Consider the following 55,170-nt stretch of genomic DNA (forward strand, 5'->3'; position numbering starts at 1 on the left):
GACGATCCGTGCGCTGGAGGCCGCGGGAGACATCACCGTGCAGCGGGCCGACGAGGACGAATATGTCTACTGACGCGTTCGCGCCCGCCGCGTTCCCGCGACTCGGCGGATCCGACCACCGGGCCGAGCAGGAGCGTGCGCGCCGCCGCGGGTACGCGGAGGGGCACGCCGCCGGCTTCCGGGCGGGGGTGGCCGATGCCGAAGCTGCTCGACGAGAGGCCGAGGCCGCGCAGGCGGAGCGGGAGCGCATCCGGGCCGAGGACGTCTCGGCCGCCGTCGCCGCGCTGCACGCCGCGGCCCGGTCCCTGACCGCCCGAGAGACCGCGCTGGAGTCCGCCGCGACCGCGCAGGTGCTCTCGCACGCGATCGACCTCGCGGAGCTCATCCTCGCGGCCGAACTGGGCGACGCAGGATCGTCTGCGGCCGCCGCGGCTCGCCGCGCCCTGAACGCGACCGATGCAGCCGCCGTACGGCGTCTCCGCGTGCACCCGGAAGACCTCCGCATCCTCGCCGAGGAGGCAGGAGAGGGCATCTCCGAGATGGCACTGGTGGCCGACGACACCCTCGCCCGCGGCGACGCCGTGGCCGAGCTGGAGCACGGCCTGATCGACGCCAGGGTCGGGACGGCCCTCGCCCGCGCGCGCCGCGCTGTCCTGGAAGGCGCGCCGTGAGCTCCTGGGCCGCCGTGCTCGAGGCGGCGCGTCCGGAACGGATCGGCGAGGTCTCGCAGGTGCGCGGTCTCAGCGTGCAGGTCCGGGGCCTCGACGGCGCCGTCGGGGACGTGCTGACACTCGACGGCATCGACGCCGAGGTCGTGGCCACGGGCGAGGACGGCCTGCGGTGCATGCCCCTCGCCCCGGTCGCCGGGCTCACCGTCGGCGCCCCGGTTCGAGGGCGTGGCGGCCCGGTTCGGGTTCCCACCGGATCCGCGTTGCTCGGCCGGGTCCTGGACGGTCTCGGACGCCCCATCGACGGCAAGGGCCCCCTCGCAGCGCCGCACGTGAGCCTGGACCACGACACGCCTTCGATCATGGAGCGCGACCGCATCGACACCCCGCTCCCCCTCGGCGTGCGTGCGCTCGACACGCTGGTCAGCGTCGGCCGCGGACAGCGCGTCGGCCTGTTCGCGGGATCCGGGGTCGGGAAGTCGTCGCTGCTGTCGATGATCGCCCGCGGCACCGAAGCCGAGGTCACCGTCATCGCCCTCGTCGGCGAGCGCGGCCGCGAGGTGCGCGAGTTCATCGAGGACGACCTGGGCCCGGAGGGACTCGCGCGCTCCGTCGTCGTCGTCTCCACCTCGGATCAACCGGCGATGGCCCGCATCCGCGCCGCCTTCACAGCCACCCGCATCGCGGAGGCCTTCCGTGACGAGGGCGCACACGCCATCCTCATGATGGACTCGCTGACCAGGGTCGCGATGGCCCAGCGCGAGATCGGGCTCTCCGCAGGCGAGCCGCCGGCCACCCGCGGCTACCCGCCCTCCACCTTCTCCCTCCTCGCCGGGCTGCTGGAGCGCGCCGGCACCGACCGCACCGGCTCCATCACCGGCATCTACACCGTGCTCGTCGACGGCGACGACCACAACGAGCCCATCGCCGACACGGTCCGCTCGATCCTCGACGGCCACGTCGTGCTGGATCGCGCCCTCGCGCTCGCCGGTCATCACCCCGCGATCGACGTCCTCGGATCCGTCTCCCGCGTGGCCGGCAAGGTCACGAGCCGGGAGCGCCGCGACCACGCCGCCACCCTCCGTGCGGTGCTCGCGGCGCGACGCCGGGCGAACGACCTCATCGACATCGGCGCCTACCACGCCGGTGCCGACGCCCGCATCGACGCGGCGATCGCGCACGAGCGCGTCATCTCGGCGTTCCTCACCCAGCCGCTCGACGAGACGAGTCCGATCGAGGAGTCCTGGATGCGGCTGGAAAGCCTGGTCTCCGCCTTCGAGGGGGTCTCATGAGCAGAGGGTTCTCGCTCGCCGGTCTCCTGCGGGTGCGGGAGATCCAGGAACGCGCGGCGGCGCAGCGCCTGTCGCGCGCGGTCATCGACGCGCAGCACACCGAAGCCAGGGACCGGGTCCTGCGCGCACATCTGGCCGGCACCGATACGGAGGCCGTGGACGTGCGTGCGCTCGCCGCGCTCGCCGCAGCCCGCGTCTCCGGTCGCGCCCTGCTCGCCGATCTCACGGCGCTCGCCGACCTCCAACAGGAGACGGTCGCCGAGGCGCGCTCCGCGCACGCCGACGCCCGGCGCACTCTCCGCGGTCTCGAACGGCTCGCCGACGACCACGCGGAAGCAGTGCGGACGGCAGACCTGCGCGCAGAGCAGGCGGAACTGGACGAGATCGCCTCCCGATCGCGGACGGAGAACCCGGCATGACCGCCCTCGACCTCCTCGCGGCTCTGGACGTGCGCCCCGTGCGCCCCACAGCCCCGGTGCCCCGCGGCGCCCCCGGAGCCGCCACGTTCGCCGATGCCGTGCGTGATGCCGCGCGGGAGACGGAGCCGGCCGGCCCCGAGTCGCCCGAGGGGACCGCGGCCGACGCCGCCAGCGGCAGCGACGGCACCACGGCAGCCGTTCCCGCCGACGGTGCCATCGCCACGCCGCCTCCGCTCGCCGCCCCGTCGTCCTCCGGGTCCGCGATCGCTCCGCCAGCGGTGCTGCCTGTCGCTCCGTCGGACGCCGACTCGACCGCGGTCCCGACGCCGCCGCACGGAGAGGACGCCCCGGCTCCTCCGTCTCCCGCGGGTCCGGCCGGCCCCGGCATCGACGCGCTCGCACTGCCCGCCAGCAACGCGCCCACCCTGCCCGCCATCGACGCGGCCGCCCCTGCGGCGACGTCTCCTCGTGCGGATGCGGTGCCCGCGGCGGCCGGCAGGGCGCCGGACGCCGCACCGATCGAGGCCGAAGCGGTCCGGTCGGCAGCCGCTCTCCCGTCGTCGGCCCCGACGACGGCGCCTCCGACGATCGAAGCGGTCGTGCCGTCCCCGCCCGCCTCGTCCGTCGACGCAGCGGCGGGTGCGCGCGCCGGCGCCGACGGCGGGACGAGCACGGGGTCGGAAGGCCGGATGTCCCGCCTCGCCGGCCCGGCGCCGGACGGAGCGACGGCCACGCTCGAGCCCCCGACCGAGGCCACGACCGTCCCCGAGACCTCCTCCCAGCCCCCGACACCCTCGCCCCCGGCGCCGGTCACCGCCGCGCCGGCCGGCCCGACGAGCATCGACCCGGTCGCGGCCGGGTCCGCCACCACGCCGAGCCCGGTCGCCGCCACGGCCACCGCCCCCGTCGCGCCGCCGAGCACCGTCCCCGCGCCGGTCCGCCCGGCCCTGCTCCCCCAGGTGGCGGCCCCGGTGCTGTCCTTGGCCCAAGCCCCCGACGGCGACCACCGGATCACGCTCACCGTCTCGCCGGAGAACCTCGGTCCCGTCACCGTACGGGCCCACATCGCCGGCTCCACCCTCCGCATCGAGCTGCAGGCCCCGAGCGAGATCGGCAGGGACGCCCTCCGCGCTCTCCTCGTCGATCTCCGCCGGGACCTCGCGGTCGCCGCGCCGCACGCCACCCTCAGCCTCAGCACCGGGGACGGCTCGTCCTCCTCGCCTCAGCACGGCGCGACGACGCACGGCCAGACCGGGAACGGTGACCAGGACACCCCGCGCCCGCAGCCCGTCCCGCGTCCCCCGACCTCGGCGCCGGCCGCATCCCCGCCCCCGCCCGCACCGCCCGCCGCGCCCACCGGCGGCATCGACGTCTACGCCTGACCAGAGAGGACTCCATGACCACGGTCGACTCCATCACCGGCACCCTGCCCCCGGGTGCCACGCCGACGTCCGGTGTGCAGACCGGCAGCACGACGCCGGCGACCGAGCGCAAGAAGACCCTCGACTCCGAGGTGTTCCTCAAGCTGCTCGTGACCCAGCTCACCAACCAGGATCCGAGCTCGCCGATGAACACCAACGAGATGATCTCGCAGACCACGCAGCTGGCATCCATGGAGCAGCTGACGGCGCTCGCCTCGACGAGCACCGAGAGCTTCGCCCTCAGCATGCGGCAGACCGCCGCCGCCCTCCTTGGGCAGGAGGCCCAGTACGTCGACGCCGACGGCATCACCCAGAAGGGCATCGTCACCGCGGTCTCGTATGCGGGTGCCATCCCCACCGTGACTATCGGCGAGAAGTCGATCCCCCTCGACGCCGTCTCCGGCGTCTCCCTCGTCCCCGGCACCGCTGCCTGACCCCGCTCCCCAGAAAGGCACCACCATGCTCCGTTCGCTGTTCTCCGGAATCTCCGGACTCCGCTCGCACCAGACCATGCTCGACGTCACGGGCAACAACATCGCCAACGTCAACACGACCGGCTTCAAGGCGTCCTCCGTGCAGTTCCAGGACTCCCTCTCGCAGCTCCTGCGCAACTCGATGCTGCCGCAGCAGGCGACCGGCGGACAGAACCCCGCCCAGGTCGGGCTGGGTGTGCAGGTCGCCGGCATCAGCACTAACTTCGCCGGAGGCGCCCCGCAGCCGACCGGCGTGCCCACCGACCTGATGATCTCGGGCGACGGCTTCTTCGTCGTCCGCTCCGGCGGCGAGACCCTCTACACCCGCAACGGCGGCTTCACGTTCGATGCGAGCGGCCGTCTCGTCGGCGCCGGCGGGGCCCTCGTCCAGGGCTGGACCGCCCGCAACGGGGCCATCGTCCCCGGTCAGGGCATCGGCGACATCACCCTCCCCGTGGGCGCCCTCAGCCCGGCCGCCGCCACCACCACGGCACGGGCCACCGGCAACCTGCCCTCCGGCGCCGCGGTCGGCGAGACGCTCGTGCGCGACATCAAGACGTACGGCGCCGACGGCTCCGCGTCCACCCTGCGCCTGACGTTCACTCGCAGCGCGACCGGGTGGGACGTCACCGACGGGGCGGGTGCGAGCACCGCACTGACCTTCACCGACGGCGTGCAGAACGGCGCCGGCAGCATCGTGTCGGGCGGCGTCACCGTCGACCTGTCCGGTGTGACCGGCTTCGCCGACGTCAGCGACATCGCGATCAAGGAGCAGAACGGCAAGCCGGCCGGCACGCTGAGCTCCTACGCGCTGACCAACGACGGCAGCCTCGTCGGCACGTTCAGCAACGGCGACACCCAGGTGCTGGCCCGCATCGCGCTGGCCGGGTTCGTGAACCCCGGGGGCCTGGAGAAGGTCGGCTCCTCGCAGTTCCGTCCGAGCGGCAACTCCGGTCAGGCCGAGCTCGGACAGCCCGGCACCGGCGGTCTCGGGGGTATCATCAGTGGCGCACTCGAGATGTCGAACGTCGACCTCTCGCAGGAGTTCACCAACCTCATCGTCGCTCAGCGCGGCTTCCAGGCGAACGCCCGCATCATCACCACGAGCGACGAGGTTCTGCAGGAGCTCACGAACCTCAAGCGCTGAGCCCTTCCCGCGAGACCCCGTCTTCGCGTCGAGGCCCCGCCGTATTCACGTGGATACGGCGGGGCCTCGGCGCGTAACCGGGGTTTCGGCAGGGTCAGACGTAGATGCCGCGCTGCTCCATGAAGCGCACGGGGTTCGTGTACCCGCCGTTGATGTAGACCTCGAAATGCAGGTGGCAGCCGAACGAACGGCCGGTATCGCCGGCATACGCGATGACCTGACCCGCCCGCACCCACTGGCCGCTGCGCACATTGATGCCGCCCGGCTTGATGTGTGCGTACCCGGTGCTGATGCCGCCGCCGTGCTGGATGCGGATGTAGTTGCCGTAGTTCCCGTTCGGTCCCGCGTAGTCGACCGTGCCGGAGTTGGCGGCGTAGATGGCGGCACCACAGCCGTTGGCGAGATCCGCACCGTAATGGAAGCTCGACGAACATCCCTGAGGACCGCAGATGGGGGTGCGCGGGCCGTAGCTCGAGCTGCGTGCTCCGCCGTGCGGACGTACCCATCCGCCGCTGCCCGCTGAGCCGCCGCCACCGCCACCGCCACCACCGCCGCCGCCGCTCGTCCCCCGGCCGGCCGCTGCGGCAGCCGCGGCCGCCGCAGCGGCCTCGCGCTTGCGGCGGGCTTCCTCTTCCCGTCGGCGCTTCTCGACGCCCGCCTGGTACCCCGCGACCGTCTTCGTCGTGGTGTCCTTGAGCGCGGCCAGCTGGGCCTTGAGGGTCTCGAGGTTCGCCGCCTGCTCGTCGAGCGCCGCCTGCGCGGCGTCCGCCGCCTGCTGCGCCGCGACCATCTTCTGCTCGGCGACCTGCTGCAGGCGGTCACGCTCGTCCCGGGCGACGTCGGCCTGAGCGGTCAGCGCCTGGGCGGTGTCGCGCGCCGAGACGGCGTTGTCGTAGGTCGTCTGGTTGTACTCGAGGAATTTGTTCATCGTGCCGAGGCGCGACAGCAGCTCGTCGGCGTTGGCACCCGACCCCGCGAAGAACAGCTCCAGGGCGGTGTCGTCCCCGCCGCTGCGATAGAGCTGGGCGGCGATCTGACCGGCCTTCTTCGCGGTCTCGTCGGCGAGCGCCGCCTGCTCATCGGCCTGAGCCTGCAGCGTCTCCGCCTCCGTGATCGCCGCGAAGTACGCCTGCTGCGCCTCATAGAACTCATCCGACGCGACCTGCGCGGCCGCCTGCGTCTCGGCGACCTTGCGCTCGAGCGACTGGATCAGCCCCTGGATACGGGTGACTTCGCCGGCCTTGGCCGCCTCGTTGCTCTTCGCCCGCTGGACGTCGTCCCAGCTCGGGTAGGACGCGGCGTGCGCGGCGGTGACGCCCGAACCGACGCCGAAGGCAGCGAGCGCGACCACTCCCAGCGCGCCGATCCCGAAGGCATGGCGCCGGCTCACCGGCTGGTTCCACAGTGCGCCGCGCTCGGCAGCGGTCGGCGCGCAGCCGCACTCCTCGGCCGCCGTCGCCGCGGCCTTCTCCACGTTCCGATCCCGCACAAGGCTCCCTTCGCCCGCTGCTCATCGTCCCCCGCCCCTGGTCTCTATCGGCGACGACGCGCCCGCCGTGAGAAAGATCCCACCTGGTCCCGACCCCGCGCTAACGCGGCGCAGCGCCCGGCCGACAGTCCTCTCCGACAGCCCAGGACGGGCCGTCGGTTCCCTGCTCTCGGGCGGGGCGAGCTTTTTCCAGGATGGAGCCCATGATCGTCCTCACGCGCCTGAACCGTTCCCGGTTCGCGGTGAACCCCGACCTGATCGAACGTGTCCAGGCCACGCCCGACACGACGATCATGATGGTCGACGGCGCGACCTTCGTCGTCACCGAGACGATGGACGACGTGATCGCCCGCATCACCCGCTTCCGCGCCGGCGTCCTCGCGACCGCGGCCGCGCTGGTCGCCGCCGGCATCGAGGACACCCGACACGCCACTCCCGTCGCAGGAGGGGATTCCTGATGGATCCGTCCCTCATCCTCGGGCTCGTCCTCGCGTTCGGCGCCCTGATCGCCATGATCAACCTGGAGGGCGCGACGGTCGGGTCGCTCCTGCTGCCCGCGCCGATGGTGCTCGTCTTCGGCGCCACGATCGCGGTCGGCCTCGCCAGCGGCACGCTGCGCGACGCCCTGCACGCCGTGAAGTCCCTCCCGCGCGCTTTCCGCGGCGAGCGACGCACCGCCCAGAGCACGATCGACACCGTGGTCGGCTATGCGGAGAAGGCGCGCTCCGAGGGCCTGCTCGCGCTGGAGCAGGGTCTGGACGAGGAGAAGGATCCGTTCCTGCGGCAGGCCCTGCAGAGCATCGCCGACGGCACCGACGCGGAGGATCTGCGGGTACTCCTCGAGGACGAGCTCACCTCGACCGCCGCCCGGAACCGCACCGCCTCACGCTTCTACATGACCCTCGGCGGATTCGCCCCCACCGTCGGCATCATCGGCACCGTGGTCAGCCTCACCCATGTGCTGGAGAAGCTCGACAAGCCGGACACCCTCGGACCCATGATCGCCGCGGCCTTCGTCGCGACGCTGTGGGGCCTGCTGTCGGCGAACTTCATCTGGCTGCCGATCGGCGGCCGGCTGCAGCGCCTCGGTGAGCTGGAGCTGGAGCGCATGACGGTGCTGATGGAGGGCATGCTCGCCGTCCAGGCCGGCGCCGCCCCCGCCCACGTCCGCGAACGTCTGAGCGCGCTCGTCTCCGACCGCTCCCCCGGCCGCTCCCGCCGGCGCGAGCAGCCCGCGGAGACGGAGGCGCACGAGGACCTCTTCTCATGAGCGTGCGCACCCGACGCCGTGTCCAGGAGTCCGAGCACAGCGGACCGGACGAGCGCTGGATGGCGTCGTACCTCGACATGGTGACGGTGCTCATGTGCATGTTCATCGTGCTGTTCGCGATGTCGACCGTGGACCAGGAGAAGTTCGAGGCCCTCAGCGCCTCGCTCGCGACGGGTTTCGGGCAGGAGCCGTCGGACGACGTCGACGTGACCAGCGGCGTGGTCGTACCTCCGGAACTCATCGACGATGAGGGCGAGGACTTCGCGGACACGGGTCTGGAGGCGGCGGAGCGCGAGTTCGACGAGCTGTCCGCGCTGCGCGAGCGGTTGCGCCAGGTCCTCGCCGAGCGCGGACTGGAGACCGACGTCACGTTCACCATCGACGAGCGCGGGCTGACGATCGGGCTCGTGAGCGCGGAGACGTTCTTCACCACCAACAGCACCGATCTCAGCCCGGCCGCGACGCAGGTGCTCGACGCCCTGGGGTCCGTCCTCGTCTCCGCCCCGAACGAGATCTCCGTGGAGGGGCACGCCGACGCCCGCGGATCGGTCGCACCGTTCCCCACCAACTGGGAGCTCTCCGCCGGACGCTCCACCCAGGTGCTGCGCTACCTCGTGGAAGCGGCCGGGCTGCCGCCGGCCCACCTCAAGTCCGTCGGCTTCGGCGACACCCGTCCGGTGGCCGCCGGAAGCACCCCCGAGCAACTCGCGGAGAACCGCCGCGTGGACATCGTCATCCTCTCCGACGCCAGCGAGGAGGTGCGAGCGCTGATCCCGGCTGCGGGTGCGGCGCAGACCTCCCCCTGACCCGCCCCTAACGCACGCCGATCACCGCCCGATAGTCGGGTTCGTGGTGATGGATGACGGCGTGCGCTCGCGAGTGCGCGCGGAGACGGCGACCGCCGACGTCGAGGTCTACGACTTCGGACGCGCGGCGACGCTGTCGCGCGAGCACGCCCGCACCCTCGAGCTCGCGTTCGAGACGTTCGCCCGTCAGTGGTCGGCCCAGCTCAGCGGCAAGATCCACGTGCGCGCGACCATCGCCGTCGAGCACGTCGGCATGCTCACGTACGGCGAGTACGCGCAGTCGCTGCCCACGACGACGACCATGATCGTGTGCGCGCTGCCGGACTCCGACGAGCGTCTGATCGTGCAGGTTCCGATCCCGACCGCGACGTCGTGGATCGTGCAGATGGTCGGCGGCAGGGTCACCACCACCGCCGAGGACCGCACGTTCACGCCGATCGAGCAGGCCCTGATCCGGTCGTTGATCGGCGACGCGATCGATCACCTCACCGGCAGCCTCGACGGTCTGCTGCCCGCCGGCGTCGCCGTCGCCGGCATCCAGTACAGCTCCCAGTTCGCGCAGGTGGCCGCCGCCGGGGAGCCGGTGATCGTGGCCCGGCTGTCGATGCGCCACGGCGGTCGGACGGTGCCTGCGAGCATCATGCTCCCCGCCTCGGTGCTCGCCGGGTTCGCGGTGCGGGCCTCCGACGCCGACCGATCCGAGACCCCTGGCCTCGTGCGCCGCCAGGTGGAGTCGACTCCGGTCGAGATCGCCCTCCGGCTGGCGCCGCGGAGCGTGCTCCCCCGCGAGGTGCTCGACCTCGCGGTCGGCGACCTGCTGCCCCTGCCGCACGCCGCCGACCGCCCGATGCTCCTCACCGTCGGTGACCAGACGGTCGCGACGGCGGCCGTCGGGAGCGCCGGTGCCCGCCTCGCCTGCGTCGTGACCGCCACCGTCCCCGAAACCGCCCCCGCTCAGGAGTCCGCGTGATCAGCACCACCGCCTACGAGTCCGCCGTCGCCGCCGCGTTCGCGGCGCGACTGCCCACCGCCGCACCGGTGACCGCCCGCGCCTCCCAGGTGTCCGGCGACACCGGCGAGGCGGTCGTGGCACAGTTCGTGGGCGAGGCGAGCGCTCAACTCGCCGTACAGCTCCTCGATGCCGACGTCCTCGTCGACGGCCTCGGGGACCGTCCCCTCACCGACCGGCTGCTGGATGCGCTCGAGGCCGCCGCGACCGCCCTCGGGCCCGGGCTGCTCGGCGAGGCCGCGGTCGGCGACGCCTCGGCCGTGTTCGCCGACCCGCAGACCCAGCTCTTCGACCTCGTCGACCACACCGAACGCACCATCGGCCGGCTCGCGGTCCGCATCACGCATCGACCGGCGCGTCCGACCGGAGCCGACGGCCGCCTGCATCGCATCGCGGGTGTCGAGATGGAGCTCACGGTCGAGATCGGGCGCACCCGCATGGCGGTCCGTGACGTGCTCGACCTCGAGCCCGGTCGCATCGTGGAGCTCGATCGCTCCGCGGGTGCCCCCGCCGACGTCAAGCTCAACGGCCGCACGATCGCGCACGGTGAGGTCGTCGTCGTCGACCAGGACTACGCGGTGCGGATCACCCGCATCCTCGAGAACGTCGAGGCCTGATCCTGGACGACCTCCTGCTCGCGCTGCGGGTCGGGCTGTCGCTCGCCGCCGTCCTCGGGCTGCTCTGGTTCCTGCAGCGCCGGGTCTCGAAGACCCAGGCGCGGCGCCGCGACGCCGAGGCGATCACGGTGCTCGGGCGGCAGGGCATCGGCCCCAAGGCTCAGCTCGTGGTCGTGCAGACCGATGACGCCCGCTACGTGCTCGGGGTCACCGAGCACGGTGTGAGCGTGGTCGACCGGCTGCCCCTGCGGCCGGAGCCCGCGGAGTCCGAGGAGGGGCGCCCGCCGGCCACCCGCACGGCCGACGACGCCGAGTTCGACCGCATCCTCGCTGCCGCCGCACTCACGAGCACGCCCCCGGCGGTCAGCCCGGCACCGGAGCTCCGTCGCCGCGTGCGGCACCGCAACGACCCGCTCCGCGGTTCCATCCTCTCCCCCGACACCTGGCGGCAGACCGCCGAGGCCCTCCGGCGCGCACGATGACCGCGACCCGTGCCGTCGATCGCGGTCGCGCCTCGCGGCTGCTCGTCCTCGTCGCGGTCGCGATCCTCCTCGCCGTCGTCCTCGTCGCCCTCACCGGAACCGCCGCCCACGCGGAGGTCACCCCGGACGACGGCGAGGGCGTGACGATCGACATCAACGGCATCGACGGCGGCCCGTCCGGCTCGATCCTCACCCTCCTGGGGATCACGCTGCTGTCGGTGGCCCCCGCGCTGCTGCTGATGATGACGTCGTTCACGAAGATTTTCGTCGTGCTCGCCATGACGAGGAACGCGCTGTCGCTCCCGACGATCCCGCCGAACCAGGTGCTCGCGGGCCTGTCGCTGTTCCTCTCGCTGTTCATCATGTGGCCCGTGCTGACCGAGATCAACACACTCGCCGTGCAGCCGTACATCGACGGCGCGCTCACGTTCACGCAGGCCGTCGACGTCGGGCAGGCTCCGCTGCGCGAGTGGATGCTGCACTACACGCGCGAGGAGGACCTCGCGCTGATGACCCGGATGGCCGGGCAGGACAACCCGGAGGACGCCGCGAGCGTGCCGATGTACACGCTCATCCCCGCGTTCATGATCTCGGAGCTGCGGGCGGCCTTCATCATCGGCTTCGTGATCTTCGTGCCGTTCCTCGTGATCGACCTCGTCGTGGCGGCGGCGCTGATGTCGATGGGCATGATGATGCTCCCGCCGGTCATGATCTCGCTGCCGTTCAAGATCCTGCTGTTCATCCTCGTCGACGGGTGGGGGCTCATCATCAAAGCGCTCCTGGAGAGCTACGGAGGTGTGGGATGAGTCCCGAAGCCGTCCTCGACATCGGCGCCCAGGGCCTGCTGATCGCCGCCAAGCTCGCCGCCCCGATGCTCATCACCGCGCTCGTGGTGGGCTTCGCGATCTCGCTGCTGCAGTCGATCACCCAGGTGCAGGAGGTGACGCTGTCGTTCGTGCCGAAGATCGTCGCGGTGGGCATCGCCCTGCTCATCGCGGGGAACTGGATGATCGCCGAGATCATCGCCTTCACGAACGAGATGTTCGCCCGCATCCCGTCGCTGCTGAGCGGATGAGCCCGTGTTCATCCCGATCGACTTCGCGTGGCTGGAGGCCACCCTGCTCGCCGCCGTGCGCATCACGGCGTTCATCATGATCGCGCCGCCGTTCTCGTACGGCGCGATCCCGGTGCGCGTGAAGGCGATGCTCTCGATCGGACTGTCGCTCGCGGTGGGCGCCGCCGTCGCGCCGGGGTACGAGAGCCTCGATACGGGCGCGTTCCTCGGTGCACTCGTGATCCAGCTCCTCACCGGCGCCCTGCTCGGGTTCCTCGTGCTGCTGTGCTTCTCCGCGGTGCAGGCCGCGGGCAGCCTGATCGACGTGTTCGGCGGATTCCAGCTCGCCCAGGCCTTCGATCCGGCGGCGATGGTCAATGGCGCGCAGTTCACCCGGCTCTTCCACCTCACTGCGCTGACGCTGCTCTTCGCCTCCGGCGGCTACCAGCTCATCCTCGCCGGGCTCGCCCGCAGCTTCGACGCGGTTCCGGTCGACGGCATCTTCCGTGTGGCGGGACCGACCGAGCTGCTCGTCGACGGGGTGTCCCAGATGGTGCTGGCCGCCGTGCAGATCGCGGGCCCGCTGGTCCTCGTGCTCTTCCTCGCCGACGTCGGGCTCGGGCTCATCACGCGCGTGGCGCCGGCGCTCAACGCCTTCGCGATGGGCTTCCCCGTCAAGATCCTCCTCACCCTCCTGCTCGCGGGCGCCGTGTACGTCGCGTTCCCCGGCATCGTCGACGCCCTCGCCACCCAGGCCTTCCGCATGATGCAGGGGGTGACGCCGTGAGCGGCTCGGACAGCGGCGAACGCAGCGAGAAGGCCACCGAGAAGCACCTCAGGGAGGCCAGGCAGAAGGGCCGGATCTCCCGCAGCCAGGACCTCACGGCGTGGCTCGGCATCGGCGCCGCCGCCGTCATGATGCCCGCCGCCATCGCCGCGGGAACCGCCGCCGGCACCGAGCAGCTCGTGACCCTCGCCGGGCTCATGCAGGCGCCCTCTCCGGAAGCCGCCCTCGCCGCCCTGGGGCGGGCCCTCGCCTCGGTGCTGCCCACGCTGGGCGCGCTGCTGGCCGCGGTCGCGATCGTGACGCTGTTCGGCGCGGTGGTGCAGGGCGGCGTGCACCTGCGGAAGCTGTCAGGGCGCTACGAGCAGTTCAACCTCGTCTCCGGAGTGCGGCGGGTGTTCGGCCTGCAGGCGCTGTGGGAGGGGGCGAAGGCGCTGCTGAAGACGGCCGCCATCGCCCTCGCCCTGTGGGTCGTCATCTCCGGGCTCATGCCCGTGCTCACGGCGAGCGGCGCCCATTCGGTCTCCCGGCTGCTCGGCACCGCGGCGGACGGCACCGCGGCACTGCTGCAGACCGCCATCGCCGTGGGTCTGGTGCTCGCCGCGATCGACCTGTTCGTCGTGATGCGCCGCAACCGCAAGCACACGCGCATGACCAAGCGCGAGGTGCGCGACGAGAACAAGAACTCCGAGGGCGACCCGCTCATCCGGCAGCAGCGCCGGTCGCGTCAGCTCGCGGTGAGCCGCAACCGCATGATCGCCGCGGTCGCCGGCTCCGACGTGGTGGTCGTCAACCCCACGCACATCGCCATCGCGCTCGAATACGACCCCGGCACGTCCGCCCCACGGGTCGTCGCGAAGGGCAGCGGCGTCATCGCCGAGCGGATCCGTGAGAAGGCGCTCGAGTCCGGCGTCCCCCTCGTCCGTGACATCACCCTCGCCCGCGCTCTGCACGCCGCGTGCGAGCTGGGTCAGGAGATCCCCGAAGACCTCTACAACGCCGTGGCACGGGTCCTCGTGTTCGTCGACGCGCTGCGGCGCCGAGGCGCCGCCCGCGGCATCCACTCGCTCCCCTACCGGAGGACCGTATGAAGAAGCTTTTCATCACGCTCGGAGTGCCGATCGGCGTCGTCGGCATCATCATGCTGCTCGTCGTCCCCGTGCCGCCGTTCCTGCTCGACGTGCTGATCATCCTCAACATCATGTTCGCGCTGGTCATCCTGCTGACGTCGATGTTCGTGAAGAAGCCGCTCGACTTCTCGGTGTTCCCGTCGCTGCTGCTCGTGGCGACGCTGTTCCGGCTGGGGCTGAACGTCGCCTCCACCCGCCTCGTCCTCGGTGAGGCGTACGCGGGACAGGTGATCGAGGCGTTCGGGGCGATCGCGATGGGCGGCTCGCTCATCATCGGCGCCGTGGTCTTCCTCATCCTCGTCGTCATCCAGTTCGTCGTGGTGACCAAGGGTGCCGAGCGCGTGGCCGAGGTGGGCGCCCGGTTCACGCTCGACGCGATGCCGGGCAAGCAGATGGCCATCGACGCCGATCTCAACGCCGGCCTCATCAGCGACACCGAGGCCAGGGAGCGCCGGGCGGAGGTGGCCGCCGAGTCCGACTTCTACGGCGCGATGGACGGCGCCTCGAAGTTCGTCAAGGGCGACGCGATCGCCGGACTCGTCATCATCATCATCAACCTCGTCGGCGGTATCGCGATCGGCCTCGTCCAGCACGGCATGTCGATCGACCAGGCCGTCAGCACGTACAGCCTGCTCACGATCGGCGACGGCCTCGTCACGCAGATCCCCGCCCTGCTCATGGCGGTCTCGACCGGCATGATCGTCACCCGCTCGACCGCCGAGGCCGAGATGGGATCGGCCGCGTCGACGCAGCTCGGCCAGTCGCGCAACGCCCTCATCATCGCGGGATGCGCGGCCATCGTCATGTCGCTCATCCCGCACATGCCGATGCTCCCCTTCCTGGTGATCGGCGCCCTGCTGCTCCTCATCGCGCAGCGCATCACCGCGACCCGCAAGCGCGAAGAGGCGGAGGCCGCACAGGCCCCCGCGCCGGTGCCCGCGGACCAGCCCGAGGAGCTCATCGAGCGTATGCGGGTGCACCCCCTCGAGATCCTCCTCGCCCCGGACATCGTGGACCTGGTGACCGGCGGCCCCGACGATCTCCTCGCGAGGGTCAAAGCACTGCGGCGCCGCATCGCGCTCGACCTCGGTCTGGTCACCCCGCCCGTGCGCACCAGGGACAGCATCGAACTCCCCCAGGCGACCTACGTCATCCGCATCGCCGGCGTCGAGACCGGGCGGGGCACCGCGCCGACCGGATCGGTGCTGGCTCTCGGACAGGGCCTGGACAGCTTGCCGGGGACCGCTGCCCTGGACCCGGTGTTCGGCCTCGAGGGCAAATGGATCCCGATGGAGATGCGGCACAGCGCGGAGTTCGCGGGAGCCACGGTGATCGACAGGGCGAGCGTCATCATCACGCACCTGTCGAGCGTGATCCAGACGCACGCCGCCCGGCTGCTCACCCGCGAGGACGTGCGGCAGCTCACCGACGCGCTCAAGCAGGTCTCGCCGTCGGCGGTCGAGGAGCTCACCCCCGCGCTGTTGTCGCTCGCGGAGGTGCAGCGCGTGCTGCAGGGGCTGCTCGCCGAACGTGTGCCGATCAACGACCTCAGCCGCATCTACGAAGCGCTCGCGCTGCGTGCCAAGGTCTCGACAGACCCGGAGGGACTGATCGAGGCCGCCCGTGCCGCGCTGGGGCCGGCCATCGCCTCCCGCTTCGCGGAGGACGGCACGCTCCGCGTCGTCATGATCGCGCCGCTGCTGGAACAGGCCATGCTGGAGAGCCTGCGTCCCGGCGACGAGGGCTCGCAGATCGTCTTCGACCCGCCGCGGATGGAAGCGGTGATCGCGTCGGTCAAGCAGACCGTGGCGACGCCGACGGACGGCGGTGAACCGGTGCTCGTGTGCGCGCCCTCGCTGCGTCCGGCTGTGCGGCGGCTCGTGTCGGCGCAGACCGACGGCCTCCCGGTCCTCTCCTACACCGAGGCGACGGCCGCATCGCTGACGATCGAGACGATCGGCGTGGTCCGCGACTCCGCCACCGCGTCGCTGGGGGCCGCCCCCTCCGCACCAGTAGGCTGAACGAATGCTGGTGTTGACGAGGCGGATCGGTGAGAGCGTGCGCATCGACGGCGAGATCGAGGTCACGCTGCTCGACATCAAGGGCGACAGCGTGCGCATCGGCGTCAAGGCCCCGCGCGAGACCCGCATCCAGCGCACCGAGATCATCGAGGCCGTCGTCGCCGAGAACGTGTCCGCCGCCGCCGACACCGACGCGAGCGCCGCGGATGCGATCTCCGCGGCACTCGCGCGGGGGCGCGAGAAGCAGACCCCCTAGACCTCGCGGGACGGCGTCGTCGCGGCGCGGCGCTCCGCCGCGTTCCGCACGGCGTGCAGGGTCGCCGCCAGCACGGAGCGGTCGCGGCCGGCCGCCCATCCCGAGCGCGCGCCGTCGCGGTACTCGATCAGCGTGAGCGCGTCGCTGTCCGGGCCCGTTCCGATGCTCGTCTGGTGCAGACTCAGGATCTCGACGGGCAGACCGATCTCCGCGAGCGCCGTACCCAGCGCCTCCACCGGACCGACGCCGTCGTGGCGGGTCCGCGTCTTGACGCCGTCGGCACGGAGCGTGATGGTCGTGCACCCTCCCGCGACGTCGGCATCCGCCCGCAGCCTCGACGGTCTCGTGTCCGCGCTCGCGAGGTAGGCGGCGTCGAAGATGTCCCACACCTCCGCGGCCGTGACCTCGCGTCCCGTCTGCTCGGTGCGCCGCTGGACGTGACGAGCGAGGTCGATCTGCAGGCGCCGCGGCAGCTCGATCCCATAGGCGTCTTCCAGCAGGTACGCGATGCCGCCCTTCCCGGACTGCGAGTTGACGCGGATCACGGCGTCGTAGCTGCGGCCGAGGTCCGCCGGGTCGATGGGCAGATACGGCACGCGCCATTCGATGTCACCCTCGGCGCGGCCCTCCTCCGCGGCACGGGCGCGATGCTCCGCGAACCCTTTCCGGATGGCGTCCTGATGGGTGCCCGAGAAGGCGGTGTGCACGAGGTCGCCGGCATACGGGTGCCGCGCATGGATGTCGATGCCGTTGCAGTGCGCGACGGTCCGGCGGATCTCGTCGATGTCGGAGAAGTCGATCATCGGATCGACGCCCTGCGCGTGGAGGTTGAGGGCGAGGGTCACGAGGTCGACGTTGCCGGTGCGCTCCCCGTTGCCGAAGAGGCACCCCTCGACCCGCTGCGCGCCGGCGAGGACGGCGAGCTCCGCGCAGGCGATACCGGTGCCGCGGTCGTTGTGCGGATGCACGGAGAGGATGACCCCGTCGCGACGCCCGAGGTTGCGGTGCATGTACTCGATCTGGTCCGCGTAGACGTTCGGGGTCGCGACCTCGACGGTCGCCGGCAGGTTCAGGATCACGGGACGCTCGGGGGTCGCGTCCCACAGGGTCGTCATCACCCCGCACACGTCGAGGACGAAGTCCGGCTCGGTGAGGGTGAACACCTCGGGAGAGAACTCGAAGCGGACGTTGTCGAGGTCTCCCGCCAAGCGGAGCACGTCCTGCCCGCCCGCGAGGATCAGCGCCCTCAGCCCCTCCCTGTCCTGGCCGAGGACGACATCGCGCCACGTCGGCGCCGTGGCGGTGTACATGTGGATGACGACGGGGTTCCGGATGCCGCGCACGGACTCGACGGTGCGCTCGATCAGGTCGCGCCGCGCGGGCGTGAACACCAGGATCGTCACGTCGGCAGGAGCGAGGTCGGTCTCGGCGAGGAGCCGGACGAAGTCGTAGTCCGTCCGGGAGGCCGAGGGGTATCCGACCTCGATCTCCTTGTAGCCCATCGCGACCATGAGCTCGAAGAAGCGCCGCTTGCGGGCCGGGTCCATCGGCTCGGCCAGCGCCTGGTTCCCGTCCCGGAGATCCACGGGGACCCAGAGGGGGGCCTGGGTCAGTCGCGCGCTCGGCCAGGTCCGCGTCTGCAGCGGCACGGCGACACGGGAGTACACGTCTCGATAGCGATGCGAGGGCATCTGCGAGGGCCGCTGCCTGTTCCAGTGCGGAGCGTCGTCGGGGAGGGCGCCGGACGGGGTGGCGAGGGTCGGGAAGGCGCGGAGAGGGGTCATGATCTGGTTCCTGTTCGGATCGCGGAGAGGGCGACCGGCGCGTCCTGCGCCCCCACGACGGGGAGCCGGTCTGACTAGACCCCGTCGTGGCGACGAAGGAGGAGGAACCCGGATGTGCGCATAGGGAGAACCTAGCACAACTCCTCAGACAAGCAGAGCAGTCGAGTCACCTGCGAGAATGGACCCATGACGACCGTGCGCCGCGAATCCCTCGCCGAACAGGCCGCCGAGCTGCTCCTCGCCCGGATCGGAGCCGGCGAATGGGAGGTCGGCGGGAAGCTGCCCGGCGAGACGACGCTCGCTCCGCAACTGGGGGTCGGAAGGTCGACGGCCAGGGAGGCGATCCGCATCCTGGCCGGGCGCGGTGTGCTCGCCACCCGCCAGGGCGCGGGCGTCTTCGTCACGGCCGTCGAGCCCGCCCCGACCTGGGATGCCGTCCTCGACCGCGCCGACATCATCGCGGTCCTCGAGGCCCGCACCGCGATCGAAGTCGAGGCCGCGGCGCTCGCTGCGGAGCGCCGGACCGCGGCCGACCTGGACGAGCTGAGGCGCACGCTCGCCGAACGCGACCGTCGACGCACGGACATCCGCGCGCACGTCGAGGCGGACATGGCCTTCCACCGGGCCGTCGTCGTCGCCTCCGGCAATCCCGTGCTGCGAGAGCTGTTCGACGGCTTCGCCCCACGCTCGCTGCAGGCCATGATCGACATGCTGCGCATCCGCGGCCATCACGGCGACGCCGCCGACCAGGACGCGCACGGGCGTATCGGCGATGCGATCGCCGCGCGCGACCCCCGGACAGCCGGCGCCCTGACCCGCGAGCACCTCGATACGGTGAAGAGGCTGTTCGGCTGACGCGGAACGCGAGCTCAGACGGCGGTCAGATCCGACTCCTGCGCCCGCTTCCACTGATCCCCGCCGGCGTCGCGCGCCCGTTCCGCCGCGGATGCCGCCGCCGCGACGAGTGTGCCGTAGTCGTATCCCGCGACGGCTGCCGTCGCCCAGCCGATGCTGGCGGAGGAGCGGATCCCGCTCGCCGGCGCCTCCAGATCGATGATCGACACGGATGCCAGGATCGCCCGCAGGTGGAACCGCACCGCCTCGTCGCTTCCGTGGATGATGACGATCGCGCGGTCGTCGGCGACCCGCTCCGCGTCGGCCGTCGCCGGCAGCGCTTCGCAGATGTCCGCGTGGAACCGATCGGCGATGCGGCGGAAGCCGGCACTGCTCGACGCCTCGCGGAGGTCGGTGGGATCATCCAGACGGATGTCGAGGATCGACCACGCCGGGTCTTTCTGCGCTGCCGCCTTGCGAAGCCGCTCCCTGGCGCGCTCCGCCGCGCCGTCCGTCCCGGGGGTCGCGCTCTCCACCCGCACGAGGAGCACGAGGGTGAAGGCCGCGCACGTGCTCACGACGATCGTCCCCACCGCGTTCATCCCGCGCAGCGCGCTGAGCTGTTCCTCCGTGCTCACTCCTCCCGATACGAGGGCGGAGCCGGCGCTGACGACGGCGACCACGACGAAGCCGCACGCGGCGAGCGCCAGAGGCAGCACGATGTCCCGCGACGCCGGCTGTCCTCGGAGCAGCTCCCAGGCGAGCAGGCCGGCGAAGACCGCCATCGCCAGGAAGACGACGTGGAAGACCGGGAGATACCAGCGGGTACCCGCGGTGAGGATCAGTGCCGCGGGCACGCCGACGAGCGCGAGGACGACCGGCAGCCAGGGCGCTGACCGTCCGAAGTGCATCCGCACCCCGATCCACACGAGCGGCACGAAGGAGACGACGATCGCGGAGGCGGCCGCACGGAGCACGGGGCTGCCGGTGTGGTGACCGGCCAACCAGAGGTAGGCGCCGAGCATCCCGATGCCGAAGGCGACGCCCCAGACGATGGTCGCCCTGCTCGGCCGCGCCAGGGTGGCGAGACCGACGACGATCGCGGTGAGCACGGTCACCACGGCCACCATGCTCGTGGTGACGTCGACGCTGACGGGCACGAGCGGCGTCATACAGGGTCCTCTCTCATTCGTCGGGGGAAACGGACGGTGACGGTGGTGCCGACGTCCACCTCGCTCGCCACGAGGATGGCGCCGCCGTGCGCGACCACGATGTCCCGCGCGATGCCCATGCCGAGACCGGTGCCGGCGATGCCGCCGCGCACGGCGCTGTCGGCGCGGAAGTAGGGCTCGAACAGCCGCGGCAGCTCCTCCTCGGCGATGCCGATCCCGGTGTCCGCCACGGTGACCTCGGCATGTCCGTCCGACTCCGTCAGCCGCACCGTGATGCGGCCACGGGCCGGCGTGTACTTGACGGCGTTGCCGAGCAGGTTGTCGAGCACCTGACGGAGCCGGAAGGCGTCGCCCGTGATCACCATCCGAGCGGCACCGTCGAGCACGAGCTCCTGCCGCGCGGCACCCATCAACGGTGCGAAGGACGCGGCGGACTCCTCCACGACGACGCGCAGGTCCACCGGCTCGAACGGATCGTGCGAGACCCGTCCTGTCTGGGCCTGCATGCTCGTGACGAGATCCTGCAACCGCTCCCCGGCGTCCGCGATGACCTCGATCTGCGCGGGCACCCGGCCGGGGAGGTCGTCGCGCTCGCGGAGGAGCTCGACGTGCCCGATGATCGCGGTGAGCGGGTTGCGCAGCTCGTGGGAGATCACGGCGGTCAGCGCCCGCCGCTCCTCGGCGGCCTCCAGGAGTGCGGTGACGTCGTCGATGACGACGAGGGTGATGCGCTCCCCCTCCCGCGCTCCGGCGATGGGCTGCGTGGTCACGGCCAGGGCGTGCCACTGCCCTGCCCCGTCGTAGAGCCACACCCGCTCCTCCCGCATCGACTCCCCCGCGGCCGCGCGCGCCAGCGTCGTACGCTCCGGGGTCAGAGCCGTCCCGCGCCGGGCGTCGTACTCGACGGACGCCGACGGGAGCGCCGTCCCGAAGCGGTCACGGCCGTAGAGGGTGCGGTACGCGTCGTTCATCTGCAGGATGCGGCCCGCGGAGGTGACCACCACCAGCGCGATGCGCAGCGCGTCGATGACCTGCGTGACGCGCTCCTGATTCGTCTCGGCCCGCTCCGCCGCCCGGTTCACCTGTTCCGAGCGGCGCTGCAGGAGCCGGCGCGCCGCGCCGGACCGCTGGGCGCCGATGCGGACTGTCACGCCCAGGAAGCTCAGGGTGATGACGACGGTGAGCACCCGCAGCAGCACGTCCTCCGGCGGGCCCGAGCGGTCCGCGAAGAACACCAGACAGCCACCGCTGAGCGCGATGCCGACGAACACCCAGGGCATCGAGAAGTAGGTCGCCAACCAGACCACCGGAAAGACCCAGAGGAAGCCGAGCCGGAGATCCGGCACGTTCGTCGTCAGTCCGACCCCGAGCACGTCGAGCAGCGGGAGGACCGTCACGGCCGAGCGCGGCAGTCGTCGCCACGGGACCATGAGCGCCACCAGGGTGGTGACGACGATGAGCCCGATTCCGCCGATGAACAGCGGGATCGCGAGGGTCTGCGGCTTGAAGCCCGCGACCATCACCACGATGGCCACGATGCTCGCGGTGAACACCAGCTGCCACCGCCAGATCGAGACCGTGCGGATCATCAAGGTCCGCCTCCCGGTCGATCCTCAGCATTCACGCAAGATTACTCAAAGATCGTCACTTCTCGCTCTTCAGGAGGCCTTCCCGTCCTACGATTCTGAGTGGGAGCCGACGCTGCGACTGGGGAATTCGCAGAAGCTGGGGCCGCGCGAGTGGGGATTCGCAGGCATCCGGGGCCGCGGTGGGGGAGCCGCGGCCTCGACCCCTTCTTTTCAGGCGGGTCGGTCGTCGGACGTGAGGCGGTACCCGACACCGCGCACTGTCTCGATATAGCGGGGGGCGGTGGGGCTGTCGCCGAGCTTCCGACGCAGATTGGCCATGTGCGTCTCTATCGCCCGCTTGTCGGGTTCGCTCACCCGGTCGAAGGCGTCGCCGGAGGCTCCGCGCAGTCCGAGCGCGAGGTCGGCTTTGCTGCAGACCCGGCGGCCGGCCTCGAGGAGCGCCGCGAGCAGGTCGAACTCGGTGGGGGTGAGCTCGACGGGGCGCTGGGCGACGAGCACGAGGCGCGTGTCGAGGTCGAGACTGAGGTCGCGGTGCACGAGCCCTCGCCACGTGGCCACGGTGGCATCCCCGGCGGCCACCATCGGGAGAGCGGGGATCGACGCGACGGAGGGTGCGGGGGCGGCGGACTGCGGCGACGGGGCGCTTGCGACCTCCGGCGTCCCCGTGGGTACCGCCGACGAGCGGTTGCGGCGGAGGAGCGCCTCGATCCGCGCCCGCAGCTCGCGTGGCCGGAAGGGCTTCACCAGGTACTCGTCGGCGCCGGAGGTGAGGCCGAGCACCACATCCGACTCGTCGGCCAGGGCGGACAACATGATGATGAACGTGTCGCTGACCTGACGGATGCGCCGCGCGACCTCGAAGCCGTCGATGCCCGGGAGGTTGATGTCCAGCGTGGTGATGATCGGATGGTGCGCCGCCACGGCTGCGAGACCCTCCGGGCCTGACCCCGCCTGCACGGTTCGGAAGCCCGCGGCGAGGAACACCTCATCCAGGAGCGAACGGACACCGGGGTCGTCTTCGATGATGACGGCGACCAGCGGCTCCCCCGCCGTCATGCGCGCTCCTCGCGGGCGATCGTGACGAAGCGCGGCGCGTCGGCATCCAGCTCCGAAGGATCGAGGTCGTCATCGTCCTCACCGGCTCCGACGGGTCGTTCGATCTCGATGTCCCACCAGGCGTCGGCGAGCTCCTCCGCCATGCCGCGACCCCACTCCACGACCACGACCGACCGCTCCAGGTCCAGGTCGAGGTCGTCGAGCTCGGCCGCGGAGCCGAGGCGGTACGCGTCCACGTGCACGAGGGGGGCGCGTCCGACGAGCGACGGATGGGTGCGGGCGATCACGAACGTCGGGCTCTGCACGGGTCCTCGGACCCCGAGGCCCTCGGCCAGGCCGCGCGTGAAAGTGGTCTTGCCGGCCCCCAGCGGACCGGTGAGGATGAGCAGGTCTCCCGGCTCGAGCTGCTCGCCGATGCGCAGCCCGAGCTGCTCCATCTCCTCGGACGTGGCGATCCGGCGTCGTCCGAGGAACGCCGGGTCCAGGCTCACGTCGTCCTCCGCGGCACCCGGTGACCGATGCGCGTGACGATCTCGTACCCGATGGTGCCGGCGGCCTCCGCCCAGTCCGCGGCCGATGGCACGCCGAGAGTCGGATCCCCGAAGAGCGTGACCTCGTCGCCGACGGCGACCGGGGCGTCTCCGACGTCCACGACGAACTGATCCATCGCGATCCGGCCCACGTTGGTGTAGCGGCGCCCGCCGATCGACACGGGCAGTCTCCCGGAGGCGCTGCGGGGCACTCCGTCCGCATATCCCAGCGGCACGAGCGCCAGGGTGGTCGCGCGGTCCGTGCGATGCACGTAGTCGTAGGAGACCCCGGTACCGGCGGGAACACGCCGGACGGCCGCCACGGCCCCGCGCAGGGTCATGGCCGGGCGCAGGCCCAGCTCCGCGGAGGAGCGGTCGTCGAAGGGCGAGAGGCCGTAGGTGCCGATGCCGATACGCACGGCGTCGAGTCGTGTCTCGGGCAGATCGATGGCGGCGGCGGTGGCGGCGATGTGGCGGATCTCCGGACGCACGCCGAGCGCAGCGGCCTGCGCCACGCCCTCCTCGAACCGGGCGAGCGCGGCGCGGTCGTCGGCCGGCGAGGCGTTGGAGAGGTGACTGAAGAGCCCCACGACCCTGACCCTTCCGATCCGCTCCAGGCGGGCGGCCTCGGCGAGCACCGTCGCCCAGTCGTCCGGAGCGATGCCGTTGCGCGACAGCCCCGTCTCGAGCTTCAGGTGCACCGCGACCGGGCGGTTCGCGGATGCGGCGGCAGCCACGGCCTGCAGCTGGTCGTACGACGAGATGCCGATCTCGACGCCCTCCGCTGCCGCCTCCAGGAACCGCTCCCCCGGCGCGTGCAGCCACGCCACCACCGGCGCGTGCACCCCTTGGCGCCTCAGCTCCAGCGCCTCCGGGATCTCGGCCACCCCGAGGCGGGTCGCACCGCCGGAGAGCGCGGCCACGGCGGTCGCGGCGGCTCCGTGCCCGTACGCGTTCGCCTTCACCACGGCCAGCACCTCCACGCCGGTGAGGCGACGGAAGTGCCGGACGTTGTCGGCGATCGCATCGAGATCGATCGTGGCCTCGCGGAACGGGACGGTCACAGCGGGGCTCCTTCGGCGACGACGAACGCGGCGGCGAGGCCGGCATCGTGGGTGAGGGTGAGGTGCAGCGTCAGGATCCCCCGTGCCTCGACCACCGCGGCCGTGGATCCGGACAGGACGAAATGCGGTCTCCCTGAAGGCTCGGAGGCGATCTCGATCTCGGTCCAGTGCACCCCGTCGGAGCCGCCGAGCGCCTTGATCAGCGCTTCCTTCGCGGCATATCGCGCGGCCAGAGAGGGCAGCCGGAGTTCACGTTCCGACGGGGCGAACAGCCGCTCCCGCAGTCGAGGCGTCCGGGTCATCGTGCGCTCGAACCTCGGGATGTCCACGAGGTCGATGCCGGTGCCGATGATCACGCGTTCAGCCTACTCGGGCTTCCCCACCCACCCCGCTACGAACGCCCCACCCCTCTGCGTGCGTACTCAGAGGGGTGGGGCGAACAGAAGGGGGTGGGTCGGCGGTCACTCCACCGTGACGGACTTCGCGAGGTTCCGCGGCTGGTCCACGTCGAGGCCCTTCGCGGTCGCCAGCGCCATCGCGAAGATCTGCAGCGGGACGACGGCCAGCAGCGGCTCGAACATGGGGCCGGCGAGCGGGATGTGGATGACCTCGTCCGCGAAGGGCAGCACGGCGGCGTCACCTTCCTCGGCCACCACGATCACGCGGGCACCGCGGGCGCGGATCTCCTGGATGTTGGAGACGACCTTGGAGTGCACGAGCGCGGAGTGCCGCGGCGACGGCACGAGCACGAACACCGGCTGCCCCGGCTCGATCAGCGCGATCGGACCGTGCTTGAGCTCGCCCGCGGCGAAGCCCTCGGCGTGGATGTAGGAGATCTCCTTGAGCTTCAGCGCGCCCTCGAGAGCGATCGGGTAGCCCACGTGACGGCCGAGGAACAGCACCGAACGGGTGTCGGCCATCCAGCCGGCGAGCTGGGTGACGTGCTCGTGCTCGCTCTCCAGCACCTTGGCGACCTTCTCCGGCAGCGCGGCGAGCTCCTCGACATCGGTCGAGGCGTCGGCCACCACACCGCGGACCCGTCCCATGTGCAGGCCGAGCAGCAGCAGGGCCGTGATCTGGGCGGAGAACGCCTTGGTCGAGGCGACGGCGACCTCGGGCCCGGCGTGCGTGTAGACGACGGCGTCCGACTCCCGCGGGATCGTCGCGCCCTGCGTGTTGCAGACCGACAGCGTGCGGGCGCCGCGCTCGCGGGCGTACTTCACGGCCATCAGGGTGTCCATGGTCTCGCCGGACTGGCTGATGGAGACCACGAGGGTGTCGGCGCCGATGACCGGGTCGCGGTAGCGGAACTCATGGGCGAGCTCGACGTCGACCGCCACCCGGGCCCACTGCTCGATCGCGTACTTGCCGACGAGCGCGGCATACGAGGCCGTGCCGCACGCGGTGATGATGACGCGGTTGATGCCGACGAACAGGTCGTCGAGACCGTCGAGCTCCGGGATCACGACCTGGCCGTCGCGGATGCGGCCGCGGATCGTGTTGGCGACGGCCTCCGGCTGCTCGGCGACCTCCTTGGCCATGAAGCTCGACCATCCGCCCTTCTCGGCGGCGGCGGCGTCCCACGACACGTCGAACGGCTCGGCGGTGACGGGGGTGCCGGCGAAGTCGGTCACGGTCACCGCGTCGGGGGTGATCGACACGATCTGATCCTGACCGATCGCGAGGGCCTTGCGGGTGTGCTCGACGAAGGCGGCGACGTCGGAACCGAGGAAGTTCTCGCCCTCACCCAGACCGATCACGAGCGGCGAGTTGCGGCGAGCGCCGACGACGAGTCCGGGGTGGTCCTGGTGCATCGCGAGGAGGGTGAAGGCGCCCTCGAGGCGGTTGACGACAGCACGGAACGCGAGGGCGAGGTCGCCCCCGTTGCCGGCGTACTCGCGGCCGAGGAGCGCCGCAGCCACCTCGGTGTCCGTCTCGCTGCGGAAGGAGACACCGTCGGCGAGGAGCTCGTCGCGCAGAGCCGCGAAGTTCTCGATGATGCCGTTGTGGATCACCGCGAGCTTGTCGTCGTCGGCGAGGTGGGGGTGCGCGTTGACGTCGGTCGGGCCGCCGTGCGTCGCCCACCGCGTGTGCCCGATGCCGGTCGTGCCGTCGGCGAGGGGCGCATCACCGAGCGAGTCGCGCAGCATGGCGAGCTTGCCCGCCTTCTTGCGCATGCCCAGCGTTCCCTCGCCATCGATCACGGCGATGCCCGCGGAGTCATAGCCGCGGTACTCGAGCCGGGCGAGGCCGGCGAGAAGGATGTCCTGGCTGGGCCGCGGGCCCACGTATCCGACGATTCCACACATGGGGATAAGGGTAAGCGGGATTTTTTGCGAGTCGTCCGAACAATAGAGGGCTGCAGGAGGGGCTCAGAGCTTGCGCAGGAGCACGCTCTCCACGTCGTGATCCGCGCCCTTCCGCAGGACCAGCCGCGCGCGGTGCCGGGTGGGCATCACGTTCTCGACGAGGTTCGGCATGTTGATCTCGTTCCAATATCCCAGTGCGGTCGTGATCGCCTCCTCGTCGGTGAGGTGCGCGAACACGTTGAAGTAGGACGACGGGTTGCTGAAGGCTCCCTGCCGCAAAGCGAGGAACCGGTCGACGTACCACTTCTCGATGTGCGTGGTGTCGGCGTCCACGAAGATCGAGAAGTCGAAGAGGTCGCTGACCGCGACGTCGTTCGGGGCCGGCGGGGGCTGCAGGACGTTGAGCCCTTCGACGATGACGACATCGGGGCGGCGCACCACGACGTGCGCGTCGGGGACGATGTCGTAGCGCATGTGGGAGTAGAACGGCGCCCGCACCTCAGGGGCTCCGCTCTTGACCTCCGTGAGGAACTCGATCAGCGCCCGGCGGTCGTACGACTCCGGGAAGCCCTTGCGATCCATGAGACCGCGACGCTCGAGCTCGGCATTCGGGTAGAGGAAGCCGTCCGTCGTCACCAGCTCCACCCGCGGCGTCCCCGGCCATCGGCTCATCAGCTCGCGGAGGAGCCGGGCGATGGTCGACTTGCCCACGGCCACGGAGCCGGCGACACCGACGACGAACGGCGTGGTCGTGTCGTCCTCCTGGAGGAACGACGAGGTGGCCGCGCCGAGCTGCTTCGTCGCGCTCGCGTATAGGCTCAGCAATCGGCTCAGCGGGAGGTAGACCTCGCGGACCTCGGTGAGGTCGAGGCGGTCGCCGATACCTCGTAGCTCCACGACCTCGGTCTCGGTCAGGGGCTGGTCGAGTCCGGCGGCGAGACGCGCCCATTCCGCGCGCCCGATCTCCCGGTACGGCGACAGCGGCAGCGTGGGGTCGGCGGTGGTCACGTCGTCCATCGTAACCGCGCGCGAGTATCCTCATCCCGTGCGCCTGGGAGTCCTCGACATCGGATCCAACACCGTCCACATGCTCGCCGCCGATGTGCGGCCGGGCGGACGACCACTCGCCACCACGAGCGACCGGACCGTGCTGCGCCTCATGCGCTACCTCACACCGGACGGGGCGATCGCGGAGCAGGGCGTGCAGGCCCTGGAAACGGCCGTCGCGCAGGCGCGCCGGGTGGCGGAGGAGGAACGCGTGGACGCGCTCCTCGCCACGGCCACGAGCGCCGTCCGCGATGCCCGCAACGGGGCCGAGGTGATCGCCCGCATCGAGGCCGTCCTCGGCCAGCCGCTCCAGGTGCTCGACGGGGAGACCGAGGCCGCGCTCACGTTTCTCGCCGTGCGGCGCTGGTTCGGGTGGTCTGCCGGCCAGCTGCTGCTCCTCGACATCGGCGGTGGCTCCCTGGAGATCGCCGCCGGTGCCGAGGAGGTGCCGGACGTCGCCGCGTCCGTCCCCCTCGGAGCCGGGCGCATGACCGTGCAGTTCCTTCCGCAGGACCCTCCGGGTGAGGACGACGTGGAGCGCCTCCGGGCGCACGCCCTGACGACGCTCGACGGGGTCACCTCGCGGTTCCGCAGCCTCCCCCGTCCGGACCACGTCGTGGGCTCCTCCAAGGCGATCCGCTCACTGGCCCGGCTCGTCGGCTACCCCGTCCCCGGCTGGTCGGGCATCGAGCGGATGCTGCTCCCCCGCGACGCCCTCGGGTCGTGGATCCCGCGTCTCGCGCGCCTCCCCGCCTCGGCACGGCAGGAGCTCCCGGGGATCACGCCCGACCGGACCTTCCAGATCGTGGCGGCGGCGGTGTCGCTGCATGCCGCCATGAGCGCGCTGGATGTGGAGGAGCTGGAGGTGTCGCCGTGGGCGCTGCGCGAAGGCGTGCTGCTGCGGTACATCGAACAGCTCGGCGGCTGACCGCCCCGGCCCGGAGACGACGAACCGGCCGGCCGCCGAGGCGACCGACCGGTTCGGAGACGACGGGCTCAGAGCGCGAGGCGCTCCTGCACGACCGCCGCGAGACGTTCGGCGTAGGTGCGGGCCGACTCGGAGTCGGCGGCTTCGACCATGACGCGCACGAGCGGCTCGGTCCCGGACTTGCGCAGCAGCACGCGCCCGGTGTCGCCCAGTTCGGCCTCCACGTCGCGGACGGCCTGCTGCACGACCTCGTCGTCGGCGACGCGATCCTTGTCGACGTCGCGGACGTTGATCAGCAGCTGCGGGTAGACCGTCATGACCGAGGCGAGCTCGGCGAGGGACTTGCCCTGCCGCGCCATCTCGGCCACGAGGTGGAGTCCGGTGAGCAGGCCGTCGCCCGTGGTCGCGTACTCGCTCATGATGACGTGGCCGGACTGCTCGCCGCCGAGCGCGTACCCGCCCTCGTTCATGTCCTCGAGCACGTAACGGTCGCCGACGGCGGTCTGGCGCACCGTGATGCCGTGCTCGCGCATCGCGACGTGCAGACCGAGGTTGCTCATGACCGTCGCGACGAGCGTGTCGTCGGTGAGGCGTCCGCGCTCCTTCATCGACAGGGCCAGGATCGCCATGATCTGATCGCCGTCCACGACGTTGCCCTGCGCGTCGACCGCGAGACAGCGATCAGCGTCGCCGTCGTGCGCGATGCCCACATCAGCGCCGAGCCGGACGACGGCTTCGGCGAGCTTGTCGAGGTGCGTGGAGCCGACGCCGTCGTTGATGTTCCACCCGTCGGGGTCGGCACCGATCACGGTGACCTCCGCGCCGGCGTCGCGGAACGTCTCGGGAGAGACTCCGGAGGCGGCACCATGGGCGCAGTCGAGCACGACGTGGACGCCCTCGAGCCGGTGCGGCAGCGAGCCGAGCAGGTGGACCACGTAGCGGTCCTCCGCGTCGGAGAAGCGGTCGATGCGACCGACGCCGGCGCCGGTCGGGCGCAGCATCTCGCCGTGCATGGCCTCTTCGATGCGCTGCTCTACCACGTCGGGGAGCTTGCGTCCGCCGCGGGCGAAGATCTTGATCCCGTTGTCGGGCGCCGCGTTGTGCGATGCCGAGATCATCACGCCGAAGTCCGCATCGCGATCCGCGACGAGGAATGCCAGAGCGGGCGTGGGGATGACCCCTGCCTCGAGGACATCGACGCCCGAGGAGGCAAGGCCCGCGGCGACGGCAGCGGTCAGGAAGTGCCCGGAGACCCGCGGGTCACGGGCGACGACGGCGGTGAGTCGCTTGCCTTCGGCCTTGCGAGCCTCCGCCGTACGGCCCTGGCCCAGGACGACAGCAGTCGCCTGGGCCAGGGTGAGCGCCAGGTCGGCGGTGAGGATGCCATTGGCGAGTCCTCGCACGCCGTCCGTGCCAAAGATCGGCATCGGAGCAGTGGACCTTAACGCTTCGAGTACTGAGGCGCCTTACGGGCCTTCTTGAGTCCGGCCTTCTTGCGCTCCTTGACGCGAGCGTCGCGCGAGAGGAAGCCGGCCTTCTTCAGGGTCGGACGGTTGTTCTCCGCGTCGATGCCGTTGAGGGCACGCGCGATGCCGAGACGCAGGGCGCCGGCCTGGCCGGAGTCGCCACCACCCGAGATGCGGGCGATCACGTCGTAGGCACCGGCGAGGTTCAGCGCGGTGAACGGGTCGTTGATGAGCTGCTGGTGCAGCTTGTTCGGGAAGTAGTCCTCGAGCGTACGGCCGTTGACCGTGATGGTGCCCGAGCCGGGAACCAGACGCACGCGGGCGATGGCCTGCTTGCGACGGCCGACAGCGGCGCCGGGGACGCTCAGCACGGGGCGGGGAGCCGCCTCGACCGCGTCGGTCTCCGGGGTCGACGTCGAGAAGTTCTGGAGGTTTTCGGTGGAGTCCTGGATGTCAGCCACGAGTATGTCCTTAGTCTGTACGGCGCTTACTGGGCGACCTGGTCGAGGGTGTACGGCTGGGGCTGCTGCGCGGCGTGCGGGTGCTCGGCACCGGCGTACACCTTCAGCTTCGACAGCTGCTGGCGGCCCAGGCTGTTCTTCGGGAGCATGCCACGGATGGCCTTCTCCACGGCGCGGACCGGGTTCTTCTCGAGGAGCTCGGCGTAGCTGACGGCCTTGAGGCCACCCGGGTAGCCGGAGTGGCGGTACGCCATCTTCTTCTGGAGCTTCTGACCGGTGAGCGCGACCTTGTCGGCGTTCACGATGATGACGAAGTCACCCGAGTCGATGTGGTTGGCGAAGGTCGGCTTGTGCTTGCCACGCAGGAGCGTCGCCGCGTGCGAAGCCAGACGGCCGAGAACGACGTCGGTGGCGTCGATGACGACCCAGTCGCGCTGGACTTCGCCAGCCTTGGGGGTGTAAGTGCGCGTCACGATAGTGCTGCTTTCTTGTCGAACGGAGGTGTTCGTGAATCCCACTCCGGGGTGGTTCTTCCCGACGGGGAGGAACACGCCAGTGGAGGGCTCACGTTCGGATGTGCATCTTCCCCGCAGGCAGGGAAGGGCACCAAAGAGTCAGCATACGCCACCGGAACGGCATTCCCAAACCGGCTCGGACCGGCGGCGTCAGTTCGGGCGGACGGTCACGAGGATCGGGCGGTGATCGCTGGAACGCTGCGGGAGCGTGGTGATGCGCTCGATCTCGAAGCCGGACGAGGTCGCGAAGTCGTAGTGCCCACGGAAGACCCGGTAGCGGGTGTACGTGTGGTCATCGCTGAGGGACAGGGCGTAGCCCTGGTCGCGGACCGCCTGCCCGAGGTTCTCCTTGAACACGGGGTAGTTGTAGTCCCCCACCATGAGCTGCGGCAGCCCCTCGCCCAGCGTCGCGAGCTCGGCGAGCGCGGCGCGGATCTGGTGCCGGCGGAGTGAGTTCAACGCCGTCAGGGGCGCGGCGTGGAAGGACGCCACGATGAACTCTCCGCCGTCGTCGATGTCACGCAGGCGGGCGCCGAGCACGCGCTCGTGCGCCGGCTTCGCGATGCGATCGTGCAGCGACTTCTTCAGGCCGAGGGTGCGGATGCCCTGCAGACGGTAGGTGCTCTCGCGATAGAAGAGCGCGAGCCCGAGGCGGTTGCCCTGCGTCGCATCCGCCAGCACGAGACCGCCGATCCGGTCCGGAAGCTCCGGGACGTCGCACTCCTGGAGGCAGAGGATGTCGGGATCATGCTCATCGACGAGCGCCGCGAGCTCGCCGGCGGCGCGGTGCTTGCGCAGGTTGTAGGAGATGACCTTCATGATCGTCCCCACGCTACCCGCCCCATCTGTGCCCCGGCTCCCGATCCCGGCGATCAGTCGCTCTCGCGGTCGCGTCGGGCCCTGGTCTGCGCGGCCCTGGCCGCCAGCAGCTCGTCGGCCGGATACCCGACCTCGGTGAGCGTGAGACCGCGGGCGGCGAGGACCTTGAACTCGCTCGTCCGCGTCAACGCATCGCGGAGCACGACGAGGTCGTCCACATCGAGTCGCCCCTCCCCCACCGCCGCGCAGGCGCCGACCAGCGCCCGCACCATGCTGTGGCAGAACGCGTCCGCCTTCACCTCGGCCACGAGCACGCCCTCCGCATCCCGCTGCCACCGGTAGTCGAGCAGCGTCCGGATGGTGGTGGCCTCCTCGCGCGGCTTGCAGTAGGCCGCGAAGTCGTGCAGGCCGATGAGGGTCCGGGAGGCGGCGTCCATGGCCTCCGCGTCCAACCGGCCCCGGATGGCGGTGGTGTCGAGCCGCCGCAGAGGGTCGTAGCCGGCCAGGTCGTCGGCGAGCCGGTAGCGATAGCGTCGCCAGACCGCGGAGAAGCGCGCGTCGAAGCCCTCGGGGGCGAGGGAGGAGCGCACGACCGTCACGTCGGGGTAGGCGCCGAGCACACCACGCATCCGCGCGGCGATGCTGCCCGCCGGGTCCTGCGCTGCACGGCCGTGACGCGCCTGGATCCGCGCCCACTGCGCCTCGTCGAGATCCACGTGCGCGACCTGTCCGCTCGCGTGCACGCCGGCGTCCGTCCGCCCGGCGACGACGAACCGCACGTCGGAGCCGACGATCCGGGCGAGCGCCGCCTCCAGCGTCCCCTGGACCGTGCGGAGTGTGGGCTGCGTGGCCCACCCGCGGAAATGGGTGCCGTCGTAGGCGATGTCGAGCCGGATGCGCACGAGGCCAGCCTAGGACAGCCGCGCGCGCACCCTGCGCCTCAGATGCCGCCGTCGACCGAGCGGATCATCGCGCCCGGCTCCTCCGGCACCATCACCTCGGTCTCCCGGTTCAGGCTCTCGCCCCGGAAGAACCGCTTCGACCGCGGGAACAGGTACCAGAGGAACATCAGGACGAGGCCGATCGCGAGCGACCCGATGCCGATCACGAACGTGCCGCCGATGCCGAAGAGCACGGTGTAGCCGTAGTCGACGTCCCACATGTCGATCGCCGACTGCACGAACGCGCCGGTCAGCAGCAGCGCTCCGAGCAGCGGGAAGATGCCCTTGAAGAACAGGTCGCGGGTCGAGCGGCGCAGGTCGGCGCGGAAGTACCAGACGCAGGCGAACCCGGTGATGGCGTAGTAGAACGCGATCGCGAGGCCCAGGGAGAGGATCGAGTCCTGCAGGATGTTGTCGCTGATCAGGGTCATGCCGACGTAGTAGAGGGAAGCCACCACGCCCATGACGATGGTCGAGAACGACGGCGTCTTGTAGACCGGGTGCACGTCCTTGAACTTCGCCGGGAGCGCCCGGTACACGCCCATCGCGAGCGTGCCGCGGGCGGTCGGGAGGATGGTCGTCTGGGTGGACGAGATCGCCGAGATGATGACCGCGACCACGAGCACCCAGCCGAACGGACCGAGCAGCCCATCCTTGATGGCCAGGAAGAAGTCGTCGGCGTTGGCCTCGTTGCCGAGGCCCGTGCCGTCCTCGCCGAGTCCGGCGTACATCATCGCGGCGATCGTCACCGCGACGTACGTCACCAGCAGGATGACGCAGGTGAGCACCGCGGCGCGGCCGGGGATGCGCTTCGGATCCTTCGTCTCCTCGTTGAGGGCGAGGCAGGTGTCCCATCCCCAGTAGATGAAGAGCGCGAGGAGGATCGCCTCCGTGAAGCCCGACCAGTCGGTGAAGCCGAACGGGTTCAGCCACTCCCACGAGAACGGGGTGGCGTCGGGGGCGTCGCCCGTGAAGAACTGCCAGAGGGCGGCCACGATGAAGATCGCCAGCGCGAGGTACTGGATCGCGAGGAGCACGTTCTGGATGCGCTCGCCGATCTCGACCCCGCGCCAGCTCACCCAGGTCATGGCCGCGATGAAGAGCACCGCCACGACGACGACGCGCCAGTCGTTGTTCTCGAGGTCCTGCCCGATCAGCGACCAGAAGTACACGGAGGCGATCTGGGCGAGGTTCGCGAGCACGACCATGCCGGCGACCGCGACGCCCCAGCCGCCCATCCAGCCCACCCACGGCCCGAAGGCCTTGGTGCCCCAGGTGAACGTGGTGCCGCAGTCGGGGACGGCGTTGTTGAGCTCGCGATAGGCGAAGGCGATCAGGAGCATCGGCACGAAGGCGATGATGAAGGCGATCGGCGCCTGCGCGCCGACGGCGAGCACGACGAAGCCGAGCGTCGCGACGAGCGAGTAGACGGGGGCCGTGGAGGCGAGCCCGATGACAGTGGAGCCCCACAGGCCGAGGGTGCCTGCGGCCAGGCCCTTGCCGTCGGGACGTTCGAGGTGGATGGGCGTCGTTGCCATGTCCTGAACAGTACGGCGCGCCGCGGTATCCCGTCAATCCTTTTGTTTCTGCAACGGAATCCATGCGTCGCGTTCAGATACGCGAAGGATTCCGTGGGTCAGTCGCGACCGAGCATCCCGTCGGCGTGCGCCGCGACCCACTCCATCAGAGGAAGCATCCGCTCCATGAGGTCACGCCCGAGCGGCGTGAGGCTGTACTCGACGTGCGGGGGCACGGTCGGCAGCGACTCCCGGTGCACCAGGCCGTCATCGGTGAGGGTCCGCAGGGTCGAGGCGAGCATCTTCTCGCTGATGCCGTCCACCTCCCGACGCAGCTCACCCCAGCGCCGCGTGCCGTCGGAGAGGCAGGAGAGCACGAGCACACCCCACTTGCTCATGATGTGGTCGAGGATGACGCGCGTGCCGCATCCCTGGTCGAAGAGAGCAGGCTGCGAATCGCGGATCTGCGCAAAACTCACCGTCATGTGGGTACCTTACCGAAAAGTGGGTACCTGCCGAAAGGAATGCGGAGCACGGCTGCGGGGGTTGTCCGGGGAGTCAGCAACGAAAGGACTCCCATGACCATCCTCGTCACCGGTTCGACCGGTCACCTCGGCCGCCTCATCGTCGCCGCCCTGCTCGCGCGCGGCGTCGACCCGCAGGCGATCCGCGCCGGTGCGCGCGACATCGCCAAGGGTGCCGACCTCGGCGTGCCCGTCGTCCGTCTCGACTACACCGACCAGGAATCGGTCGCCGCGGCGCTCGACGGCGTGGACACGGTCGTGCTCGTGTCGGGCTCGGAGGTGGGCCAGCGCGTCGCGCAGCATCGGGCGGTCATCGACGCCGCAAAGGATGCCGGGGTGTCGAAGTTCGTCTACACGAGCGCCCCGAAGGCCACCACGAGCTCCCTCGTTCTGGCCCCCGAACACAAGGCCACCGAGGAGCTCATCGCGGCCGCAGGCCTTCCCGCGGTGATCCTCCGCAACAACTGGTACACCGAGAACTATGCCGCCGACCTCGCTCGTGCAGCGGAGACCGGCACCCTCAGCGCCGGCACCGGAGAGGGCCGCGTCGCCTCCGCCAGCCGGAAGGACTACGCCGAGGCCGCCGCCGTCGTCGCCACCGAGGACGGACACCTCGGTGCGGTCTACGAGCTCGGCGGGGACGTCGCATGGACCTACGCCGACCTCGCCGCCGCGATGACCGAGGTGACGGGCCGCGAGGTCGTGTTCGTCCCGCTGTCGGCGGACGAGCAGCTCGCGGCGCTCCGAGCGGCCGGTCTCGATGAGGGCACCGCCGGGTTCGTCGTCGCCCTCGACGCCGGCATCCGCGATGGCGCCCTCGCGGACACCGACGGCACCCTCCGCCGCCTCATCGGCCGCCCGACGACGCCGCTCGTCGAGGGCCTCCGCGCGCTGGTGTGACGCGAGGAGCGCCGCCGGCCCCCGTCACGGGCGGCGGCGCTCCCCCGGCGCCGGCTCCACGGCGCTCTGCACGTAGGCGACGGTCAGCGTGATGCTGCCACGGCGCAGGCCCTCCGCACGCAGCACCGCGTCCACGGCGTCACGAGCGTGCCGCAGTGTCGCGACACTGCGAACCCGCCCGTCGACGCCGATCGCCGCCTCCACCGCCACGCCCTCCGCTCCGGCGGCGACGGACACGATCGGTTCGGCTCCGCGCTCGTTCCCCCACGCCGACGCGCCCGCACGCAGGAGGTTGGAGACGAGGGAGCCCGATCGGTACACGCCGCGCACCCCGGAGCAGGCGCGCAGCGCCGCCTCGATCCGGAGCGCGAGACCCGCGCGCTCCTCCTTCGACAGCTCGGTGCCGGTCATCATGCTCCCTCCCTGACGTCGGTGATCGCGACATCGATCGCCGCGACCCGCAGGTCGGTATGACGACGCAGCCGGTCCTCCACCTCCGCGCGCAGGCGGTCGGCGACGCGGCGGAGCGGGTCGCCGAGGCGCACGCTCACATCGATCGCCACGCGCACGGGCACTCCGGGCTCGGTGACGTCGCCGTCCAGCCGGCACCGGCCGACCAGCACGCCGGGCACGGCCTCCTCCGCGGCACGGACCAGTCCGCGCACGGCGCCTTCCGTGATGGCCAAGTCCACGTCCGGATCGTCGGAGGCGAAGGGGATGCGGCGTCCCGCCTGAGCGTCCATGGCGATGCCGCTGAGGATCCGGTCCACCCACCTCTCGTCCACGGGCGGTGCGGACGCGGCCTCCTCGTCCATCAGCGCGGTGCCGAGACCCCGCAGTCTCTCCAGGGCGTCGAGGGCGAGCTGGCACCCCGGAGACTCCTCGATCGCAGGGATCGTCGGAGTTCGTCCCGCGTCCAGGTAGTCACCGAGCTCCTCGATCGTGTGCCCGTCGAGGTCGGCGGGCTCCAGGCCGAGGCGGCGCAGCTGGTCGTCCTCGTGGTGATCGGTCATCGCCACGCCTCCATCCGTGTGATCAGGAACCGTCGCGCGCGGGACAGCAGTCCGCGCACCGTGCTGACGGGGATGCCGAGCTCCTCGGCGATCTCGTCGTAGCTGTAGCCGGCCAGCTCCCGCAGCACCCAGCATTCGCGCTGGGCCTCCGGGAGTTCGCGCAGGGCCGCGCCGAGGGCCTCGACGCCCGCTCTCGCCTCGACGACCGCATGGGGCGATGCCTGCGGCGGCGCCGGTCGGTCGATCTCGTCCACGTCGAGCGCGGGACGCGTCCGGCGCAGCCGATCCACCGCCTTGCGGCTCACGATCCGCATGAGCCAGCTCTTGACCTTCGCGGGGTCCTCCAGCTCACCGAACCGCTGCCATGCCGTCACGAATGCGTCCTGCACGATGTCGTCGACCTCCGCCGACGCGTTGAGCATCCGCTGCGTGTAGGCCCTCATCATCGGCGTGTACCTGCGCACGAGCACCGCGAACGCGGCGACGTCGCCGTCCATCGCGCGGCCGGCGACGATACGGTCCCCGGCCTGCTCCAGCGCCTCACCCCAGTGATCGGCTGCCATTCCCCCACCCCTCGTTCACGGTTCCCCGGACGTTCGGAGCCCGCGCCGCATCGGATCGGATCGACCCTCTGCGCGCGGGCGGAGGAGACGCCCCTCCGGGCGCCTCCTCCCCTTCCGTCACTTGGTGAACGTGTCCTTGACATCCTCGGCCGCGTTCCTGACATCGCCCTTGGCCTGCTCGGCCTTGCCCTCGGCGACGAGCTTGTCGTTGTTCGTGACCTCGCCGACGACCTCCTTGGCCTTGCCTGCGACCTTCTCGGCTGCGGCCTTGATCTTGTCCTCCGCGCTCATGGCGCCTCCTTTCCTCACACGACCCCGACGGTCGGGGTCGATGTCTGTGTGCTGTGCGGCTCACGCGCCGCCGTGCTCTGTCCGGCCACCAGCGAACGGCGCATCCGCTGTCGGGAGCGGAAGAGCTCCCGCCAGCCGCGGTCCGCGATGTGCACGACGACCGGCATCCGCGTCCCGGTGACGGCGTCCCACTCCTGCACGACCGCATCCGCGGCGGCGAGCACCTGCCCCAGGGCCGCGCCGGGGCGTGGAGTGACCACGAGGCCGAGAGCGATCTCGCGGCCGGCCTTCCGGCTCGTCACCCGGGCGGCCAGCACGTCCGCTCGATCGGCGAGGGGGGCTGCGAGCAGCTGCTCCGCCACACTCCGGTCGACGGTGGTCGTGCCGCCCTCACCGGCGAGCCGGAGAAGGGTGCGTTCCCGCCGCGGCCTGCGGGTGAGCAGGAACGCGAGGAGGAGGACGACGAGCAGCACCGCGGCGGCGAGCCCCGCGAGCGCCCACAGCGGCACGAAGCCCGCACCGGGGATGTCGAGGCCCCAGGCCCCCGACCACGCCACGACACCGTCGGCCTCGGCGAGCACATCCTCGGCGGGAGCCGGAAGCGCCCCCGCGCCCCGCAGTCCCGCAGCGAGGAGGACGACGCCCCCGCCCAGAAGCATCGCGGCTCCTCCGAGGAGGACGATCCGGTTCGCGACGGTCCCTGCCGACGTCATGCGATCACTCCTTCCCGCGCCACCTGCACCCGCGGCGAGAGCCGGAATCCGGTCTCGTCCAGCACGCGCAGGGCCGCGTCTCGCGCGGCGGCCGCATCCACCGGGACCCCGCTCGTGGGCGTGACCCGGATCAGCACCGTGCGTCGTCCCACGGTCACGCGCATCTGGCCGCGCGGCACGCCGATCCGGCGCGCGGTGCCGTCGGCGATGGCGTCGGCGAGCACCCCGTCGTCGATCACGAGCGCCGCCCGCGCGGCGAGCCGCGTGCGACGGGCGCGACGGCCGGGAAGCACGGCGAGTCCGAGGAGGAGCAGCGCCACCACCACGAGCACGGTCCCGGCGGCGATCATCACCGCAGGCGCCGCGGCGGAAGCCGTGACGGGCGTGAGCCATCCGGTGATCTGCGCGCGGAGCCCCGCGTCGAGAGTCCCGGCGACCACCGCGCCCAGCAGAGCGACGAGGAGCACCGCGAGGACGACCGCGAGCGCGATCGCCGGACCCCGGCGGGTCGCCCTCGCCTCTCGACGAAGCAGGCGCCGCGATGTCGTCGTGTTCGCCGTCATGCCACTCTCCTCCCGTCCTCACGTCGAACTCCGGTGAAACGCACGTCCACCGCTCCCACGCGGCGCGCCGCGAGATCCCGCATACCGCCCACCACGGCGTCGCGGACGGCGTCCGCCCGTGCGCCCACGGTGTCGGCGCCGCGGGGCCCGCGCACGACCGGAACCTCCACGGACACGCGCAGGTCGCCGCGGCGGTCCGCGAGCTGCACGCTCACGTCTCCGGCGCCGACCCGCACGACGTCCCGGACGATTCCGACCGCGAGGCGGTGCAGCGCCCGGGCCTCGACGACCGTGGCCCCCGCCACGGTCGTCGGCCCGTCCGTCACTGCGACGCTCATGAGGACGATCGCCGCCCGCGCACCACGTCGGCGAGCGCCCGCACGTCCAGGCGACCGTCGACGATGCGGCCGACGACCGCGCCGACGAGCATCGCGAGGGTGACGAGCAGGAACGCCCAGAACCCCCAGACGATCCAGGTCAGCGCGAGCACCGTCGCCGCAGCTCCGCCGATCACCGAGGCGTTCACTGGACTCGCGCCTCCGGAGCCTCGTCGTCGTCCTCGGACGGGATGTGCACGTCGTTGACGGTCACGTTCACCTCGGCGACCTCCATGCCCACCAGCTCCACCATGGCCCGGTGGATCGCGGCCCGCACCTGGTCGGCCACCTTCTGCAGGGACACGGGGTACTCCGCCACGATCGTCACGTCGACGGCCACCTGCGTCTCGCCCACCTCGACGCTGATCCCCTGCGCGAGGTCGGTCGTGTTGAGGGCGTCGCGAATGGCGCCCATCATGCGTGCGGCGCCGCCGCCGAGTGCGTAGACCCCGTCCACCTCTCGCGCCGCGATGCCGGCGATCTTCGCGACCACCGCGTCCTCGATCGTGGTCTTCCCCGCCGCCCCCTGCGAGGCCGGAACGACCTGAGCCTTGGGCTGGGTGCCCCCAGTCACGTTCGCCATCTCGAGCTCCTTCATCCGTGTGACCACGCGGTTCCCGCGCGGGCCGTGTTCTCACGACACCACTAAGACGGTCGGGGAGCACAGAATGTCACAAACTTCTCCGAATGGATTTCGTCTCGCCTCTCGGCGGCGACTCTCAGTGCACTCCAAGGTTCAGAGTGCAAAGTTGCACTTTATGGAGAACAGTGCAGAATCTACGCGGGAGCAGCGCAAGCGTCGAACCACGCGCGCGCTCACCGAGGCCGCGCGCCGCTTGACCACCGAGCGAGGCTTCGCCGGCTTCACCGTCGAGGAGCTGTGCGCCGACGCCGGGGTCTCCCGGCGCACGTTCTTCAACTACTTCGAGAGCAAGGAGAACGCCGTCTTCGGCTTCGCCGTCATCGACTCCCGCCAGGAGGAGCTCGAAGCGGCCTTCCTCGACCGCGAGGGCGATCTCCTGGACGACTTCGTGCAGCTCACCGTCGAGCGCTTCGCCCTCTTCGATCCCATCGAGCACGCCGCGGAGCTGTTCGCGGTCATCGAGCAGGAGCCGCGGCTGCTGCGGGCCGCCTTCGAGCAGCAGGAGAAGCACGAGCGCCGCGACATCGCCCTCGTCGCCCGCCGCCTCGACACGGAGCCGGACGCGGAGCTGCGCGCCGAGGTGCTCGTCCACTCCGTCGGCGCGCTCGTGCGGTTGTGTATGGAGCAGCTGCTGCACCATCACTCCACCGAGCCGTTCGCCGACCTCATCACCCGCCGGCTGCGCCTCGCGCGCGACCTCTACACCCCTGCACAGAAAGACCACTGATGTCCGCCACCGCCACCGCGGATGCGCCCTTCCTCCTCACGAAGCGCCGCATCTGGATCATCTTCAGCGCCCTGATCGCGGGCATGCTGCTCGCGAGCCTCGACCAGACCATCGTGTCGACCGCGATGCCGACCATCGTCGGCCAGCTCGGCGGCGTCGACCATCAGGTCTGGATCACCACGGCCTACCTGCTCGCCACCACCATCGTCATGCCCATCTACGGCAAATTCGGCGACGTGCTGGGCCGGCGGTCGTTGTTCCTCGTCGCCATCGCGCTGTTCACGCTCGCCTCGGTCGGCTGCGCGTTCGCGTCGGACTTCTGGATGTTCGTGGTGTTCCGCGCCCTCCAGGGTCTCGGCGGCGGCGGCCTCATGATCCTCTCGCAGGCGATCATCGCCGACATCGTGCCCGCCAACGAGCGCGGCAAGTACATGGGTCCGCTCGGTGCGGTGTTCGGCCTCTCCGCCGTCGCCGGACCGCTCCTCGGCGGCTTCTTCGTCGATCACATGACCTGGCAGTGGGCGTTCTACATCAATATCCCGGTCGGCATCGCCGCGTTCCTCATCGCCCTCGTGACCCTGAAGCTCCCCAGCAAGAAGGCGGAGAAGCCGATCGACATCCTCGGCGTGCTCTTCCTGTCCGCCGCCACGACCTGCCTCATCTTCTTCACCGACTTCGGCGGCGACGCGGCGTTCGGCTGGGATTCCCTGGCGACCTGGGCCTGGGGCGCCGGGCTCGTGGTGTCGGCGACGGCGTTCGTCATCACCGAGTCCCGGGTGCAGGACCCGATCATCCCGCTCAGCCTCTTCCGCAATCCGATCTTCGTGAACGCCACCGCCATCGGCCTCGTCCTCGGCATCGGCATGTTCGCCGCGATCGGCTTCGTCCCGACGTTCCTGCAGATGTCCTCCGGCACATCCGCCGCCGCATCGGGTCTGCTGATGATCCCGATGATGGTGGGCCTCATGGGGACCTCGATCTTCTCCGGCATCGCGATCTCGAAGACCGGGAAGTACAAGATCTACCCGATCCTCGGCACGATCATCACCGGCATCGCGATGGTCGCCATGACCACCCTGTCGGCGGAGACGCCGATCTGGCTGATCTGCGCGTTCCTGTTCGTCTTCGGCGCCGGGCTCGGCCTCATCATGCAGGTCGTCGTGCTCGTCGTGCAGAACGCCGTCCCGGCGGGCGAGATCGGCACCGCCACCAGCACGAACAACTACTTCCGCGAGGTGGGCGCCTCGCTGGGGACCGCGGTGTTCGGCACGATCTTCACCACGCGGCTGACCGAGAACCTCCTCGGCGTGTTCGCCGGCGCCGGAGCGTCGCCCGAGGCCGCATCCGAGGCCGCGTCCACGATCGACCCCGCCACGCTGAACAGCCTCCCGGACGAGGTGCGCGACGGCATCGTCACGGCGTACGCGGACGCGCTCGCCCCGGTGTTCTGGTACCTCGTGCCCTTCATCGCACTCGCGCTCATCCTGTCGCTGTTCCTCAAGCAGATCCCGCTGTCGGATCAGGCCGGGCTCGTGGCCCGCGGTGAGGCGATCAGCGGCGAGGAGGCCGAGCGTCTGGAGGCGGAGCTCCGCACCGGAGGGCGGGTCGACGCCGCACGCGCGGACGCCGAGCCGGGAGAGACCGGCTCGGCGCCCACAGGCAAGTAGCCCGCGCTAGGGGAGGTCGGCGACGTCGACGTCGTCGTCGTCCTCCCCGCCGCCCGTCGCCGGAAGCTCGTCGGGCTCGGGGTCGTGGTCGGTGGTGACGAAGTCGGGGTCGACGCCGATGGCCTCGATCTCCTCCTGGTTGTCCTGGCTGTTCGACGTGTCGGACATGGCGCCTCCTGACGTTGGGGATCCGGACGGCCAGTCTGGGCGGGCGGCCTCCCGGGGCCGAGGGGGTTGACACGGCGTGTCGTCCGGCGCTTTCGTCGGGTCCGGCTCGGAACCACCAGACTTGAGCCGTCCGCCCCTTCCCCCCACCGAGGAGCACCCATGACCGACGCCGCACCGCACCGTTCCGCCTGGCAGCGCTTCTGGGATCGCGGAGGCTGGTGGCGCGCCCTCCTGCTCGCCGCCGTGTACTACGGGCTCTATCAGCTGCTCTCGCTGGCCTTCCTCCCGCTGGCCGCGCAGGTGGACGACCCGGCGAGTGCGGCCGGCGTCCTCGTCTACGACGTCCTGCCGATCCTCGTCGGGGGTCTCCTGCTCGTCGGGTTCATCGCCTCGGTCGGGTGGTGGCGCCCCGTGTTCGGGCGCCAGCCGATCCGGGGAGCGGGATGGATGTGGATCGCGATCGTCGCCGTCCTGCTGTTCAACGTCCTCCGCTTCCTCACGATCGAGGACGGCAGCGTCGGGGTGGATGTCGTGGCGACCTGGTTGCTCGCCGGCCTCGCCATCGGCTTCGCGGAGGAGGTCCTCACGCGCGGCCTCGTCGTGAAGATGATGCGGGACGCGGGGGCGCGCGAGCTCGTCGTCGCGGTGATCTCCGCCGCGATCTTCGCCGGGCTGCACGCGGGCAACCTCCTGACCGGCCAGGATCTGCTCCCGACCCTCTTCCAGCTCGTCTACACCTTCGCCTTCGGCATCTGCATGTACCTCGCGCTCCGCGTCACCCGGACCATCGTGGCCCCGATCCTCCTCCACGCCAGCACCGACCCGAGCATCTTCCTTCAGACGCTGCACCCCGCCGAGGGTGGGCTGACGGCGCTCGCGGCTCTGGGGAACATCGTCGTGGTCGTCGTGGGCCTCGTGCTGATGGTCTTCATCCGCGGGCGGGTCGAAACCTCCGTACCCCGCACCTTCGCCCCTCGGCGCTGACAGCGCGCGTCACGCCGCACGCCAGACGGCGTGGGTGCCGACCGCCGCCATCGCGAAGACCAGCACAGCCACCCGGTGCGCGTCGCCGGCGGACAGGGCCGCGTCGGAGGCGCCGATGAGGTCGTCGGCGACGCCCGCCACCATCGTCCGCGACACGACGGCGTCGTCCATCTCGGCCACGCCGTCCGCGAGCCACCCCATGACGAGCCGGAGGGATCGCGGCCCGAGCTCGACCCCGAGAGGGACCTCAGGACAGCTCAGCACGTCGGCGACGGTCACGCCGTGCCGCAGCAGCCCGCCGAGCGCCCCGGCGAGGGCACCGGTCAGTAGGGCGCGCCCGTAGCCTTCGGCGACCAGCACGTCCCAGGACTCCTGCGGCGCGAGCGTTTCGAGCCCGAGGCAATGACCGCGCCCGTCCGCGACGGCGTCCTCCAGGGCTCGCCGGGCGTCCCGGAACACGGTGCTCGCACGGCGATCGGGTGCAGACACGGCAGACCTCGTCCCTCGATGCCCGCCATCTCGGTGCCGACTGTGGGGCCGACGCGTCACACACTCTAGGACGCTCCGCGCGGGGTGAGGACGGTATCCCGGCACGGAGGTCGGAGACGACAAAACCCCCGGAAGGTTCCGGGGGTTTCATTCTGTAGCAGGAGCGGGGCTTGAACCCGCGACCTCACGATTATGAGTCGTGCGCTCTCACCAACTGAGCTACCCTGCCGCACGGCATCCGCATCGCAGATGCGAACTCCGAGCCCCGAGTCAGGATTGAACTGACGACCCCTTCCTTACCATGGAAGTGCTCTGCCACTGAGCTATCGGGGCGTGCTGCCCCTCGCGGGGCAACCACACGAGAATACCATCACTGTGGCGTCCTCATGAAATCGAGACGGTCACTCCTCCGAGGTGAGTGACGTGCGTCCGGCGTTCTTCTTGAGCCACGGCATCGGGTCGATGGTCGTCCCGTTCACGATGAGCTCGAAGTGCAGGTGCGCCCCGTAGGAGCGGCCGGTGTTACCGGTCTTGCCGACGATGTCGCCGACCTTGACCTTGTCGCCCGCCTTGACCTGCAGCGAGCCGTACTGCATGTGCGAGTAGTGGCTCGTGATGACCGAGCCGTCGATGACGTGGTCGATGTAGACCGTGACACCGTAGGCGGCACCCTGCTCGGTCGCGATGCGGACGCTGCCGTCGGCGATGGCCTGGATGGGCGCACCGTTGCCCGGGACGAAGTCGATGCCCTCGTGGAGGCGGCCGCTGCGCATGCCGTAGCCGTAGCTCATGCCCACGCCGACGAGGAACGGCCACTGGATGGCGGCATCCGGGTCGTTCGTGAAGATCTCACCGGAGTAGTTGATGCCCTGCTCGGCGGCGACCTCGACGAGCGAGACCGTGCTGAAGTTGTCGGCGCGCGAGAGCGGCTCGTTCTGCACGCCGGACGGCGCGACGAAGGCCTGGATCTCGTCGTCCGCCGAGCCTGCCGCGTCAGCGGCGGCCGCGGTGACGAGGGACGTCGAGGCGAGCGATCCGCCCTGGGCGGCCGCGACGGCCTCCGCCGGCAGGGTCATGGACACGGCCAGGAGTCCGGCGAGCCCCATCGCGCCGACGGTGGCACCGGCGGCGAGGGTCTTGCGGATGCGGCGGGTGCGGCGAGGACCGACGGCGGCGAGGCCGGCGGTGTCGATCTTCGGCGCAGCCTGCGATGCGGCGTTCGCGACGAAAGCCGAACGGCGGGACGCCGACGACGTCGGGATGGAGCCGGTCTCGCGGAAGGCGCGGGAGGCGCGCTCGAACGCGTCGCCCTCGGCGTCAGCCTCGGCGACGAAGGGCTCGGACGCCGGGGCGATGTCCTCGACCGGGACCGTGTCCTCTGACTTCTCGACGATCTCGGCGACGACGGGCACCGCGGGGACATCGGCGATGACGGGCGCAGCCGCGGCGATGAAGGGCTCCTCAGGTGCGACCGGCACCGGGGGTACCTCGGCCTGGCGCTGACGCGCGGCGCGACGGGAGAGCGGGATGACAGCAGCGAGGGCGATCACGGTCTCCGCGTCAGCGAGGGGTGCCGTCGACCCGCTCGCCGAGGCCTCGGAGGCCGCAGTGCGAGGGCGGCTGGACCGGCGCGTGGGCGCAGCGGCAGCCTGGGGGTTCTCGAAGGGCAAAGCTAATCTCTCGGTCGTTCGTGATGCTCGGGGGCGCAATGACAACTCTCACCTTCGGGTGGTGAAAGTAACGATCGGGTAAACACTACCCCGATCCTCCTGTGAAAGCCATGGATCGGTCAGGGTTTCTCCTCATCGAGGATATCCCGGAGTCGGTCGTGCACGGTCACGCCACCCGCGATCAGGAAGGGCCGCGGCGATTCCCGGTCGATCCGGCTCACCCGCCCGCCCGCTTCCTGGACGAGCAGGGCACCCGCCGCGTGATCCCACGGTTTGAGGCCGCGCTCGAAGTATCCGTCCAGTCGGCCGGCCGCCACGTAGGCCAGGTCCAGGGCCGCCGATCCCATACGGCGGAGGTCGCGCGCGATCGGCATCACCCGCCGAACCGTCGCGATGTCGCCGTCGTGGGTCGCCGGGTCGTAGCCGAATCCGGTCGCCAGGAGCGCGCCGGCGTCGGTCACCGCGGTCACCGCTAGTCGGACGCCGTCCGACCAGGCACCGTGGCCGCGTGCCGCTGTGAACGTCTCCCCTACAGCGGGCGCGTGCACGGCTGCGGCCACCGCCTCCCAGGCGTCAGGCTCCGGAGGACCGCTGACGGCCGCGATGCTCACGTTGTACGCCGGGATGCCGTAGGCGTAGTTCACCGTGCCGTCGATGGGGTCGACCACCCACGTGATGCCGCTGTCGCCGGCGGCCGCACCCGACTCCTCACCGAGGAAACCGTCCGCCGGCCGGGCCGCGCGCAGTCGCTCGCGGATGAGCGCCTCGACCTCGCGGTCGGCCTCGGTCACGATGTCGGCGAGCGTCGACTTGGTCGCCGCGAGCCGGACGCCCTCCCGACGTCGGGTACGGGCGAGCGCACCCGCCTCCTCGGCGATCTCGGTCGCCAGCGCGCTGAGCTCGAGAGCGTCGATCACGGCGCCGGGTGCGAGGGTGCGGGCGGCGGCGGAGGGAAGGCCGGGGGCTCACTCTGGGTGGGCGGAGCGGGCTGCGGCGGTGCCGGCTGCGCAGGTGCCGCCGAGGGCGACGCCGGCTGCGCAGGTGCCGCCGAGGGCGACGCCGGCTGCGGCGGCGCCGGCAGGTCGGGCGCGGGAGGCACAGGGCCAGGAGCGGGAGGCGCCGCGAAGTCGGGAAGGGCCGGAGCCGTGGGCGCCAGGGGCGGCGTCGCCACGGGGAACGCCGCGGCGGGCGCCTGACCCAGGGCCTGGGGAGCCGCCGAGGGGTAGCCCGTGTAGAACGCATTCCAGTCCGGGCTCCCGTCCGGAAGGACCGGGAGGGGCGTGATGCCATCGGCGTAGGTCGGCCAGGACGGCGCGGAGGCGATGGGCCGGGCGGCAGGAGCCTTCTTCGGCGCGAACAGGGCGTTCAGCAGCGGGATGAGCGTCGTGCCGACGGCGACGAGGATCGTGAGGGCGACGACGATGCGCCAGTACAGCTCGGTGTAGTCGAAGGTGTTGGGGAACGCGAGGAAGAACACCAGCAGTGCGACGAGGGCGCCGAGGAAGACGATCGTCACGATGTGGATCACCTTCGTGAAAGTCGTGACATGGCGCTGCGCGGCACGGGTGAAGAGCCGCACATGGAGCAGTGCGAGCTGCAGGATCCCGATCACGAACAGCAGTTGGAAGAAGCGCTCCGCGCCGAAGTAGAACCCGTCTTCCGGGAGCCAGATCTTCACGAGGCCGACGAGGAGCGCGACGACCCAGGTGACCATGCTCGCGAGCTGGAGCCAGTCCGGCCGGTTCGGCGCGAGGCCCGCCTCGAGGATGGCGATCCCGGCGAAGGCGGCGAGCAGGAGGATCGTGAGGAAGGCGCGACCGATGAGGCCGTTCTGATCACCGACCAGGATCCATACGACGCAGACCAGAGCCGCGGCGATGAGGGCGCCGATCGCGACCCACAGCGAGCCCCTGATGAGCAGCGACATGTTCTTCTTGTCACCCTGCGGCTGCAGCCGGGCGGTGTCCGGATGGGACATGGGGATCCTCTCGTCGAGCGGCGATGCCTTCATCCTGCCACGCGCGGGCCCGCTTGTTCCGGCTTCCCTCGAGCGCGAAGGAGATCAGGGACCGCCCGTGCTCTGGGGAGGAAGGGTCAGCCGGCCTTCCTCGCGGAGGCCGCCGCGAACGCCGCGACCCGCGCCTGCGCGTCCGGGGTCTCCAGGGCGGCACCGATCGACCGCGCCTCCTCGCTCAGCTGCTCGGCGAACGTGCGCTCCGGCTGCGACCGCACCAGCCGCTTGGCCTGCCCGTACGCGTCCGCCGCCCCGGCGAGCCAGAACCGCGCGATCTCCTCGGCTCGCGCACGGACCCGGTCGGCTTCCGTCCTGCCGTCCTCGCCCTCCACGACCTCGGCCACCAGGCCCCAGTCGAGGGCCTCCGCGGCGGTGAGCAGCCGGTCCTGCAGCACGAGCTGGAGGGCACGGCGCTGACCCACGGCCCGCGCGAGCTGCGCAGACACGGAAAGGTCGGGGGTGAGGCCGATGTTCGCGTACAGGCTCCCGAGCTGCGACCGCGAGCCCACCACCGCGTAGTCCGTGGCGAGCAGGATGCCGAGTCCGCCGCCGGCCGTCGTCCCGTGCGCCGCGGCGACCACCGGCACGCTCGACTCCGCGAGCGCGCGGATCCCGGTGTTGATGACCTCCGCCAGCGCGGTGATCTCCGCCCCGGACGACCCCATGGTCGTCGCCATGTCGATCACGTCACCGCCCGCGCAGAACGCCGGTCCCGCCGCATCGATGAGGATGGCCTGCACGTCATCCCGCGACGTCGCCTCGACGGTCGCGTCCCTCCAGGCGTAGGCCAGGTCGGCGTTGAAGGCGTTGAGGCGGGTCGGGCGGTTCAGCGTGAGCCGCGCCATCCCCTCGTCGACGGCGAACAGGATGGCATCACTCATGGCTTCTCCTTCGAGCACAGGCGGATGCCTCCAGGCTAGTCGCGCTCAGGAGCCGTCCCAGACGCGAGCGACGAACCGCTCCATGCGCCGCCGGGTGCCGTCGAGCCGGAAGTCGACCTGTCCCGCCGCCCGGATCTCGTTGGGTGCCAGCGGATGCGCCAGGCGCACGTTCTCGTGGCAGGACAGATCGGCGCAGATGTACGTGCCGACCGAGTCGCCGCGCTCCCCCGCCTCTCCCGTGCGTCGCGCCGCGAACAGCGCCACCTGGTTGCCCGGCTGCATCGTGTGGCAGATGTTGCACATGCCGGAGCGCCCACGCCCGGGTTCCGATGCCCGCAGCACCACGCCGACCACGCGCCCCTCGTGCGGGATGAGGACGTAGCCGCGCTTGCCGGCACTCGGGTCACGCCAGGCGAAGAAGTCGAGGTAGTCCCAGTCCACGAGGAGGAAGTCGTGCGGCATCTCCATGACGCGCAGCTCATCGGCGTCCGCGTTCACGAACGAGGCCCGGACGTCGGCTTCGGTGAGAGGTCGCATCGCTCCAGTCTAGGAACTCGGCGCGGAGGTGAGGCCGGGAACGGGAGAAGCCCCCGCGAGCGGGGGCTTCCGTGGTGGCGAGTGAGGGATTCGAACCCCCGAAGTCGAAGACGGCTGATTTACAGTCAGATCCCTTTGGCCACTTGGGTAACTCGCCAGAGCGCACCCGTCCGACTTGAACAGCCAACCGGGGGCACGAAGAACAATCATACCTGTCGGATGCGGGCGCGAGAAATCGAGGCGTCAGCTTCCGTACACGCCGCGGTCGGCGGCGGCCAGCGACTCCGGTGTGCGCAGCAGCCCGCCCTCGGCGCGGCAGGTCGCAGCGGCCACATCCATCGCGCGCGTGAGCAGGGCCGTCCACTCGTCGGCCGCCTCGGGGGCCCCGTCCACCAGTCCGGCGGCGACGGCGGCCAGCGTCGCGTCCCCCGCGCCCACGGTGTCGACCACGCGACCCGGCAGCGCCGAGATGGGCGCCGAGACCGACCCGGCGTCCGACTCGAGCACGGCGCCGTCCGCTCCGGCCGTCGCCAGCACCGCCGTGACGCCGAGGCTCCGGAGCCGCGCGCGCAGGGCGTCGAGGTCGCCGTCGTAGAGCACGGCGGCATCGTCGGCGCCGACCTTCACCAGATCCGCCCGCGCCGCCAGCCGCTCGAAGCCGCGGACGAACTCCTCGCGGTCGGACAGCATGCCGGTGCGCGGGTTCGGGTCGATCGCCAGCCGCGCGCCCTCCACCGCGGCGGCGAGGGCCTCGACCTCGGCCGGGACATCGAAGGGGAAGCAGCTCACCGCGACGATGTCCGCGCCGGCGATGGCAGCCCTCGCCTCGTCCGAGTACCCGACGGTCCGCTCCTGGGCCGCGCGGTTGAAGGCGTAGCTCGGCTCGCCGTTCGCGGCCCGGGTCACGACCGCCCGCGATGATCCGTGCGGCGCCGCGCTCGCGATCAGCCGCACGCCGTGATCGGCCAGATACTCGCGGATGTGCGCGCCGGCGATGTCCTCCCCCACCATCGCGATGAGCGTCGTAGGGATTCCGAGCCGGCGCAGCCCCACCGCCACGTTCAGGGCGGCCCCGCCGACGAACTCGCGGACGCCGCTGTCATCCCGGATCTCGTCGATCAGGGCGTCTCCGATGACGACGGCCGCGCCGCCGGGGGAAGTCTCAGTGCTCACTCGCCGACCCTACCGTGCCGCCCGCGCCCCGAAGCAGCGCCGAACCGCGTGCACAACTCAGGAGACCTGGGCCTCCATGCCGTCACGAGCAGCCCACGGCGGCCTGCCGTCCCCGGATCTCCTGAGTTGTGGACACCCGACCGGGCCGAGGGAGGGACGACGAAGGCCCCGGGGAGAACCCCGGGGCCTTCGTTCACTCACTCACACCTCAGTTGTAGGTACCGGGGGTGATGTCGTCCGTCGAGAACGCGTCGAAGTCGACGTAGCCGAAGTCGCCGTCCGCGTACGCGCCGTCGGATGCGAAGATCCGGTTCGGGTAGCGCTCGCTCTTGGCTTCCTCGGTGGCCTCGACCGTGACGTCGCGGTACTTCGAGAGACCGGTTCCGGCGGGGATGAGCTTTCCGATGATGACGTTCTCCTTGAGACCGACCAGCGGGTCGCGCTTGCCCTCCATGGCGGCCTGCGTGAGCACGCGGGTCGTCTCCTGGAAGGACGCAGCGGACAGCCACGACTCGGTCGCGAGCGACGCCTTCGTGATACCCATCAGCTCCGGGCGACCGGACGCGGGGCGCTTGCCCTCGGCCACGGCCTCGCGGTTGATCTGCTGGTAGCGCTTCAGGTCGACCATCTCACCCGGCAGCAGGGTCGTGTCGGCGTGGTCGACGACGGTGACCTTGCGGAGCATCTGGCGGACGATGACCTCGATGTGCTTGTCGTGGATCGGCACGCCCTGCGAGCGGTAGACGCCCTGGACGCCGCCGACGAGGTACTTCTGCACCTCGCGGGCACCCATGACGCGCATGACCTCCTTGGGGTCGAGCGTGCCGACCTGCAGGGGCTGACCGACCGAGACGTGCTGGCCGTCCTCGACGAGGAGGGTCGCACGCTTCAGCACCGGGTAGACGACGGGCTCGTCGCCGTTGTCGGGCGTGAGGATGACCTTCTTGGCCTTCTCGGTCTCGTCGATCGTGATGCGGCCGTCGGCCTCCGCGATCGGCGATGCACCCTTGGGGGTACGCGCCTCGAACAGCTCCTGCACACGGGGCAGACCCTGCGTGATGTCATCCGCCGACGCCGAACCACCGGTGTGGAAGGTACGCATCGTCAGCTGGGTACCGGGCTCACCGATCGACTGGGCCGCGATGATGCCGACGGCCTCGCCGATGTCGACGGTCTTGCCGGTCGCGAGCGAACGGCCGTAGCACTGCGCGCACACGCCGACGGCGGAGTCGCAGGTCAGGACCGAGCGGACCTTGATGGTCTCGACGCCCGCGGCGACCAGCTTGTCGATGAGCACGTCGCCCACGTCGTCGCCGGCCGCGGCCAGGACCTCGCCCGACGCGTTCACCACGTCGGAGGCCAGCGTGCGGGCGAACACCGAGTTCTCGACGTTCGCGTCGCGCACCAGCTCACCCTGCGAGTTCGGAGCGGCGATCGGGAGCTCGAGGCCCTTCGACGTGCCGCAGTCCTCTTCGCGGATGATGACGTCCTGCGAGACGTCCACCAGACGACGGGTCAGGTAACCCGAGTCGGCGGTACGCAGAGCGGTGTCGGCCAGACCCTTACGGGTACCGTGCGTCGCGATGAAGTACTCCGCCACCGACAGACCCTCGCGGTACGAGGAGATGATCGGACGCGGGATGATCTCACCCTTGGGGTTGTTCACCAGACCACGCATACCGGCGATGTTCCGGATCTGCAGCCAGTTACCACGGGCGCCGGAGGACACCATGCGGTTGATGGTGTTGTCCTCCGGGAAGTGCGCCTTCATCGCGGCCTGCACCTCGTCGGTCGCCTCGGTCCAGATCTTGATGAGCTCCTGACGACGCTCGGCGTCGGTCGTGAGGCCCTTCTCGTACTGGGACTGGACCTTCGCGGCCTGCTTCTCGTAGCCCGCGACGATCTCCGCCTTGTTCGGCGGGGTGAGGATGTCGCTCAGCGCGACGGTCACACCCGAACGGGTCGCCCAGTAGAAACCGGCATCCTTGATGCGGTCCAGCGTGGCGGCCGTCTCGACCTTGGGGTACTCCTCGGCCAGCTTGTTGACGATCTGCGACAGCTTGCCCTTGTCGGCCTGCTCGCGCACGAACGGGTAGCCCTTCGGCAGCGCGTCGTTGAAGATCGCCTGACCCAGCGAAGCGTCGACCAGGCCGTGCTTCTCGTAGCCCTCGGGAGCCTCGCCCTCGAGGAAGGCCAGACCCGGGATGCGGATGCGGACCTTCGCCTGCAGGTCGAGCGTGCCCTCGTCGTACGCGAGCTGCGCCTCGCCGACGGAGCCGAACGCACGGCCCTCGCCCTTGGCGCCGGCCTTGACCGTGGTCAGGTGGTGCAGACCGATGATCATGTCCTGCGAGGGGAGGGTGACCGGACGGCCGTCCGACGGCTTCAGGATGTTGTTCGACGCGAGCATGAGCACGCGGGCCTCGGCCTGAGCCTCGACCGACAGCGGCAGGTGCACAGCCATCTGGTCACCGTCGAAGTCGGCGTTGAACGCCGCGCAGACGAGCGGGTGCAGCTGGATGGCCTTGCCCTCGACGAGCTGCGGCTCGAACGCCTGGATGCCGAGACGGTGCAGGGTGGGTGCACGGTTCAGCAGCACCGGACGCTCGCGGATGATCTCCTCGAGCACGTCCCAGACCTCGGGACGGGTGCGCTCGACGGCGCGCTTGGCGGCCTTGATGTTCTGCGAGTGACCGAGGTCGATCAGGCGCTTGATGACGAACGGCTTGAAGAGCTCGAGCGCCATCTGCTTGGGCAGACCGCACTGGTGCAGCTTGAGCTGCGGGCCGACGACGATGACCGAACGGCCCGAGTAGTCGACGCGCTTGCCGAGCAGGTTCTGGCGGAAGCGACCCTGCTTTCCCTTGAGCATGTCGCTCAGGGACTTCAGGGCGCGGTTGCCGGTACCGGTGACGGGGCGACCGCGGCGACCGTTGTCGAACAGCGCGTCGACGGCCTCCTGCAGCATCCGCTTCTCGTTGTTGACGATGATCTCGGGGGCACCGAGGTCGATCAGGCGACGGAGACGGTTGTTGCGGTTGATCACGCGGCGGTACAGGTCGTTCAGGTCGGAGGTCGCGAAGCGGCCACCGTCGAGCTGGACCATCGGACGCAGCTCCGGCGGGATCACCGGGACGACGTCGAGCACCATCGCGGCCGGGCTCATCCCGGTCTCGAGGAACGAGTTGACGACCTTGAGGCGCTTGATCGCACGGATCTTGCGCTGGCCCTTGCCCTCCGAGATCTGCAGGTGCAGGCTCTCGGCCTCGGCGGCCAGGTCGAACGCGGCCAGGCGACGCTGGATCGCCTCGGCACCCATGTAGGCCTCGAAGTACTGGCCGAAGCGGTCCTGCAGCTCGTGGAAGACGTCGTCCTCCGGACGCAGAGCACCGACCTCGAGCGTACGGAAGTCCTCCCACACGCGCTCCAGCTTCAGGATCGCCTCGTCGGCACCCTTGCGGATGAGCGACATCTCCTTCTCGGCGGCGTCCTTGACCTTCTTCTTGGCGTCGGCCTTGGCACCCTCGGCCTCGAGGGCCGCGAGCTCCTCCTCCAGCTTCGCCAGGCGCTCCGCGATCTTGGAGTCGCGGCGGTCGCCGAGCGTCTTCAGCTCGAGGCGGATGTTGTTCTCCTGGGTCCCCAGGTCGCGGTGACGGGCCTCCTCGTCGACCGAGATGACCATGTACGCGGCGAAGTAGATGACCTTCTCGAGGTCCTTCGGCGCCATGTCCAGCAGGTAGCCGAGGCGCGACGGCACGCCCTTGAAGTACCAGATGTGGGTGACGGGAGCGGCAAGCTCGATGTGACCCATGCGCTCACGACGGACGGAGCTCTTGGTGACCTCCACGCCGCAGCGCTCGCAGACGATGCCCTTGAAGCGGACGCGCTTGTACTTGCCGCACGCGCACTCCCAGTCACGGGACGGGCCGAAGATCTGCTCTCCGAAGAGACCGTCCTTCTCCGGCTTGAGGGTGCGGTAGTTGATGGTTTCGGGCTTCTTGACCTCGCCGTAGGACCACGCGCGGATGTGGTCTGCGGTCGCCAGGCCGATGCGAAGCTCATCGAAGGTTGTGGACTCGAGCACTAGTTCTCCTGTGTCGGAAATTCTTTTTGAGAAGTCTGGGCTTCGACCGGCTCAGCCGTCGCGGGGACGGCTGAGCCCGTCGAAGGATTAGATCTCGTCGATCGAGGCGGCCTCGAAGCGGCTGGAGATGTTGATACCGAGTTCCTCTGCGGCGCGGAACGCCTCGTCGTCGGTGTCGCGGAGGTTGACCAGCGTGCCGTCGGCCGAGAGGACCTCGACGTTCAGGCAGAGCGACTGCATCTCCTTCATGAGCACCTTGAACGACTCGGGGATGCCGGGCTCCTGGATGTTCTCGCCCTTGACGATGGCCTCGTACACCTTGACGCGACCGAGGATGTCGTCGGACTTGATCGTGAGGAGCTCCTGGAGGGCGTACGCCGCACCGTAGGCCTCGAGGGCCCACACCTCCATCTCACCGAAGCGCTGTCCACCGAACTGCGCCTTACCACCGAGCGGCTGCTGGGTGATCATCGAGTACGGACCGGTGGAGCGGGCGTGGATCTTGTCGTCCACCAGGTGGTGGAGCTTCAGGATGTACATGTAGCCCACGGAGATCGGCGCCGGGAACGGCTCGCCGGAGCGGCCGTCGAACAGCTGCGTCTTGCCGCTCGAGTCGATCAGGCGGAGGCCGTCACGGGTCGGGAGCGTCGAGTCGAGCAGACCGGAGATCTCCTCCTCGCTGGCACCGTCGAACACCGGGGTGGCGACCTTGGTGCCGGGTGCGGCCTCGAACGCCTGCTGCGGCAGCTTGGCGGCCCACTCCGGGGTGCCCTCGACCTTCCAGCCCTGCTTCGCGATCCACCCGAGGTGGGTCTCGAG

Annotated in this window: 61 protein-coding genes and 3 tRNA genes (2 of these 64 running past the window's edge); 25 read left to right on the plus strand and 39 right to left on the minus strand. The window is 70.7% G+C overall.

Going from position 1 to position 55,170, the window contains the following annotated elements:
* The 7 genes in view from fliG to KVS71_RS04100 are tightly spaced (at most 25 nt apart) and all read left to right on the plus strand, a layout consistent with a single transcriptional unit that may run on beyond the window.
* Nucleotides 1-73, plus strand: partial view of a flagellar motor switch protein FliG gene (gene fliG, locus KVS71_RS04070; protein ID WP_060923209.1) — the 3' end only. 932 nt of this gene lie to the left of the window's left edge; 73 of the gene's 1,005 nt are visible here — the last part of the coding sequence; its start codon lies beyond the left edge, outside the window; the stop codon is at nt 71-73.
* Nucleotides 63-671: a FliH/SctL family protein gene (locus KVS71_RS04075; protein WP_217583968.1), complete on the plus strand. Its 609-nt coding sequence runs from the start codon at nt 63-65 to the stop codon at nt 669-671. The genes fliG and KVS71_RS04075 overlap by 11 nt, the downstream gene beginning before the upstream one ends.
* Nucleotides 668-1,960: a FliI/YscN family ATPase gene (locus KVS71_RS04080; RefSeq protein WP_105949347.1), complete on the plus strand. Its 1,293-nt coding sequence runs from the start codon at nt 668-670 to the stop codon at nt 1,958-1,960. Before KVS71_RS04075 ends, KVS71_RS04080 begins: the two co-directional genes overlap by 4 nt.
* Entirely contained in the window at nt 1,957-2,379 is a 423-nt protein-coding gene (locus KVS71_RS04085) for a hypothetical protein (RefSeq protein WP_060923648.1), read from the plus strand. The genes KVS71_RS04080 and KVS71_RS04085 overlap by 4 nt, the downstream gene beginning before the upstream one ends.
* Complete coding sequence (locus KVS71_RS04090; protein ID WP_217583970.1) at nt 2,376-3,761, plus strand: flagellar hook-length control protein FliK; 1,386 nt, start codon at nt 2,376-2,378, stop codon at nt 3,759-3,761. Before KVS71_RS04085 ends, KVS71_RS04090 begins: the two co-directional genes overlap by 4 nt.
* A gap of 14 nt (nt 3,762-3,775) precedes the next feature.
* Nucleotides 3,776-4,234, plus strand: a complete 459-nt coding sequence (locus KVS71_RS04095; protein WP_060923654.1) for a flagellar hook assembly protein FlgD — start codon at nt 3,776-3,778, stop codon at nt 4,232-4,234.
* Nucleotides 4,235-4,259: 25 nt separating this feature from the next.
* On the plus strand, nt 4,260-5,420 hold the full coding sequence (locus KVS71_RS04100; protein ID WP_060923655.1) for a flagellar hook protein FlgE: 1,161 nt from the start codon (nt 4,260-4,262) through the stop codon (nt 5,418-5,420).
* Between the two features lie 94 nt (nt 5,421-5,514).
* On the opposite strand, the gene KVS71_RS04105 is transcribed toward KVS71_RS04100, so the two are convergent.
* Complete coding sequence (locus tag KVS71_RS04105) at nt 5,515-6,894, minus strand: peptidoglycan DD-metalloendopeptidase family protein (protein ID WP_368874552.1); 1,380 nt, start codon at nt 6,892-6,894, stop codon at nt 5,515-5,517.
* 218 nt (nt 6,895-7,112) lie between these two features.
* Here KVS71_RS04105 and KVS71_RS04110 point away from each other — a divergent pair, with 218 nt between their 5' ends.
* The 12 genes from KVS71_RS04110 (at nt 7,113) to csrA (ending at nt 16,338) form a co-directional block, all read left to right on the plus strand.
* The gene (locus KVS71_RS04110) at nt 7,113-7,367 is read left to right on the plus strand and encodes a flagellar FlbD family protein (protein ID WP_217583974.1); all 255 of its coding nucleotides are present in this window, start codon (nt 7,113-7,115) and stop codon (nt 7,365-7,367) included.
* Nucleotides 7,367-8,179 (plus strand): motility protein A, encoded by an 813-nt coding sequence (locus KVS71_RS04115; protein WP_071327503.1) that lies wholly within the window; start codon nt 7,367-7,369, stop codon nt 8,177-8,179. Before KVS71_RS04110 ends, KVS71_RS04115 begins: the two co-directional genes overlap by 1 nt.
* Complete coding sequence (locus KVS71_RS04120; RefSeq protein WP_060923590.1) at nt 8,176-8,985, plus strand: flagellar motor protein MotB; 810 nt, start codon at nt 8,176-8,178, stop codon at nt 8,983-8,985. Before KVS71_RS04115 ends, KVS71_RS04120 begins: the two co-directional genes overlap by 4 nt.
* A 49-nt stretch (nt 8,986-9,034) precedes the next feature.
* On the plus strand, nt 9,035-9,955 hold the full coding sequence (locus KVS71_RS04125) for a flagellar motor switch protein FliM (RefSeq protein WP_231919689.1): 921 nt from the start codon (nt 9,035-9,037) through the stop codon (nt 9,953-9,955).
* Nucleotides 9,952-10,611, plus strand: coding sequence for a flagellar motor switch protein FliN (fliN, locus tag KVS71_RS04130; protein ID WP_060922126.1), 660 nt, complete (start codon nt 9,952-9,954; stop codon nt 10,609-10,611). The genes KVS71_RS04125 and fliN overlap by 4 nt, the downstream gene beginning before the upstream one ends.
* Nucleotides 10,612-10,682: 71 nt before the next feature.
* Nucleotides 10,683-11,093 carry a flagellar biosynthetic protein FliO gene (locus KVS71_RS04135; protein ID WP_254635476.1) on the plus strand — a complete coding sequence of 137 codons (411 nt, stop codon included), beginning with the start codon at nt 10,683-10,685 and terminating at the stop codon, nt 11,091-11,093.
* Entirely contained in the window at nt 11,090-11,899 is an 810-nt protein-coding gene (fliP, locus tag KVS71_RS04140; protein WP_060922128.1) for a flagellar type III secretion system pore protein FliP, read from the plus strand. Before KVS71_RS04135 ends, fliP begins: the two co-directional genes overlap by 4 nt.
* Nucleotides 11,896-12,168 carry a flagellar biosynthesis protein FliQ gene (gene fliQ, locus KVS71_RS04145; protein WP_025104366.1) on the plus strand — a complete coding sequence of 91 codons (273 nt, stop codon included), beginning with the start codon at nt 11,896-11,898 and terminating at the stop codon, nt 12,166-12,168. Before fliP ends, fliQ begins: the two co-directional genes overlap by 4 nt.
* A 4-nt stretch (nt 12,169-12,172) precedes the next feature.
* Nucleotides 12,173-12,934, plus strand: coding sequence for a flagellar biosynthetic protein FliR (locus KVS71_RS04150; protein ID WP_060922129.1), 762 nt, complete (start codon nt 12,173-12,175; stop codon nt 12,932-12,934).
* Nucleotides 12,931-14,022 carry a flagellar biosynthesis protein FlhB gene (locus tag KVS71_RS04155; RefSeq protein ID WP_060922130.1) on the plus strand — a complete coding sequence of 364 codons (1,092 nt, stop codon included), beginning with the start codon at nt 12,931-12,933 and terminating at the stop codon, nt 14,020-14,022. Before KVS71_RS04150 ends, KVS71_RS04155 begins: the two co-directional genes overlap by 4 nt.
* Nucleotides 14,019-16,082: a flagellar biosynthesis protein FlhA gene (locus KVS71_RS04160; RefSeq protein WP_217583976.1), complete on the plus strand. Its 2,064-nt coding sequence runs from the start codon at nt 14,019-14,021 to the stop codon at nt 16,080-16,082. Before KVS71_RS04155 ends, KVS71_RS04160 begins: the two co-directional genes overlap by 4 nt.
* Nucleotides 16,083-16,086: 4 nt before the next feature.
* Complete coding sequence (csrA, locus tag KVS71_RS20220) at nt 16,087-16,338, plus strand: carbon storage regulator CsrA (RefSeq protein WP_060922132.1); 252 nt, start codon at nt 16,087-16,089, stop codon at nt 16,336-16,338.
* On the opposite strand, the gene KVS71_RS04170 is transcribed toward csrA, so the two are convergent.
* Nucleotides 16,335-18,122, minus strand: coding sequence for a 2-isopropylmalate synthase (locus KVS71_RS04170; RefSeq protein ID WP_217583978.1), 1,788 nt, complete (start codon nt 18,120-18,122; stop codon nt 16,335-16,337). The two genes, csrA and KVS71_RS04170, sit on opposite strands and share 4 nt — an antisense overlap.
* Before the next feature lie 186 nt (nt 18,123-18,308).
* Between KVS71_RS04170 and KVS71_RS04175 the strand changes: the two genes are divergently transcribed.
* Nucleotides 18,309-18,977 (plus strand): FadR/GntR family transcriptional regulator, encoded by a 669-nt coding sequence (locus tag KVS71_RS04175; protein WP_025104372.1) that lies wholly within the window; start codon nt 18,309-18,311, stop codon nt 18,975-18,977.
* Between the two features lie 14 nt (nt 18,978-18,991).
* Here the strand turns inward: KVS71_RS04175 and KVS71_RS04180 are convergent, their stop codons facing one another.
* From KVS71_RS04180 to coaA, 8 genes are all read right to left on the minus strand, one after another.
* Nucleotides 18,992-20,128, minus strand: a complete 1,137-nt coding sequence (locus KVS71_RS04180) for a hypothetical protein (RefSeq protein WP_060922135.1) — start codon at nt 20,126-20,128, stop codon at nt 18,992-18,994.
* Nucleotides 20,125-21,717: a cell wall metabolism sensor histidine kinase WalK gene (locus KVS71_RS04185; RefSeq protein WP_105949341.1), complete on the minus strand. Its 1,593-nt coding sequence runs from the start codon at nt 21,715-21,717 to the stop codon at nt 20,125-20,127. The genes KVS71_RS04180 and KVS71_RS04185 overlap by 4 nt, the downstream gene beginning before the upstream one ends.
* A 210-nt stretch (nt 21,718-21,927) precedes the next feature.
* Nucleotides 21,928-22,773, minus strand: a complete 846-nt coding sequence (locus tag KVS71_RS04190) for a response regulator transcription factor (RefSeq protein ID WP_217583980.1) — start codon at nt 22,771-22,773, stop codon at nt 21,928-21,930.
* Nucleotides 22,770-23,210 carry a tRNA (adenosine(37)-N6)-threonylcarbamoyltransferase complex ATPase subunit type 1 TsaE gene (gene tsaE / locus KVS71_RS04195; protein WP_060922148.1) on the minus strand — a complete coding sequence of 147 codons (441 nt, stop codon included), beginning with the start codon at nt 23,208-23,210 and terminating at the stop codon, nt 22,770-22,772. The genes KVS71_RS04190 and tsaE overlap by 4 nt, the downstream gene beginning before the upstream one ends.
* 50 nt (nt 23,211-23,260) lie before the next feature.
* Entirely contained in the window at nt 23,261-24,367 is a 1,107-nt protein-coding gene (alr, locus tag KVS71_RS04200; RefSeq protein ID WP_105949339.1) for an alanine racemase, read from the minus strand.
* Nucleotides 24,364-24,723, minus strand: a complete 360-nt coding sequence (locus tag KVS71_RS04205; protein WP_060922139.1) for a holo-ACP synthase — start codon at nt 24,721-24,723, stop codon at nt 24,364-24,366. Before KVS71_RS04205 ends, alr begins: the two co-directional genes overlap by 4 nt.
* Nucleotides 24,724-24,828: 105 nt before the next feature.
* Complete coding sequence (gene glmS, locus KVS71_RS04210; protein WP_105949338.1) at nt 24,829-26,676, minus strand: glutamine--fructose-6-phosphate transaminase (isomerizing); 1,848 nt, start codon at nt 26,674-26,676, stop codon at nt 24,829-24,831.
* Between the two features lie 63 nt (nt 26,677-26,739).
* Nucleotides 26,740-27,693 carry a type I pantothenate kinase gene (gene coaA, locus KVS71_RS04215; protein WP_060922141.1) on the minus strand — a complete coding sequence of 318 codons (954 nt, stop codon included), beginning with the start codon at nt 27,691-27,693 and terminating at the stop codon, nt 26,740-26,742.
* 28 nt (nt 27,694-27,721) lie between these two features.
* Between coaA and KVS71_RS04220 the strand changes: the two genes are divergently transcribed.
* Nucleotides 27,722-28,651, plus strand: a complete 930-nt coding sequence (locus KVS71_RS04220) for a Ppx/GppA family phosphatase (RefSeq protein ID WP_217583982.1) — start codon at nt 27,722-27,724, stop codon at nt 28,649-28,651.
* Between the two features lie 68 nt (nt 28,652-28,719).
* Here the strand turns inward: KVS71_RS04220 and glmM are convergent, their stop codons facing one another.
* The 7 genes from glmM to KVS71_RS04255 form a co-directional block, all read right to left on the minus strand.
* Nucleotides 28,720-30,078: a phosphoglucosamine mutase gene (glmM, locus tag KVS71_RS04225; protein WP_060922142.1), complete on the minus strand. Its 1,359-nt coding sequence runs from the start codon at nt 30,076-30,078 to the stop codon at nt 28,720-28,722.
* Between the two features lie 14 nt (nt 30,079-30,092).
* Nucleotides 30,093-30,578 carry a 30S ribosomal protein S9 gene (gene rpsI / locus KVS71_RS04230; RefSeq protein WP_025104384.1) on the minus strand — a complete coding sequence of 162 codons (486 nt, stop codon included), beginning with the start codon at nt 30,576-30,578 and terminating at the stop codon, nt 30,093-30,095.
* A gap of 26 nt (nt 30,579-30,604) precedes the next feature.
* Nucleotides 30,605-31,051, minus strand: coding sequence for a 50S ribosomal protein L13 (gene rplM, locus KVS71_RS04235; protein ID WP_025104385.1), 447 nt, complete (start codon nt 31,049-31,051; stop codon nt 30,605-30,607).
* Between the two features lie 192 nt (nt 31,052-31,243).
* Nucleotides 31,244-31,912 (minus strand): endonuclease/exonuclease/phosphatase family protein, encoded by a 669-nt coding sequence (locus KVS71_RS04240; protein WP_060922143.1) that lies wholly within the window; start codon nt 31,910-31,912, stop codon nt 31,244-31,246.
* A gap of 53 nt (nt 31,913-31,965) precedes the next feature.
* Complete coding sequence (truA, locus tag KVS71_RS04245) at nt 31,966-32,814, minus strand: tRNA pseudouridine(38-40) synthase TruA (RefSeq protein ID WP_217583984.1); 849 nt, start codon at nt 32,812-32,814, stop codon at nt 31,966-31,968.
* 38 nt (nt 32,815-32,852) lie between these two features.
* Nucleotides 32,853-34,391 carry an APC family permease gene (locus tag KVS71_RS04250; RefSeq protein WP_060922145.1) on the minus strand — a complete coding sequence of 513 codons (1,539 nt, stop codon included), beginning with the start codon at nt 34,389-34,391 and terminating at the stop codon, nt 32,853-32,855.
* A 98-nt stretch (nt 34,392-34,489) separates the two neighbouring features.
* Nucleotides 34,490-34,855 (minus strand): helix-turn-helix domain-containing protein, encoded by a 366-nt coding sequence (locus tag KVS71_RS04255; protein ID WP_025104389.1) that lies wholly within the window; start codon nt 34,853-34,855, stop codon nt 34,490-34,492.
* A gap of 93 nt (nt 34,856-34,948) precedes the next feature.
* On the opposite strand from KVS71_RS04255, the gene KVS71_RS04260 reads away from it, so the two are divergent.
* Nucleotides 34,949-35,794, plus strand: a complete 846-nt coding sequence (locus KVS71_RS04260; RefSeq protein ID WP_217583986.1) for an SDR family oxidoreductase — start codon at nt 34,949-34,951, stop codon at nt 35,792-35,794.
* Between the two features lie 24 nt (nt 35,795-35,818).
* Here the strand turns inward: KVS71_RS04260 and KVS71_RS04265 are convergent, their stop codons facing one another.
* The 9 genes from KVS71_RS04265 to KVS71_RS04305 form a co-directional block, all read right to left on the minus strand.
* Nucleotides 35,819-36,208, minus strand: a complete 390-nt coding sequence (locus tag KVS71_RS04265) for a hypothetical protein (RefSeq protein ID WP_231919581.1) — start codon at nt 36,206-36,208, stop codon at nt 35,819-35,821.
* Nucleotides 36,205-36,807: an Asp23/Gls24 family envelope stress response protein gene (locus tag KVS71_RS04270; protein ID WP_217583987.1), complete on the minus strand. Its 603-nt coding sequence runs from the start codon at nt 36,805-36,807 to the stop codon at nt 36,205-36,207. Before KVS71_RS04270 ends, KVS71_RS04265 begins: the two co-directional genes overlap by 4 nt.
* On the minus strand, nt 36,804-37,370 hold the full coding sequence (locus KVS71_RS04275; protein ID WP_085603738.1) for an RNA polymerase sigma factor: 567 nt from the start codon (nt 37,368-37,370) through the stop codon (nt 36,804-36,806). Before KVS71_RS04275 ends, KVS71_RS04270 begins: the two co-directional genes overlap by 4 nt.
* A 117-nt stretch (nt 37,371-37,487) precedes the next feature.
* Nucleotides 37,488-37,661 carry a CsbD family protein gene (locus KVS71_RS04280; RefSeq protein WP_025104394.1) on the minus strand — a complete coding sequence of 58 codons (174 nt, stop codon included), beginning with the start codon at nt 37,659-37,661 and terminating at the stop codon, nt 37,488-37,490.
* 14 nt (nt 37,662-37,675) lie between these two features.
* Complete coding sequence (locus KVS71_RS04285) at nt 37,676-38,374, minus strand: hypothetical protein (RefSeq protein ID WP_025104395.1); 699 nt, start codon at nt 38,372-38,374, stop codon at nt 37,676-37,678.
* Entirely contained in the window at nt 38,371-38,937 is a 567-nt protein-coding gene (locus KVS71_RS04290) for a hypothetical protein (RefSeq protein WP_217583989.1), read from the minus strand. Before KVS71_RS04290 ends, KVS71_RS04285 begins: the two co-directional genes overlap by 4 nt.
* Nucleotides 38,934-39,275, minus strand: a complete 342-nt coding sequence (locus KVS71_RS04295) for a hypothetical protein (protein ID WP_157547060.1) — start codon at nt 39,273-39,275, stop codon at nt 38,934-38,936. Before KVS71_RS04295 ends, KVS71_RS04290 begins: the two co-directional genes overlap by 4 nt.
* On the minus strand, nt 39,272-39,463 hold the full coding sequence (locus KVS71_RS04300) for a DUF2273 domain-containing protein (RefSeq protein WP_025104398.1): 192 nt from the start codon (nt 39,461-39,463) through the stop codon (nt 39,272-39,274). Before KVS71_RS04300 ends, KVS71_RS04295 begins: the two co-directional genes overlap by 4 nt.
* Nucleotides 39,460-39,897, minus strand: a complete 438-nt coding sequence (locus KVS71_RS04305) for an Asp23/Gls24 family envelope stress response protein (RefSeq protein WP_025104399.1) — start codon at nt 39,895-39,897, stop codon at nt 39,460-39,462. Before KVS71_RS04305 ends, KVS71_RS04300 begins: the two co-directional genes overlap by 4 nt.
* Before the next feature lie 175 nt (nt 39,898-40,072).
* On the opposite strand from KVS71_RS04305, the gene KVS71_RS04310 reads away from it, so the two are divergent.
* Together KVS71_RS04310 and KVS71_RS04315 are read left to right on the plus strand one after the other, a co-directional pair.
* Nucleotides 40,073-40,684 (plus strand): TetR family transcriptional regulator, encoded by a 612-nt coding sequence (locus tag KVS71_RS04310; RefSeq protein ID WP_060923341.1) that lies wholly within the window; start codon nt 40,073-40,075, stop codon nt 40,682-40,684.
* A complete protein-coding gene (locus KVS71_RS04315) occupies nt 40,684-42,351 on the plus strand; it encodes an MDR family MFS transporter (protein WP_254635464.1) in 1,668 nt (555 codons plus the stop codon). Before KVS71_RS04310 ends, KVS71_RS04315 begins: the two co-directional genes overlap by 1 nt.
* A gap of 6 nt (nt 42,352-42,357) precedes the next feature.
* Here KVS71_RS04315 and KVS71_RS04320 read toward each other — a convergent pair whose 3' ends face one another.
* Nucleotides 42,358-42,519 carry a hypothetical protein gene (locus KVS71_RS04320; protein ID WP_157524002.1) on the minus strand — a complete coding sequence of 54 codons (162 nt, stop codon included), beginning with the start codon at nt 42,517-42,519 and terminating at the stop codon, nt 42,358-42,360.
* A 159-nt stretch (nt 42,520-42,678) separates the two neighbouring features.
* Here KVS71_RS04320 and KVS71_RS04325 point away from each other — a divergent pair, with 159 nt between their 5' ends.
* Nucleotides 42,679-43,503: a CPBP family intramembrane glutamic endopeptidase gene (locus tag KVS71_RS04325; protein WP_217583991.1), complete on the plus strand. Its 825-nt coding sequence runs from the start codon at nt 42,679-42,681 to the stop codon at nt 43,501-43,503.
* A 9-nt stretch (nt 43,504-43,512) separates the two neighbouring features.
* Here KVS71_RS04325 and KVS71_RS04330 read toward each other — a convergent pair whose 3' ends face one another.
* The 12 genes from KVS71_RS04330 to KVS71_RS04385 form a co-directional block, all read right to left on the minus strand.
* Nucleotides 43,513-43,992 carry a hypothetical protein gene (locus KVS71_RS04330; RefSeq protein ID WP_105949327.1) on the minus strand — a complete coding sequence of 160 codons (480 nt, stop codon included), beginning with the start codon at nt 43,990-43,992 and terminating at the stop codon, nt 43,513-43,515.
* Between the two features lie 155 nt (nt 43,993-44,147).
* A tRNA-Met gene (locus KVS71_RS04335) sits at nt 44,148-44,221 on the minus strand.
* Between the two features lie 32 nt (nt 44,222-44,253).
* Nucleotides 44,254-44,325, minus strand: a tRNA-Thr gene (locus KVS71_RS04340).
* A gap of 68 nt (nt 44,326-44,393) precedes the next feature.
* The gene (locus KVS71_RS04345; RefSeq protein ID WP_217583993.1) at nt 44,394-45,662 is read right to left on the minus strand and encodes a M23 family metallopeptidase; all 1,269 of its coding nucleotides are present in this window, start codon (nt 45,660-45,662) and stop codon (nt 44,394-44,396) included.
* A 119-nt stretch (nt 45,663-45,781) separates the two neighbouring features.
* Nucleotides 45,782-46,576: an inositol monophosphatase family protein gene (locus tag KVS71_RS04350; protein WP_217584104.1), complete on the minus strand. Its 795-nt coding sequence runs from the start codon at nt 46,574-46,576 to the stop codon at nt 45,782-45,784.
* Complete coding sequence (locus KVS71_RS04355; RefSeq protein WP_217583995.1) at nt 46,576-47,640, minus strand: hypothetical protein; 1,065 nt, start codon at nt 47,638-47,640, stop codon at nt 46,576-46,578. The genes KVS71_RS04350 and KVS71_RS04355 overlap by 1 nt, the downstream gene beginning before the upstream one ends.
* A 116-nt stretch (nt 47,641-47,756) precedes the next feature.
* Nucleotides 47,757-48,557, minus strand: a complete 801-nt coding sequence (locus KVS71_RS04360; RefSeq protein WP_217583997.1) for an enoyl-CoA hydratase/isomerase family protein — start codon at nt 48,555-48,557, stop codon at nt 47,757-47,759.
* 45 nt (nt 48,558-48,602) lie between these two features.
* Nucleotides 48,603-49,094, minus strand: a complete 492-nt coding sequence (locus tag KVS71_RS04365) for an FBP domain-containing protein (RefSeq protein ID WP_060922589.1) — start codon at nt 49,092-49,094, stop codon at nt 48,603-48,605.
* Between the two features lie 72 nt (nt 49,095-49,166).
* Nucleotides 49,167-49,251, minus strand: a tRNA-Tyr gene (locus KVS71_RS04370).
* Between the two features lie 86 nt (nt 49,252-49,337).
* Nucleotides 49,338-50,267 (minus strand): PfkB family carbohydrate kinase, encoded by a 930-nt coding sequence (locus KVS71_RS04375; protein ID WP_217583999.1) that lies wholly within the window; start codon nt 50,265-50,267, stop codon nt 49,338-49,340.
* A 208-nt stretch (nt 50,268-50,475) separates the two neighbouring features.
* Nucleotides 50,476-54,351, minus strand: a complete 3,876-nt coding sequence (gene rpoC / locus KVS71_RS04380; RefSeq protein WP_217584001.1) for a DNA-directed RNA polymerase subunit beta' — start codon at nt 54,349-54,351, stop codon at nt 50,476-50,478.
* A gap of 87 nt (nt 54,352-54,438) precedes the next feature.
* Nucleotides 54,439-55,170, minus strand: the final stretch of a protein-coding gene (locus KVS71_RS04385) for a DNA-directed RNA polymerase subunit beta (RefSeq protein WP_025104411.1). Its footprint extends 2,772 nt past the window's final position; only the last 732 of its 3,504 coding nucleotides appear in the window; its start codon lies off the right edge, out of view; its stop codon occupies nt 54,439-54,441.

Source organism: Microbacterium sp. GbtcB4 (assembly GCF_019091465.1).
Taxonomy (GTDB): Bacteria; Actinomycetota; Actinomycetes; order Actinomycetales; family Microbacteriaceae; genus Microbacterium; species Microbacterium paraoxydans.

Coding starts and splice junctions, on each gene's coding strand:
- KVS71_RS04315 (WP_254635464.1), top strand. CDS start 40,684: ATGTCCGCCACCGCCACCGCGGATGCGCCCTTCCTCCTCACGAAGCGC.
- KVS71_RS04160 (WP_217583976.1), top strand. CDS start 14,019: ATGAAGAAGCTTTTCATCACGCTCGGAGTGCCGATCGGCGTCGTCGGC.
- KVS71_RS04175 (WP_025104372.1), top strand. CDS start 18,309: ATGACGACCGTGCGCCGCGAATCCCTCGCCGAACAGGCCGCCGAGCTG.
- KVS71_RS04270 (WP_217583987.1), bottom strand. CDS start 36,807: ATGACCGATCACCACGAGGACGACCAGCTGCGCCGCCTCGGCCTGGAG.
- KVS71_RS04250 (WP_060922145.1), bottom strand. CDS start 34,391: ATGGCAACGACGCCCATCCACCTCGAACGTCCCGACGGCAAGGGCCTG.
- KVS71_RS04255 (WP_025104389.1), bottom strand. CDS start 34,855: ATGACGGTGAGTTTTGCGCAGATCCGCGATTCGCAGCCTGCTCTCTTC.
- KVS71_RS04110 (WP_217583974.1), top strand. CDS start 7,113: ATGATCGTCCTCACGCGCCTGAACCGTTCCCGGTTCGCGGTGAACCCC.
- KVS71_RS04085 (WP_060923648.1), top strand. CDS start 1,957: ATGAGCAGAGGGTTCTCGCTCGCCGGTCTCCTGCGGGTGCGGGAGATC.
- KVS71_RS04075 (WP_217583968.1), top strand. CDS start 63: ATGTCTACTGACGCGTTCGCGCCCGCCGCGTTCCCGCGACTCGGCGGA.
- tsaE (WP_060922148.1), bottom strand. CDS start 23,210: ATGGAGCAGCTCGGGCTGCGCATCGGCGAGCAGCTCGAGCCGGGAGAC.
- KVS71_RS04185 (WP_105949341.1), bottom strand. CDS start 21,717: ATGATCCGCACGGTCTCGATCTGGCGGTGGCAGCTGGTGTTCACCGCG.
- KVS71_RS04365 (WP_060922589.1), bottom strand. CDS start 49,094: ATGCGACCTCTCACCGAAGCCGACGTCCGGGCCTCGTTCGTGAACGCG.
- KVS71_RS04325 (WP_217583991.1), top strand. CDS start 42,679: ATGACCGACGCCGCACCGCACCGTTCCGCCTGGCAGCGCTTCTGGGAT.
- KVS71_RS04275 (WP_085603738.1), bottom strand. CDS start 37,370: ATGGCAGCCGATCACTGGGGTGAGGCGCTGGAGCAGGCCGGGGACCGT.
- KVS71_RS04125 (WP_231919689.1), top strand. CDS start 9,035: ATGGATGACGGCGTGCGCTCGCGAGTGCGCGCGGAGACGGCGACCGCC.
- glmM (WP_060922142.1), bottom strand. CDS start 30,078: ATGCCGATCTTTGGCACGGACGGCGTGCGAGGACTCGCCAATGGCATC.
- KVS71_RS04310 (WP_060923341.1), top strand. CDS start 40,073: ATGGAGAACAGTGCAGAATCTACGCGGGAGCAGCGCAAGCGTCGAACC.
- coaA (WP_060922141.1), bottom strand. CDS start 27,693: ATGGACGACGTGACCACCGCCGACCCCACGCTGCCGCTGTCGCCGTAC.
- KVS71_RS04290 (WP_217583989.1), bottom strand. CDS start 38,937: ATGACGGCGAACACGACGACATCGCGGCGCCTGCTTCGTCGAGAGGCG.
- KVS71_RS04305 (WP_025104399.1), bottom strand. CDS start 39,897: ATGGCGAACGTGACTGGGGGCACCCAGCCCAAGGCTCAGGTCGTTCCG.
- KVS71_RS04260 (WP_217583986.1), top strand. CDS start 34,949: ATGACCATCCTCGTCACCGGTTCGACCGGTCACCTCGGCCGCCTCATC.
- KVS71_RS04170 (WP_217583978.1), bottom strand. CDS start 18,122: ATGACCCCTCTCCGCGCCTTCCCGACCCTCGCCACCCCGTCCGGCGCC.
- KVS71_RS04360 (WP_217583997.1), bottom strand. CDS start 48,557: ATGAGTGATGCCATCCTGTTCGCCGTCGACGAGGGGATGGCGCGGCTC.
- KVS71_RS04320 (WP_157524002.1), bottom strand. CDS start 42,519: ATGTCCGACACGTCGAACAGCCAGGACAACCAGGAGGAGATCGAGGCC.
- KVS71_RS04180 (WP_060922135.1), bottom strand. CDS start 20,128: ATGACGCCGCTCGTGCCCGTCAGCGTCGACGTCACCACGAGCATGGTG.
- KVS71_RS04115 (WP_071327503.1), top strand. CDS start 7,367: ATGGATCCGTCCCTCATCCTCGGGCTCGTCCTCGCGTTCGGCGCCCTG.
- csrA (WP_060922132.1), top strand. CDS start 16,087: ATGCTGGTGTTGACGAGGCGGATCGGTGAGAGCGTGCGCATCGACGGC.
- KVS71_RS04095 (WP_060923654.1), top strand. CDS start 3,776: ATGACCACGGTCGACTCCATCACCGGCACCCTGCCCCCGGGTGCCACG.
- fliP (WP_060922128.1), top strand. CDS start 11,090: ATGACCGCGACCCGTGCCGTCGATCGCGGTCGCGCCTCGCGGCTGCTC.
- KVS71_RS04355 (WP_217583995.1), bottom strand. CDS start 47,640: ATGTCCCATCCGGACACCGCCCGGCTGCAGCCGCAGGGTGACAAGAAG.
- KVS71_RS04190 (WP_217583980.1), bottom strand. CDS start 22,773: ATGACGGCGGGGGAGCCGCTGGTCGCCGTCATCATCGAAGACGACCCC.
- KVS71_RS04240 (WP_060922143.1), bottom strand. CDS start 31,912: ATGAAGGTCATCTCCTACAACCTGCGCAAGCACCGCGCCGCCGGCGAG.
- KVS71_RS04285 (WP_025104395.1), bottom strand. CDS start 38,374: ATGACGTCGGCAGGGACCGTCGCGAACCGGATCGTCCTCCTCGGAGGA.
- KVS71_RS04265 (WP_231919581.1), bottom strand. CDS start 36,208: ATGATGACCGGCACCGAGCTGTCGAAGGAGGAGCGCGCGGGTCTCGCG.
- fliQ (WP_025104366.1), top strand. CDS start 11,896: ATGAGTCCCGAAGCCGTCCTCGACATCGGCGCCCAGGGCCTGCTGATC.
- KVS71_RS04120 (WP_060923590.1), top strand. CDS start 8,176: ATGAGCGTGCGCACCCGACGCCGTGTCCAGGAGTCCGAGCACAGCGGA.
- KVS71_RS04280 (WP_025104394.1), bottom strand. CDS start 37,661: ATGAGCGCGGAGGACAAGATCAAGGCCGCAGCCGAGAAGGTCGCAGGC.
- glmS (WP_105949338.1), bottom strand. CDS start 26,676: ATGTGTGGAATCGTCGGATACGTGGGCCCGCGGCCCAGCCAGGACATC.
- KVS71_RS04100 (WP_060923655.1), top strand. CDS start 4,260: ATGCTCCGTTCGCTGTTCTCCGGAATCTCCGGACTCCGCTCGCACCAG.
- KVS71_RS04090 (WP_217583970.1), top strand. CDS start 2,376: ATGACCGCCCTCGACCTCCTCGCGGCTCTGGACGTGCGCCCCGTGCGC.
- KVS71_RS04295 (WP_157547060.1), bottom strand. CDS start 39,275: ATGAGCGTCGCAGTGACGGACGGGCCGACGACCGTGGCGGGGGCCACG.